Here is a 41,925-nt window from a genome sequence, read left to right as displayed (position 1 = left end):
GCACTATCACTACATAGACACACTGTTGAGTTCTCAAACACCACCCAGAAACACAATCAACCAACAAAAACGCTGGCCAACCCGCATCCCCGGCCGCCGCAACCTCCCGGAAGCAACTCCCCCAGCCTAGCTCATCCGATCGGAGCAACGCAAACCGTTTCTCCGTCGGCGAGTCGGACTAGATAGTCAGCTCCCGTTTGTGTGGTGAGAAGGAACCGATTCCTTCTGGAATCTCGCCCCGCTCCCTTGCGGCCCCAACTAAGTTACACACTTCCAAACAACAAGCCAAATCGCCTGGTCAACGCCCAATTCGCGTTTTCGGAGGAGGGCGTGAATTCACCCAGTCTCGGCGGCGTGCAAGTCGCGTTCGCAGAGGGGGCGCGGGGCCTCCGACGTCATAAATGACGAAAGTGGCAGGGCGAAAGCCCTGCCACCTGCAAAAACGGTGAATACGGCGACCAATCGGCATTGGTCCGCTGCGAAAACGGAAGCGAGCCGGCGCTGGACGGAGCTTGTTCACCCTCCGGACACCTTCGCCGCGATCCGAGATGACTATTCGGTGTCTTCGCGACGAATTATTCCGCCGAGACTCTGCACGTGCTCGACGAACGACGGATAGCCGCGGTCGATATGGTGCACCTCGCAGACCTCGGACTCGCCGTCCGCGCACATCGCGGCGAGAACGAGACCGGCGCCGGCGCGAATATCGGATGCCCACACGGTCGCCGAGTCGAGGCGTTCGCGACCGACGATTCGCGCGTGGTGGCCGTCGGTCTCAGCGTCCACGCCCATCCGCACCATCTCCTCGACGAAACGGAAGCGGGACTCGAAGATGTTCTCGGTGACCACGCTCATCCCCTCGGACACCGCGGCGAGTGCGATCGCCATCGGCTGGAGGTCCGTGGGGAAACCCGGGTACGGCATTGTCTGGGTGTGGATGGACTGCGGCCGCCCCTCCTGGACGACACGGATGCGGTTCTCCCCCACCTCGATTTCCGCGCCGACACCCCGCAGGCGCTCGAGCGGAACGTGGACGTGCATCGGGTCGACGCCGGTAATCGTGACGTCGCCGCGCGTCATGAGCGATGCGAACACCCACGTCGCCGCGACAATTCGATCGCCTATCACCCGGTGCGAGACTGGCGAGAGCGAATCGACCCCCTCGATCTCGATCATGTTTGTGCCGGCACCCGAGATCTTCGCGCCCATCTCGGACAGCAGGTCGCAGATGTCGATGATCTCCGGCTCGCGTGCTGCGTTATAGAGGACTGACTTGCCCTCGGCGAGTACCGCGGCGGTGACGAAGGTTTCCGTAGCCCCTACCGACGGGAAGCTGAGCTTGTATTCGGAGCCGACGAGCTTCTGGGCGCGAGCCACGACTCGGCCGTGGTCCATGTGCGTCTCGGCGCCGAGATGATTGAGGCCGCGCTGGTGCATATCGAGCGGGCGGTTGCCGATCGCGTCGCCGCCAGGCATCGCGACGACGGCGCCGCCGGTGCGACCGACGAGCGGACCGAGCACGCACACCGAGGCGCGCAGCTTCTGGACCGATTTGTCGGTGGCCTCGTTCGAGATCTCCTCGGGCGTATCGATCGTCACGACATCGCCGGAAACCTCGACCTCACATCCGAGGAGGCGCAGAACCTTCGCCATCGCCGGTACGTCGGCGATATCGGGGCAGTTCGTCAGCGTCGTGCGGCCCGGCGCCATCAACGCCACCGCCATCAATTTGAGAACACTGTTCTTCGCGCCGGTGACCGGGATCTCGCCGACCAACCGCACCCCGCCCTGTACGAAAAAGCTTTGAGACATTTGCCCTGCAGCGCTACTCACGATGTACACACTATTAGAAATCGGCGCCCCGTACCGATCTCGGGCACGGGTATCGTCCTAGGCATGGCTGTTCACCTGACCCGCATCTACACCCGTACCGGCGACGACGGCACAACGGGACTGTCGAATTTCGAGCGCGTTGCCAAGGACGACGCCCGGCTTACCGCCTACGCGGATTGCGACGAGACCGGTGCGGCCATCGGCATCGCTGTGGCGACCGGTGACCCCGAACCCGGGATTCGCGATCGCCTGGTCGCCGTGCAGAACGATCTCTTCGACGCCGGCGCGGACCTCTCCACACCGGTCGAGGCCGAACCGAAGTATCCGCCGCTGCGCATCACGCCGGAGTACATCACGAGGCTGGAGGGATGGATCGACGAGTACAACGACTCCCTCAAACCACTGAATTCCTTCATCCTCGCCGGCGGCACCCCGCTCGCCGCGCACCTGCACCTCGCCCGCACGGTGTGCCGCCGCGCCGAGCGCAGCGCGTGGACCGCGGCGCGGGAGAACCCCGAGACGACCTCGGCGCTGCCCGCGAAATACCTCAACAGGCTCTCCGATCTCCTGTTCGTCCTGTGCCGCGTCGCCAACGACGGCGATGACGTGCTGTGGTCCCCCGGCGGCAATCGCACCAAGGAATAACACCCGTATATGACGGCGGAGGGGCGAAGATCCAGGTGGTCGGATCTTCGCCCCTCGTCGATCTCGTCTCCGCGGCGCGGTAGGCGCGCCGGACGCCCCGGGTGCCCGGCCTACGGAAGTGCGCCGATGCGCCGAGCCGCGTTGACCGCCTCGTACCGCGTGTGCGCGTCGAGCTTGCGCATCGCCGAGCGCAGGTAGCTTTTCACGGTCTCGGCCCCGATGCCCATGATCTGGCCGGTCTCGATATTGGTTTTGCCCTGCGCGACGCAGGCGAGCACGTCGAGCTCGCGGCGAGCGAGCTTCGCCGCCGTCACCGACGAGGTCGGGGCGACGAGGTCCGCGGCGATCGACTCCAACTCCATCCGCGTCAACGGGTCCTCGGTGCGCGAGGACAAGACGCGGAGCTTGGCGTGGGTTTCGCGCATCCGCTCGTGAATGAGCGCCGCGTCGAAATCGGACGAGGACGAGCCCGTATCGGGTGATCCCGTGCCCAGCGTGCTGGGGACGGCGCGTACCGCGCCGGATCGGCCGGCGCCGCCGCCGTCCAGCGCGTCGGCAACCGCGAGGTGCTGCTCGAGGCGGCGGCCGACCGACGTCATCTCCGCGAGGGCCTTCTCGCCGAAGCGGACGTTGGTCCGCATGGCGACGTACAGCACCGCGCGGACCGAGTCGCCGACGATCGCCGGGATTGCGGCGAGGGAGCGAATGCCCTCCTGCCGCGCCAGGTCGTCGTACTCGTGACTGATGACGCCCGAGCGCAGATATTCGGTGACGCCGAACGGCTTGCCCGTGGACACGACGCGGCCGCCGACGCCACTGCCGGGCTGCACTTCGACGTTGAGTTCCTTGATGGCGCTGAATCCGATGGACTCGCAGAGGTGAAGCACCTTGTTATCGGCGACGTAACCACCGAAGACGATCAGCACTCCGGTGTTCTTCCGGAGGTCTTCAAGAGCGGCCCGCACGGCGGCGCGGTCCCTGTCCTTCCGGGCTCGCGCGCCTGCTGACAGGCCGGTTCGCGTATCACTCATTGCGACTCCCTCGAAACACTTCCGACCCAAGATGGCGAGATTTTCAACCATCGTCGGAAGACCCTTCGCTACCCACTATAGGGGGAGGAGTACCCCCACACAAAACATCGGGTTGACGTGTGGCATTTTTTCTTATGTTTGCCACATGCTATGCCGAGAATGCCCCCACATATAGATAGAGTCGGAAACAAAAGCGCAGCTTATTGATTAGCGTTGCCTAAGTCAGGGGGTATTGGCAGGATCCTGAGAGTCCGGGTCCTCAGGATCGGAAAGCATCGTCGCTGCTCCGGTGACGGGGGTGGCACGATCGTCGTCGTAAATCCATCCCTCGGTGTCCGTCGCGAACTCCGGCGCGACAAGGTAGGGCTCCAGCACTAGCGCGTCCTCGGGTCGGACAATTTCGGACTCGCCCAACTGCGCGGCATCGAGGCCGGCTTCGGTGCTGGCGGGCAGATCGATTCCTATGACGACGACCTGCGTGGAATCGCCCGGCTCACTTCGTCCCCGAGAGCGCACGTCGAGCATGTCGCCGACCTTGCTCATCTCGTAGGTCCATGGGCCGTCCTCTGAGGCGAGAACAACCGATCCCTTTGCGCGGAAGACGCCCGCCGGCAGCGCGGAGACCGCAGACAGGAAGCGGCGCGGGTGAAGCGGGCGCTCCGGAGCGAGCACGCACGAGGAGTACGCGTCGTGGATGTGCTCGTGAGCGTGTTCGTGCCCGTCGATTGAACGGTCCGCACTCCCCCGGTCGGCGTCCGCCTGCGCGGCTGCGCCAAAGAGAAGGCGCATGTCGACGTGACCGCGAACCGCTCTGGTGAGCGGGGTGCGCGGCGCCTGCTCACGCAGGAACTCGCTCACCTCCGCGTACGCGTCCGCATCGAGGAGATCGGTCTTGGTCAACACCAGCAGGTCCGAGATCGACAGATGCCTGGCGAGCTGCGGATGGCGCTCGATCGTGGAGCGCACGTGCACGCCGTCGACGACGTTGACGAGTCCGCCGTAGGAGATCAAATCTCGCGGCTGGCGGCGCACAAGAGTCGCGAGAACCTCGGGCTCTGCAAGCCCCGACGCCTCGATGACCACGAGGTCGAGGCCGTGCTCTGGACCGGCGAGGTCCGCGAGCGCGGTGTCGATCTCGGTGATGTCGATCTCGCAGCACATGCAGCCGCCGGCGAGCGAGATCGTCGAGTCCACCCGCCCCGCGACCGACAGCGCGTCGACCTCCACCGCGCCGAAATCGTTGACCACCGCCGCGACTCGCAACCCGGACAGGCCGGAGAGCAGGTAGTTCAGCAGCGTCGTCTTGCCGGCGCCGAGAAAGCCCGTGAGCACGAGGACCTCGAGCGGGTCCCCGGGCTCCCTGGCCGGTGGCGCCCACGCGTCCTGGGGCACTAGCGATCCCACTTCGGCTCGCGCTTTTCGTTGAACGCCGTCATACCTTCCTTGTGGTCTGGCGTGCCGAACATGGCGTAGAAGTTCGCCTGTTCGTATTCGAGCCCCTCGGCGAGCGTGGTCTGCAGTGCACGCGCGGTGACCCGCTTCGCGACCATCGCGGAGTACTTGGACTTCGATGCGATGGTCTCGGCGACCTCCGTGGCCTCGGAAAGCAGATCGTCGGTGGGCACGATGCGCGAAACGAGCCCCGCGCGCTCGGCCTCCTCGGCGCCGATGGTGCGCCCGGTAAGGATCATGTCCATCGCCTTGTACTGTCCCACCGCGCGGGTCAGGCGCTGGGAACCGCCCATACCGGGGATGACGCCGAGGTTGATCTCCGGCTGGCCGAACTTGGCATTTTCTGCGGCGATGATGATGTCGCACATCATCGCGACCTCGCAGCCGCCGCCGAGCGCGTAGCCGGACACCGCGGCGATAAGCGGGGTGCGGGCGCGCGTGAGCCGCGACCAGTTGCCCATGAAATCCTCGGTGAACGTCCCGGGGTATTCGAGCTCGGCCATCTCGGCGATGTCTGCCCCCGCGGCGAACGCCTTCTTCGAGCCGGTGACGATGATCGCGCCGATGTCCGGGTCGACGTCGAGCGCCTCGACGGCCTCGGCCATCTCGCGCTGCACCGTGGTGTTGAGAGCGTTGAGCTTGTCGGGGCGGTTGATCGTGACCGTCGCGACCCTTCCGTTCACCTCGACGAGGATGGTCTCGAAAGTCCGCTCCTGAACGCTGTTCGACATCGCATTTCCTTTCGTTGCGGCGCGCCGGCGCTCACGTTGGCGCCGGCCGCCGCCCGTTGGCCGGGAAGTGGTAGAGCCGATACTAGGCGCTTACTTCGCCAGTGGTCCGCCGTCCCACAGCCCCGACCGCGTGACCTCGCCGAAGTCGACCTCCGCAGGCTCGGCCTCGGGCACCAGCGGGGTGTAGCGCACAAGCGAGCCCCAGTCGCGGTCCCAGTCGTTGTCGAGGTACGTCGGGACGGTCTCGCCTTCCTGGGTGAGCTCGATGAATCCGAGCGGACCGCCGCCGTCCCAGCCCTGCCAGTTGTCCGTGACCGCAGCGAGGCCGCGATCGGGAAGGATGCGGTACTCGGGCAGCTCGTGGACGCCCGCGAACTCCTTGAAGGGACGCACACACGGGACGTGGAACGCGACTGCCCAGTCGGGCAGGACCGGTGCGGTGTCGCCCACGAGCTCCTGCATGGTCTCGGTGACCGGGATTCGCGGAGGGGTGAGGGCGATCCACCAGTCGGGCTCGGCGTTGTTGTCCTCGGCCACCACGCGGACCGCGGTCGCCTCCGCCGGAATTTTGTCGAACGGTACGCGGAGGTTTCGCCACGACGGGGCGGGTCCGACGTCGATCGGCGAGACCTCCCCGGTTGCTTCTGCCTCCGGTCCGGCCTCCGGTTCCGTCGTGTACTCGACGTGCACGGCCTTCTTGGAGAACTGGCCGGCCGCAGCGATGGACAGCAACGGACCACGCTCGGCGGGATCGGGCAGTGCGTACCAGTCGGTCTCCAGCGCGCCGGAGATCTGGACGGCGCCGGACTGGTAGGAGCCGAGGACCGGCGTCGTCTCCGGGTCGAGACCGAACGGCAGCTTGGTGCGCGAGCCGTTGATGCCCTCGACCGCGGAAGTACCGCCGCCGGTGCCGGCGGTCGTCGTCGTGTCGTCGCGGGATTCCTCGGTCCGAGGACCGCCGGTGCTTTCGTCGGCGTCCTCGCTCGAGGACAGGTCGCTGGGGATCCCGTTGGGATCGAATGCCTCGGATTCGTTGGTCTTTCCGAGTCCGTCCCCGCGATCGCTGTTCGCCGGCGTCAGCATTCCCTGGTTGGGATCCGGTTCGGCGAGGACCGCATCCGCGATGCCGCATTCCTCGCCCTGCATTCCGCGCCAGTTTTGCTGCGCGACGGAGTAGCCCGGTGACTGGACGCGCACGGCATAGAACATCGAGGCGACGATGATGAGCACGACGAACCCGGCAGCCAGGCCGAGCGGCGCGTTGGCAACCTCACGCACGAGGTTCTTGAACTTGCCGCCGGAGTGGTCTGGCGGGTCGGACGGCGTGATGAACACCTCGCGGTAGTGCAGGTACAGCGCCGCGGCGAGCGTAAGGAACATCAGGCCGAAGAACACCTTGTACAGCTCGATGCCGGCGATCGTTGGCACTATGCCACCCCACGGGATGCCGTAGATCGAGATGTACCACCAGCCGTTCGGCGAGGTGAAGCTCAGCGCGAGCACGAACAGCACGCCGGCGAGGAAGAGCACTCTGTTGCGCAGCGAACGCGTCGCCGCAGGCAAGACTGCCAACGTGACGAGGGCTCCCAGGAGCGCACCGATCGACGCGAATGCACCGAAGTGGTGGGTCCATTTCGTCGGGTTGAACGCCATGAAGGCGATCGAGAGCACTGCGAGGCCGAGGATGCGGCGGCTCGGACCGAGCGCGACCCCTGGAATCCGCGCCTTGCGGAACAGGATGATGCCGCACACGACGATCGCGAGGATCATCGCGAGGATTGCGAATCGGCGCGCGAGCGAGCCGTCCGGCGTCGGCTGGAGCAGCCACTGGTAGCGCCAGTACTCCTCGTACCACTCGCCCTTCGGCCCGACCTGGCCGAGTAGCGAGGACGATTGCAGCGTCCCCTTGAGAGGCTGGTCGAGGAAGATGAGGTGCAGCACCGCCAGCCCGGCCGCGCCGAGCGGCGCGATAGTCGCGAGCCATCCGTCCCGTTTCGCGCGGCGCACGATCAGTACGAGCAGCGGCCTGGAGGCGGCGATGATCGCGGCGATACAGAACGTGCCCGTCGGCGCGGCGGACAACGTGAACGCGCCCGCGATGAACGCGAAGGCGGCCGGCAGTAGCCTGCCCGTGGCCAGCGCGCGCTCGAGCGACACCCACGTGGCGATGACGCCGAAGGCCACGATCGGCTCGGGGCGGATTCCGTTGTTGTACGTCAGCCAGAAGGCGAGGAACACGGCCGCTGCCGTCCACCTCACCGCCGCGTGGTTGCGCGCGGCGACACCGAGCCGCGGGATCACCTCTCGCGAGATTAGGAACCATGTGGCAAAGGCGAGCAGCAGTGTCGGCAGACGTAACCACACGCTGGCCAGGGTGAACTGGCTGATAAAGGTGTAGATGTAATACGGCATGCCGAACGGCGCATAAGGTGCGCCGAAGTAGCGGAACACCTCCGGCATATAGCCCGAGGACAAGGCAGAGCGCGCCTCGGTGAGGATATAACCGTCGTCGGACGTGTTCGCGCCGATGAAGTGCCACAGCAGCAGCGCGGCCATGACGAGCAGATCGAGCGGCCTGGGCTTCCACCACCCCTTCGGGGCGAAGCGTCTCGCCCTGCGCCCATCGCGCATGTCCAGCCTGTGCAACGCAACCAGCGAGACCATCACCATCGCGATGCCCAGCACGATGGCGATTTTCTTGAGCAGCGTCGGATCGGTAGTGTACCGCGAGTCGACCTCGATGTCCACCGCCAACCCGTCGGGTGCGCTGCCCTTCAGATCTGAATAGACGCCGACAACCTGCGGGCGCACGTCGTCCTGTGTCGACCCGGCGTACGGCTCGCCATCCTCGTCCTGCATGCCGACGAACTCGGCGACCGTCAGATTCGCGTCCGAATGCACGCGTATCTGCGAACATGCACCACTTGTGACGTCGGAGAGCGGGGCCGTCGCGATGAGCGCGTTTCGCGAACGCACCTCTACCTGGGAGCCGGCTACGGCCACGGACAGCCCGCGGGCGCTCGCGTCCGGCGCCTCCGCCGGGGCGGTCGACACGAGGACGTTGCCCTCGCCGTCCTCGAGATCCCCGACCGCCGAACACGGCACGGTGATATCGATGTTCTGCGGGTAGTACGCGACAAGCGGAAGCGTCACGGGATTGACGTCCTCGTCCTGCGGCCAGGACACGTTCGACGTGGTCTGCAGGACCGGCAGCATCGGAACGACGATGGCCAGAAGGATCCCGATGAGCCCAAAGGCGGCTGCTACGTAACCTGTTACTTTCGAATGCCCCTTTTGGGCCGGGTCGGCAGCGATGAGGCCGCCCCGTCTCGGGTTTTTTGGCATGCCCTACAGGTTACGTGCCAGAGTCCGGCGGTTCGAAAGCGCCTCGCGCGTGTTCGGCGCTTGAAATCGTCAACATTTCCTCGCCCCGAAATGCAAAAACCCGGCAGATGCAACTGCCGGGTTTAAACATGAACTTGTGGCCAGGGCCGGGATCGAACCGGCGACCTTCCGCTTTTCAGGCGGACGCTCGTACCAACTGAGCTACCTGGCCGGAAGATCCCAGGTGAACCCGGAACCTTTTGCGACCCTGACGGGACTTGAACCCGCGACCTCCGCCGTGACAGGGCGGCGCGCTAACCAACTGCGCCACAGGGCCGTGCTGCTTGCGTCGGACCGTTACCGGACCGGGCGTTTCGCACGGATTAGAACTTTAGGCCACGGCTTCATAAAAACACAAATCGCCAGCAAAAGACAGGGAAAACGGCCGAACCCGACTACCCCGATGCCGTCACGACGCCGACGAATACCGGGGCCATCACCGCCGTCACCAGCATGTCGATTGCGCGCTTGATCGCCGGCCCGATATCGCCGCGAGTCTCCAGCGATTCGATGGCGACCTTTACTTCCTTGCGCGACATCCCCCGCACCTCGTCCCGCAGAATCCGGTGCATGGTCGATGTCCCCTTGAGGATGGATAACTCCACCGCATCGGCCGGTCCTGGCTCGCCGCCGCGCAGCACGTGCGCAAGCCGCGCCCGCAGGTGCTGCTCGGGCAGCGGGTTCTCCATCGGAAACTTCGGCCCGACGAGTCCACCGAGCTTCGCATCCACGAGGCCGAGGATCCCGGCGTCGTGCAACGCGCGTCCGGTGCGCTCCTCGAGCTTCAGCGAGCGCACACCCAGCAGCTGCGACAGCTTGACCTGCTTACCCTTACCGACAATCCGCTCGTGGAGGTACTCGAGCATCGCGTCGTGGGCCGGATGACCGACCGGACGCGAGTCGAGCAGCGCCAGGCGCGGATCCTTGCGCCCGTCGAGTTCCACCCGCTGGGCGAGGATCAAGTCGGCGACGACGGCGCCGGTCACCGCAAACTGGCGGTACTGCGCGAACACGCCGCCCTTATCGGCGGTGTACAACAGAAAGATTTCGTCGGCGATCATCATGCCTGCGACGTTACGAAACCGATCGCAGTCCCGGATCCCCCTTGAGTCTGGTCTTTCGCCGCACCTTTCTCACCACCCCTCCGTCTGACGACGGAGAAAGGTGAAAATGCACGAAACCCCGGGTAACAGAGTGCCTGCTCCCGGGGCTTTCCAGATGTACCCCCTACGGGATTCGAACCCGCGCTACCGGCGTGAAAGGCCGGCGTCCTAGGCCGCTAGACGAAGGGGGCGCGCCACGTCCGACGAAAAGCCGGTCAGCAGCGGGAGTAAGTCTAAACGACGAACACGCGACTTTCCCAACCGCCCGCCGAACTCGCCGGGTTTTCCGAAAGTTCCCGACCTCCGTTTCGCTCCTCCGCCAGGCTCGGATCCCGTGTTTGGCTGCTCGAATCCGGAATGTATTGTGTTTTGTGCCCCTATAGCTCAGTTGGTAGAGCTACGGACTTTTAATCCGCAGGTCGCCGGTTCGAGCCCGGCTGGGGGCACCACTTCCACACTTCCGGCGCATCGGTATCCCTTCTGCCCTCCTTTTCGGAGAAGCGGAACATCTCGCCCGATTCCCGGTTCGGCCGCGCCGCTCTCGATACCGTCATCCACATGAATGCCGCGCCCCTCGCCCGCAACCGGCCCGACGTCTTCTCGCCCGCGACGATCGGCCCGGCTCGATTGCGTAATCGCATCATCAAATCCGCGACGTTCGAGGGACGCACCCCGCGTGGGCGCATCACCGACGAGCTCATCGAGTTCCACACCGAATATGCCCGCGGCGGCGTCGGCATGACCACCGTCGCGTATCTCGCCACCTCCCCCGAGGGCCGCACCGATCGGCACTGTTACCACTGGGGAATGCCCGATGACGGCGGACTGCGCGCTCTCACCGACGCCGTACACCGCGAGGGCGCGGCGGCCAGCGCCCAGATCGGACATGCAGGCGCTGTCGCGAACTCGCGCTCCACGGGACATACCGCCCTCTCGCCGTCCCGGTTCGTCGCCCCACAGGCAGTCGCCCCCACACGAGCATGCACGCCGGACGACATCGCCCGAATCACCGCCGACCACGCACGGGCGGCGCGAGGCGCGCTGGAGGTCGGCTTCGACGCCATCGAGGTTCATTTCGGCCACAACTATCTCGTGTCCGAGTTCCTCTCTCCGCGCCTCAATCGGCGGCGCGACGAGTACGGCGGTTCGCTCGCCAACCGCGCCCGGTTCGCGCGGGAGATCGGCCGCGCCATCCGCGACGAGGTCGGAGACAAGCTCGGAATCATCATCAAGCTCAATATGGACGACGGGGTTCGCGGCGGCTTCTGGCTCGACGAGGCCGTGCAGGTCGCGCGCTGGATCGAGGAAGACGGCAGCGCCGACGCGCTGGAAATGACGGTCGGTAGCTCGCTACTCAACCCCATCTACCTGTTCAAGGGCGAGGCGCCACTGGAGGAGTTCGCCAAGACCCAGCCGGCCGCGATCCGCGCCGGAATGAAGCTGGTCGGACGCCGGATGTTCAAGGAATACCCGTACAAAGACGCATACATGTATGACGCCGCGCGTCAGATTCGCGAGGCCGTCTCGCTTCCGATGATCCTTCTCGGTGGCATCGTCGACCGCGCCTCCATGGACCTGGCGATGGCCGGCGGTTTCGAGTTCGTCGCCATGGGGCGCGGCCTTCTGCGCGAACCCGATCTGCCGCGCCGATTGCTCGCCGACCCGGCCGGGCGCTCGCTGTGCGTTCATTGCAATCGCTGCATGGCGACGATCTACTCGGGTTCGCGCTGCGTACTTCGAGAGGGAGGCCCGCCCACGACGGCTCGCTGATACCCGCGGCCGCACGGGCCACCACTACCTCGCGTGCAGCTAGTACCCCGCGGGCGAGCGATCGTGGCGTGCGTAGTCGACGCGAAGTGCGCGGGCGGCTTCGGCGTCGAGGCGGATGCAACGTCCGGCGTCATAGGTGAAGACGGGATCGTCGACGAGCCAGGACTCCTGGCGCAACACCGGTTTGGCGATCTTGCGCGTCGCCGTGGTCGGCATGGCCTCGAGCAGGCGGATGAAGCGTGGGCACCACAGGCGGCCGAGATCGGGCTGGGCGGCGAGGAAAGCGGCGAACGCGTCGGGGTCGAATTCATGGCCGGGAAGCAGCTGGAGGGCGGCCATCACGGCGTCGCCGGTGCGCGGATCCGGCACCGGGTACACGGCGACGACCACGGCTCCGGGGAAGCGGGAGAGGATGCGCTCGACAGGCGCGGCCGAGAAGTTCTCCGAATTCACACGCAACCGGTCCCCCGAGCGCCCCGCAAAGTAGAGGAAGCCGGCTGCGTCGGTGTAGCCGAGATCGCCCGTTCGGTATGCCTCGCCCGAAATGCGCTCGGCGCTTGCCTCGGGGTTCTTGTAATAGCCCTCGAACAGCCGCGCCCCGGTGCGGTTGACGATCTCGCCGATGGCCTCCCCCGGGTTGGTGAGCGCCCCGTCGGCGTCGAAGTTCGCAGGCGGGCATTCCTCGCCGCCGGGGCCGAGGATCGCGATGTCCATATGCTCCCCGGACCGTCCGAGCGCGTCCGGCGGGGTGTCCGGGGTGCGCTGGATGACGGCTCCGCCCTCCGACGAGCCGTAAGCCTCCGACGGGGCGACGCCGAAGCGCCGTTCGAATTCGGCGCGGTCGTGCGCGGACGCCTCGGTGCCGAAGACGATGCGCAAGCGAGTGTCTCGCTCGAGCCCCGATTCCGGGACGGCGAGGATGTATGCGAGCGATCGGCCGACGTAGTTCACGAAGGTCGCCCCGAATGCCCGCACATCGCCGAGGAAGTGGCGTGCCGAGAACCGCTCGCGCATGGAGAACGCGCACCCCACCGCCACGCACGGCGCGAACACGCCCATGATCGCGTTGCCGTGGAACAGCGGCATCGCCGAGTATGCGACGTCCTCCGGAACGAGCCCGCGGAAGTTGACGTGTCCGAGCATCGCCAGTCGCCCGGTACTGCAGATGACCGCCTTCGGCGCGCCCGTCGATCCCGAGGTGAACATCAGCGATAGGTACGTGCCCTCGTCGCGCCCTGCGTCGGTGAACTCGCCCTCCGGGTCCGCGGCCGCACCGGCGTGGGCGTCCAGTTCTCGCCGGTATTCGGCCGAGTCGATCTCGATCGGTGCCCTCTCAAGGCCCAGGTCCCGCTCCGGATCGAGCCCGGAGAGGTGCTCGCGTCCTGGGGTGGACGTGAGGAGCACATCGCAATCCACGCCGCGGATATCCGCCGCCAGTTCCGGTCCCCTGCGGGTCGGGTTCACTCCGATAATCGTGACGCCGGACAGCGCCGCCCCGCCGAGGAGGAAGAGGTATTCGGGGAAGTTATCCAGGAGCACGCCGACGTGCAACGTCCGGTGCCGCGGTTGCTCCCGCGCCTCGATCCGTGCGCTCGCCTCGCGTGCGAGATTCCCGAGCAGCGCGGCGCGAACGGCGCATTCGCGGACGAACTCGTCCCACGTCCAGCGCTCCTGCTCGAACAGCAGCCCGGGTCGGTGGTCGCCGAGCCGCGCGAGAATCATGTGGCCGAACGTCGGATGACTCATCTGGTGCCCGGGATTAAAGTCCGCCATGCCGGCCCACGATAGCCCTCCCAGTGCTCCATTTGGCGCCCGTGCACGCTGCGCGGAACAATGGACTACATGACCGCGACAGACGTGAAGGATCCCGCCCCCGCCGTCACCACTTTCGATGGTGCAGCGCCGGGGCAGTCCTCTGCGCTGCGCATCGGCCCCTTCGATCTCGCGTCACCGGTGGTGCTGGCCCCCATGGCCGGAGTCACCAACGTCGCGTTCCGCACGCTGTGCCGCGAGCTCGAGCGCACCTCGCAGGGCTCGGTGGCCGGACTGTACGTGTGCGAGATGATCACCGCACGCGCGCTGGTGGAGCGCCACGAAACGGCGATGCACCTGGCGACGTTCGCTCCCGACGAGTCTCCGCGCTCGATGCAGCTGTACACAGTCGACCCCGAGTACACCTACCGCGCGGCGAAAATGATCGTCGACGAGGACATGGCCGACCACATCGACATCAACTTCGGCTGCCCGGTGCCGAAGGTGACCCGTAAGGGCGGTGGTTCGGCGATTCCGTTCAAGCGGAAGCTATTCCGCTCTATCGTCGCGGCCGCGGTGCGTGCCACCGAGGGCACAGACATCCCGGTGACGGTGAAAATGCGCGTCGGCATTGACGACGAGCACCACACCCACCTCGACGCCGGTCGGATCGCTGTGGAGGAGGGCGCGGCCGCCGTTGCGCTGCACGGCCGCACGGCGTCACAGCGCTATTCCGGGGAGGCCGACTGGACGCAGATCGCGCGTCTGGTCGAGCACATCAGGGCGCTCGGATCGGACGTGCCCGTGCTCGGCAACGGCGATATCTTCTCCGCTGACGACGCGGTGCGGATGGTCGACGAGACCGGTTGCGACGGCGTGGTCATCGGACGTGGTTGCCTCGGCCGGCCGTGGCTCTTCGCCGAGCTGTCGGCGAAACTGGCGGGCCGCCCGGTCCCGACGCCGCCGAATCTCGGCGAGGTCGCCGACATCATGTACCGCCACGGAGAACTGCTGGCGGCGTTCCACGGCGAGGACAAGGGAATGCGCGAGATCCGCAAGCACATCGCGTGGTACCTGCGCGGCTTCCCTGCGGGCTCGGAAATGCGTGTCGACCTCGCGAAAGTATCGGCGCTGTCGGATCTGCGCGAGTTGCTCGACCGGCTGCCTGCCGACGAGCCATTTCCCGCGGACGGTTACGGGCCGCGCGGGCGCCAGGGCTCGCCCGGCAAGGTGCTGCTCCCCGAGGGCTGGCTGGACGATCCCGAGGACGATTCCGTGGCACTCCCGGGCGCCGAGGTCGAGAACTCCGGCGGATAGACCGGAAAAGCCAAGCCGCCTCGGCACGTTCATGCAGCATTTACCCGTATTTAAGGCGCTTTGTCGTTGGGGAACGTAGAATTTTCTAACATGCGCGAAGGATTTACTACCCAGCTGACCGAACTGGCGGCCTCGATGGCCAACATGTGCTCGGTCGCCACAGACCTCATGGAAGAGGCCACCTACAGCCTCCTGCAAGCTGATCTCGCCGCCGCGGAGAAGGTGATGTCCAGCGAGCAGGTCTTGTCTGCACAGTCCCGGGCGACGGAGGAGAGCGCGTACTCGCTGCTCGCCCTCCAGGCCCCGGTGGCTTCGGATCTACGTCAGGTTGTGTCGTCGATCCAGGCGATCCAGGACATCAACCGCATGGGCGCCCTCGCTCTGCACGTCGCGAAGATCTCGCGTCGCCGCCACCCTGATAAGGCCATCCCGGAACCGCTTTCCGGCTACTTCGCCGAGATGGGCCGTGTAGCCGTCAATCTCGGCCGCGCTGCGACCGAGGTGATGATGACCCGCGACCTCACCCAGGCCGCGAGCCTCTCGGAGCAGGACGACGCGATCGACGATCTGCGCCGCCACCTGTTCACGCTCCTCACCGTGCGCGAGTGGGACCACGGCGTCGCCGCGGCCGTCGACGTCACGCTTCTCGGCCGCTACTTCGAGCGCTTCTCCGACCACGCGGTCGAGGTTGCCGAGCGCGTCATTTTCCTTACGACCGGCCAGCTTCCCAATTCGTCGGTCAACCAGGAGGTCTCCCCCAACGACGACGCTCCCAAGGAAGAAATCGTCGCCGAGTTCGAGCGTCGCCAGAAGGAACTCGAGGATCGCCTTCGCGACAGCGGCACCATTTAGACCAATCCCCTGCGGCTTGACCGCATCAGACCCCAAAGGCCGGGACCCAACGGAGGGTCCCGGCCTTTGTTGTGCGCGGCCCCCTTCGGGCCACGCGCTCGGCCCCGGCTGTCGAAATGGGTGAGGGGCCCTGCCCGCGCATCTCGCGCGTGCAGGGCCCCTCGGCCGGCTTGTCGCCGACGGCCTAGCCGAAGCGGCCGGCGATGTAGTCCTCGGTCTCCTTGAGATCCGGGTTCGAGAAGATCTTCTCGGTCGGGTTGTTCTCGACGAGGTGGCCGGGCTTGCCCGTGGCCTCGAGGTTGAAGAACGCGGTCTGATCCGACACACGTGCGGCCTGCTGCATGTTGTGCGTGACGATGACGATCGTGTAGTCGGTCTTCAGCTCGCTGATGAGGTCCTCGACGGCGAGCGTCGAGATCGGGTCGAGCGCCGAGCACGGCTCATCCATGAGAAGCACGGAGGGCTCGACGGCGATCGCGCGAGAAATGCAAAGACGCTGCTGCTGACCACCGGACAGGCCGCCGCCCGGCTTGTCGAGGCGATCCTTGACCTCGTCCCACAAGTTCGCGCCGCGCAGGGACTTCTCGCAGACCTCGTCGAGCTTCGACTTGCTGCGCACGCCCTGCAAGCGGAGACCGGCGACGACGTTTTCGCGAATAGACATCGTCGGGAACGGGTTCGGGCGCTGGAACACCATGCCGATGGTGCGGCGCACGGCGACAGGGTCCACGTCCTTGCCGTTGATGTCGACGCCGTCGAGGAGGATCTTGCCCTTGGTGTAAGCCCCCGGGATTTCCTCGTGCATGCGATTGATGGTGCGCAGGACGGTGGACTTGCCGCAGCCCGACGGACCGATGAAGGCCGTAACCGAGCGAGGAGCCACCGAGAGATTGACGTCCTGCACGGCGTGAAAGTCGCCGTAGAAGATATTGAGATTCTCGAGATCGAGTCGCATTGCCATGTCTGGGAATTCCTTACTTCGAAGAGGTCTTGGGCTGCAGGGCCTTCGCGGCCGCCGTGGCCAAGATGTTGGCGATGGCGATGAGGATGATGAGCGTAAGAGCCGCACCCCACTGGCGCGCAACACCGGTGTCGGTGGCGTTCGAGCGCTCGTTGTAGATGAGCAGCGGGAGCGAAGCCATGTTGCCTTCGAAGGCGTCGTAGTTGGCACGCGAGGAGTAGCCCACAAGCACGAGAACGGGAGCCGTCTCGCCCATGACGCGGGCGACGGCGAGGAAGATGCCGGAGATCATGCCCGACAGTGCGGTCGGGATGACGATGAACACGATCGTCTTCCACCGCGGGACTCCGAGAGCCAGTGAGGCCTCGCGAAGCTCATCCGGGACGAGCTTGAGCATTTCTTCGGTCGAACGGATCACGAGCGGAAGCATGAGGAGAACGAGGGCCAACGCGACGGCGAAGCCACTCTTGCGCATGCCGAAGGTCGTCATCCACACGCCGAAAATGAAGATCGCGGCGACGATCGAGGGAACACCGGCGAGGACGTCGACCATGAAGGTCGTCGGCTTCGCGAGCTTCGACTCGGAGAACTCGACGAGAAGAATACCGGCGAGAACACCGAGCGGAATCGCGATGATCGAGGCCATCAGCACCTGCACGACGGAGCCGTAGATGGCGTGGAGCACGCCGCCGGCGAGCTCGTTGTTGCCGATACCTCGCATATCTTCGGTCCACCATGCGAGGTCGAGGATGACCGGGAAACCGTCGACGATCACCTTGTAGAGGAGAGCGACGAGCGGAACGAGGGCGACGAAGAAGCTCAGCGTGAACAGAACCGTCGCCACATTGTTCTTCACCTTCCGACTGCCGGCAGTCGGGATGAAGACGTTCTCCGGCTTGGCCGGCTGAGAAAGTTTTTCGGTAGCTGTAGTCGACATTATCCGTTGACCTTTCCGCCGGCGAACGCACGGGCGATGCCATTGACGACGAACGTGAGGATGAACAAGACCAGACCGGCGGCGATGTACGCGCCCGTCGATATCGGGTCGTTGAACTCCGCAGCGCCGGCGGCGATCTTCGAAGCGAAGGTCGAGCCACCATCGAACAGCGAGTAGTTGGTCAGGCGCTGAATTTCTTGGGTCGCGGCGGGAGTCGCACCGAGGATCATGAGGACGGCGATGGTCTCACCGAGCGCACGACCGAGCGCGAGCATCGAGCCGGCGATGATTCCGGACTTCGCGTACGGGAAGCACGTCATCCGGATCTTCTCCCAGCGCGTCGCGCCGAGCGCCATAGCCGCTTCCTGCTGCAGACCAGGCGTCTGGCGGATCGTCTCTCGCGACATAGAGGTGATGATCGGCAGGATCATCACGGCGAGAACGATCGACGCGGTGAACACCGTATTACCGATGAGCATGATGTTGCCGTCGCCGAAGAGGAAGAACCAACCGAGGTTACGGTTGAGCATTTCGGCGAGCGGGGTGAGGAACGGCGCAAGGACGAGTACGCCCCACAGGCCGTAGATGATCGAAGGAACAGCGGCGAGCAGATCGATCACGGCCGAAAGGGAGCGCGACAGCTTCGGCGGAGCGTATTGCACGAGGAACACCGCGATACCGACGGCGACGGGGACCGCGAGTAGCAGTGCGACGACCGAGCTCATCACCGTGACGATGAACATGTCGAAGATGCCGAATCGGAAGGACTCAGGATCGGTGCGGTGACCGTTGGTGTTCCACTCGCCGCTGAGCAGGAAGTTGGCGTTGTTCATGTTCAGCGCCTGCCAGCCCTGAACGGCGAGGACCACGGCGATCATCGCCACGAGGACGACCACGATCGCAGCGGCGATCTGGGTGCCTATGCGGAACGTCGCGTCCTGTTTACGGGAATCGTTCTTCCCGGAGCTCAGTGGCGACTTCGGGGCGTTTTTGGCGCCACCTTTGCCGGCGGAGTCCGAGTCCTTGGTCAGGGACTTGGAGCCACTGTCTACATCGTCGTGAACAGTCATCTGTCCTTCAATCCAAATCGGTGTGTATGCGCGTGAGGTGCCGGGCAGCTTTTCTTGCGGCTGCCCGGCACCGGGTCACACGCAGCGTGGGTCCGCGGACCTACGCCTCGATGGCATCGATGGCCGTGGTGAGCTTCTCGCGGAACTCCTGCGGGACCGGGATGTAGCCCTCGTCCTCGAGCTGGGCCTGGACGTCTTCCGAAGCGGCAACCTTGAGGAACTGCTTCACGGCCTGGCCGGTCTCGACGTCCTCGTACTTGGAGCACACGATCTCGTAGGTCGGCATGACGAGCGGGTACGCCCCGGCCTCGGTGGGCTCGTAGAACGACGCCGTGTCGATCGCGAGGTCGTTGCCTTCCTCGTTGACCAGCTGCGCGGTGTCGATGGTCTTGCCGACGGTCTCGGCATTGAGCTCGACGCCCTCGTCCTCGCTGGCGCTCGTGGTGACGTTCGCGATGTCCAGGTTCTGGCCGGTGGCGAAGGACCACTCGGTGTACGTGATCGCGCCGTCGGCGTTGGCGATCGCGGAGGCGACGCCGTCGTTACCGTTCGCGCCCTGACCGGTGCCGCCCTGGAAGGTCTTGCCGGCGCCGTTGCCCCAGGCATCGCCCGCGGCGGCGTCGAGGTACTTCTGGAAGTTGTCGGTGGTGCCCGACTCGTCCGAACGGAAGATCACGACGATGTCGGTGTCCGGGATGTCGACGCCCTCGTTGAGCTCGGCGATCGCCGGATCGTTCCACTTCTTGATCTCGCCCTTGAAGATCTGGGCCATGACCTGCGGGCTCAGCGTGAGCGGCTGATCGACGCCCTCGAGCTTGTAGGCGACAGCGATCGGGCCGAAGACCATCGGGAGGTTCCACGCCGGGGCGCCACAGGCCTGCTCGGCCTGGGTGGCCTCTTCTTCCTTGAGCGGCGAGTCCGAGCCGGCGAAAACCGACTGTCCACCGATGAACTCGGAGATGCCCGAACCGGAGCCGTTCGCGTTGTAGTCGAGCTGGCCGCCACACTGAGCGTCGAACTCGTTCGAGAAGACGTTCATCGCGTTGCGCTGCGAGGTGGCACCCGAAGCGGCAATCGTCGAGGTGACATCGCACTCTTCGCCGTCGGCAGTGGTCGTCGATCCTCCGTCGTCACTGCATGCTGCGAGGCCGATGGAAGCAACAGCAGCGATGCCGAGCAGTGCACCTACGCGCTTGGTATTCACGAACATTTCCTCCGTTGTGTATTCGGTCTCTCGCGAGATGCTTGAATCGCAGACCGTGGGCGTTTTCGCTTGACGATGGGCTCGCGCCGACGAACGTTTCCCTGCGCACCCCCCGAACGATCGAAAACGTTTCAAGGCGCAGCGTTCGACGACAGATCACCATCACCGAACCAGTACGCTAAGCAAGCTTTAATAACGCGGCACAGACTGAAGTTGAACGGAAGGTAAATTCCCTGCTGGCAGCCGGAGAATGCTTATGTTCTCGCTGGTAGCAGGGGGAATACGACGCTGAGGGTTCACCCCCACGAGCGATGTGGATCACGCCCTGAGGCGCCTCACGCGCCCTCGGTTCCGTACATGACATCGCGTTTGGTGGTATGGAAACCGAGTTTTTCATATGCGTGCAGGGCGGAAGCGTTGTCGCCCTCGACGTACAGTTCGACCTCGTCGATACCGCGTCCCTCCAGGTAGGCGATGCCGACGGCCGTGAGAAGCTGCCCGAGCCCGCGCCCCTGCGCGGAGGGATCGACTCCGACGACGTAGACCTCGCCGAGCGGGGACTCCCCTGCCTCGACCGGGACGTTCTTCGTCCAGTGGAAGCCGAGCAGGCGCAACGGCTCACCGGGCTCGAGCGCCACGAAGAACCCGGCCGGATCGAACCAATCCACGTCCATCCGCTCGCGCAGAGTCTCCAGCGACCAGCCACCCTGCTCCGGATGCCACGAGAACGCGGCGTTGTTGACGCGCAACACCGCCGAGTCGACTGCGTCCGCGCCGAAGCGCGAGTAGGCCTCGTTGAGATCGAGGACCTCGATGTCGTCGCGCCCCGAGACGCCGGCGCCGCCCGTCCGGGCTCCGAACTCGGACACGTCCGGCGCGTCGCTGCGCTGCCGTGTCATTACCAGCAACTCGCGAACCTTGCCCATCGAGTGGGACGCGGCGATCGCGGCGGCCTCCGGCCGGTCGCCGTGCGCCCAGAACTTCATTTGTGGATGACGTCGGAGCATCCAATCCACCAGGGCCGTCGCGATCCCGCGTCCCCGAAAATCGGGTGCCACGACGAACTCGACGACCTGCCCGTCGTCGGAATCGGAGGCCTGGGCATAGCCGGCAAGCCCGCCGTCAACAAGCGCGAGAACATGGGCGACACCGGGTGCCGGACGCTCCAGAGCGAGCATGGGCTGCTCGCCCAGCGGTGCTACCCCGTCGCTCGCCTCGGCCTCGGCGGCGATACGCCGCACCTCGCCGACCCACTTCGGGTCGAGGGAATTGACCTCGGAGATCTCGAGGTCCTGCGGGAGCCGGTCGGAGTCGGTGGAAGAAGCCATATCCCAACAGTGCCCTCCGCGCGGCCGGCGCGCCAGGGGCACCGTATCGGGGCCGCCTCCCCGGCTACGGCGAAACGGCCTTGTAGCCGACGTTTCGGACGGTGCCGATGAGCGATTCGTTTTCGGAGCCGAGCTTCGCGCGCAGACGGCGCACGTGCACGTCGACGGTGCGAGTGCCTCCGAAGAAGTCGTACCCCCACACCTCGTGTAGGAGTTGTTCGCGGGTGAACACCCGCCCGGTGTGTTGGACGAGGTATTTGAGGAGCTCAAACTCCTTGTAGGTGAGGTCCAGGGGGCGACCCTTGAGCCGGGCCACGTAGGTTTCCTCATCGATCACCAGGTCGCCGAGCTGCAGCACGGTCCGCTCCGTCTCCGCGCTCGCGAGGTGCGCGGAGAGCAGACGCAGCCGCGCATCGAGCTCGGCCGGGCCGATCGCCGGCATGAGCAGCTCAAGGATCCCCCATTCCGAGTTCACCGCGACGAGACCGCCCTCGGACACGATCGCGACGACCGGAGCCTCCACCGCGCCCGACAGCAGGCGGCACAGCGTGCGCGCGGCGGCGAGTTCGGTGCGCGCGTCGACGAGCACGACGTCGACCTCGGCCGCCGCCATCACGGCCGTCGCGGTCGGTTCGGCGCGCTGGACCCTGTGCGCGAGCAAGCCCAGGGACGGGATCGCCTCGTCGACCTCCTCGTGCGACAGCAGGAGCAGTTCCACCGGCACCTCCCTCATCGCTTCCGGAATTCTTATTCCCGGCAGCGCGCCACTCGATCTGACTCCCCTGGCCCGGAATGTCCTCGACGGCGTGCCCCCTACGGGTCCGCGCCACCTCGATGCGGAAAGTATACGCTGGGCCGATGGCACGGCCCGCGACGATCCCCGAAGGAGGCGAGGCCCCCTTGCCCCGCACGAAGCGCTCCGCCGGCCGCATCCTCCTCGTCACCCTCTCCGTGGTTATGACGTCGGTCGTGGCATTCGGCCTGGCCGGCATGTACCTCGCCGCGCAGGGACAGTCGACGCTCGCGCACGCCATCCGCCCGGCGGCGTCGCCGCTCCCACCGGTCCAGGTCAACACCTCGCCGTGGTGGACGCTGCAACCTGGCACACGGGACTGGACCGACCTTTCGATCCGCGCCCAGGAGGTGCCGATGCAGGCCGACACCGCGGGCGGCCGCTCCGTGCCGTCGGGAGTCGCCACCGTCTATCTCGACGCCGGCGAAGCCCGCCTCGACGGCGACGAGCTCGTCGTGTCCGACGGCACCGTGCGTGTGGAACTCGGCGCGCAGGCGATCGGCACGCCGCTGGGATTGTGCAGCGCATTCCTCTCCGCGTTCGACGACGGCAGCCTCGCCGGTGCCCCCGAACAGCGCGCGAGACTCGCGGGAAGGCTCCTCGCACCGGAGGCAGCCGGGGACGGCGGCGCCGCCGCGAACGCCGGATCCTGCGTCGATGCCAGTGCCGCGTTCGCGATGGATCTGCGCGCCGGGGGCGGTGCGGCGTCCGCCGTCATAACCGAACAGGACACTTCCGCAGCCGGACGCAGACTCTCCGAAAACGTGCCCGGGGACGAAACGGACGCGACCACACACTGGCCGGGCGCCACCCCGGCGACCGGCGACGAGCTGCGCTTCGACGCCGCATCGATGCCGCTCGGCCTACCACCGGAGCGGATCGAGGCGCGCGCGCACTCGCTGTGGCTGGAAACCGAATTCGACGAGCTCCGATTTTCCCCGCGCGAACTCGCGGGCGGGCTTACTTACAGCCCGCACCCGCAGCGGGGCTAAACTGGCCGCATGCCACGATCAGATGTCCTTGTGACTACCGCGTGGATGTCCGAGCACCTGGGCGCCGCGGGCATCCACGTCGTCGAGGTGGACGAGGACGCCGGCGCCTATTCCGCCCTCGGGCATATCCCCGGCGCGATCGCACTCGATTGGCGCACCGACCTGCAGTCGTCCACCTCCAGAGACATCGTCGGCGCGGAGGAATTCGCCGCGCTCCTCGGCGCGCGCGGCATCGCGCCCGGAGACACGGTGGTTCTCTACGGCGGCAACCACAACTGGTTCGCGGCGTTCGGCTACTGGCTGTTCAAGCTGTACAGCCACGCCGATGTGCGGATGCTCGACGGCGGCCGGATGAAGTGGACGATGGAGGGCCGCCCGCTCACCGACGAGGTACCCGAGCCGGTCGCCACCGACTATCCGGTGCCGGACATCGATGCCGAGATCCGCGCGCTTCGCTCCGATGTGCTCGACGGTCTCGAGGACGACGTGCTCATCGACGTGCGCAGCGTCGACGAGTTCACCGGGCGCCTCCTCGCGCCGCCGCACCTGCCGCAGGAGGGCGGGCAGCAGCGCGGGCACATCCCCGGCGCGCTGTCGATCCCGTGGAACCGCGCCGTGGCGCGCGACGGCACCTTCCGCAGCGACGAGGACCTGCGCCGCCTTTATGCGAAACCTCTGCTCGCCGCGGAGGACGGGGCCCGCGTCGTCACCTACTGCCGCATCGGCGAACGCTCCTCGCACACCTGGTTCGTGCTGCGCGAGCTCCTCGGCGTATCGGGGGTCGCGAACTACGACGGCAGCTGGGTGGAATACGGATCACTCATCGGCGTTCCTGTGGAACGCTGATCGTAAGTTAGGATTGGACTCATGGTCCTGTTTTTCGAGATTCTGCTGGTCGTCGCGGTCGTGGTGATCACGCTCATGTCCGCATACATCCTCTACCGCTTCCTGCACGACGAGTCCTAGAGGATTTCGCGGGTGACTACTAGCGACAACACTCCCCCCGAAGAGCCTCACCGCCCCAAGAAGGTCGGCGCCTCCGGCAATGCCGCCGTCGAGGCTGCGGTCGAGCGTGCGCAGACGACGGGCGAGCGCAACATCGTGCCCTTCGGCGAGCTTCCGATCCCCGAGGACACCGCGAACCTGCGGCACGGCCCCGATCTGCACCCGGGGCTGCTCGCGCTGCTCCCACTCGTCGGCGTCTGGGAAGGCGAGGGCGAGGCGGACACCGCGCAGCACGGCGAGCACCGCTTCGGCCAGCAGATCATCGTCTCCCACGACGGCGAGAACTACCTCACGTGGTCCTCGCGCAGCTGGAAGCTCGACGACGAGGGCAACGCGGACATCCCCGCCTACCGCGAGACGGGTTTCTGGCGGATCTCCGATACCGACGAGATCGAGTTCCTCATCGTGCACGCCTCTGGCGTGATCGAGGCGTACTACGGCCAGCCGCTGAGCCAGTCCTCGTGGAAGGTCACCACCGACGCGACGATGTCGACGCCCACCGGCCCGCAGCTCGGCGGCGCGGTGCGCCTGTACGGCATCGTCGAAAACGGCGACCTCGGCTGGGTCGAGGAGCGCGTGCACCCCGAGAAGGGGCAGATCCCCTCGCTCTCGGCTCGCCTGCAGCGCGTCGCCGGCTGAGCCGGCTTCAGGCTCGGGAGCAGCACTGAATTCTCGCGGCGCGCCCATCTGTTGGTGGGCGCGCCTCCTTTTCGTGCCCACCAGGTCCCGCGATCTGGCCGCGCGCCTTTTTCCGGCGTTGTTCGGCGACGCCGAGGCATCTTTCTGGCTCGACAGCTCGCTCCCACATCCGCGCCTCGGACGGCTGAGCATCCTGGGCACCGCCGACGGCCCGCACGGCAGCGTCTATCTGCACCGAGTCTCCGGGCCCGCGGCGCCGCCCGGCGGGTTCTACCCCGAACTTCGCGGCCGCCTCGCCGCAACCGCGCGCCCCATTTATTCCTATGACGACGGAGGCGCTCATCCGGCCCTGCCCGGCGGGTTCTCCCCGGGCCTCGTGTGCGCGCTCGGCTACGGGCTCGGCATGGACGGCCGCGGCCAGGGCGCCGAGGCCCAGCGGCCGCAGGCGCCACCACTGCCGCCGGTCTCGCAGCCCGACTCGCTTCCGGACGCGGCGCTCATGGCGCCGTCGCGGCTCGTCGTCATCGACCACTTCACCGGCGAGGTGGCGCTCCTCGCGGCCGGCGAACTAGGCGATGACCGCCTACCCGATCCCGACTCGCGCGCCTGGCTCGACGACGCCGCCCGTCTCGCAGGCGAACTCGCGCACAGAGACTCCGGGAGCGCCGGCGAACCGGAACGAGCCGACGCACCAGAAGCTACCAGCACCGCGCAGGCGCCCGGCGAGTTCGCCCTCGACGCGTCGCGGGACGAGTACCTCGAGGCGATCGCTCGTTGCCAGGACGCGATCGGGCGCGGAGAGGCCTACGAGATCTGCCTGACGAACACGGCACGGGGCCCCGCGATCGAAGATCCGCTAGGCGCGTACCAGCGACTCCGACGTCATACGCCCGCTCCCTTCGGCGCGTACCTGCGCTTCGGCCAGACCGCCCTGCTCGGCGCCTCGCCGGAGAGATTCCTGCGCGTCGACCCCGGCGGCGCGATGGAGACGAGGCCGATCAAGGGCACGCGGCCGCGCGGCACGGACGCCACCGCAGACCGCGCGCTGCGCGAGGACCTCGCGAGCAACGACAAGGACCGCGCAGAGAACCTCATGATCGTCGACCTGCTGCGCAACGACCTCGGCCGGGTGAGCGAGCTCGGCAGCGTCCACGTGCCGCGCCTGTGCGAGGTCGAATCGTTCTCGCACGTGCATCAGCTCGTCAGCACGATCACCGGGCGGCTCGCGCCGGGCCGCGACCTCGTCGACGCGATCGCCGCGACGTTCCCCGGAGGCTCGATGACCGGCGCGCCCAAGCGTCGCGCGATGGACCTGTGCGCGCGCATCGAACCGCGCCCGCGCGGGCTGTACTCCGGGGCGCTCGGTTGGCTAGCGCCGGACGGCTCGGCGGATCTCGCGATCACGATCCGCACCGCCGTGACCGGCCCGCGCGGCACCTCGATCGGGGTGGGCGGCGCGATCCTCGCCCCATCCGATCCCGAGGCCGAATGGGTCGAGACTCTCGTCAAACTACGTCCGGTGCTGGACGCGCTCGGCGCGCACCTGACCGAATAACGTCCCTACCCGGGCCAGTTCTCCACGCCGACGGCCTCGGCGACCAGCGCGCCCACATCGATCCCCGCGTCGCGACCACCGATCTCGTGGGAATCGATGCGCATGACGCGCGCGGCAAGCGTGATCGACGAAATGAACCACACCGAATCCGCGACGAGCAGGTCCGAGACCAACAGGTGCTCGCGGCGCAGCGGGATCCCGCGACGCTGCGCGGCCTCGCCGAGCGCGCCGAGCGTGGTTCCCTCGAGAATGCCGATCTCCTGCGGCGGGCTGAGCAGGGCCCCGTCGCGCACTGCAACGATCGTCGAGCGCGGGCCCTCGAGCACCTCACCCTCCGAGGACAGGAACAGCACGTCGCCGAAGCCGTCGGCGGCCGCATGCCGCAGCGCGGCCATGTTCGTCGCATAAGACAACGTCTTCGCGCCGAGCAACTGCCACGGCGCGTTCGCGGCGAGATCCACCGAGAAGCCGCGCTGCTGCACCTGCACCGCGATCCCCTTCCTGCGCACCTTCGCCACGTGCCCGCCGATCGCCGCGACCGTGATGTACGCCGTCGCGTCCTCGGCGCGACCGGCGGCGTGCTCGGCGCCGCGCGTGAGAACGAGGCGCAAAAGGGCGTCGGGTGCGGACGCGGCATCACCGCCGTGGATGCGCACCCACTCGGCCTCCGCCGCCTCGATACCCGCGGTCCACGCCTGCTCCCCGGGCGGATCAATCTCCAGCATCCGCGCCGACCGCGCGATCCGGGCGAGGTGCCGCAGCGGCTTGAGTGCGCGCCCACGGTGCAGCAGAAGCGAGTCGAAGCAGCCGTCCCCGCGCACCGCGCCGAGATCGTCGGCGAGCAGCAGCGGCGCATCGGGATCGACGACCTTCGGCGTAGCCAGGCCGGGCCCGGCCACGTGCACCACGACCCGGGTCGTGTTCGCCTCCACCGGCGAAGACACCTCTCCTGCGTCTCGGGCCTCACCCGGCCCGCCTGGAAAATTCGTCATGCCCTCTACGGTACGTAGTATCGGAAGAGTGAGTACTACCGGCGACGAATCGACAACACCAGCTCCAACCGAAACCGCCCCGTCTCTCGGACACCCCGGGGCGGTCGCCGACCCCGATGGGACCACGGCCCTACATTTCGGCGATCCGTTCGCCGAGCAGCGCGCCGCGGAGAGCGGTTCGGCGCTGGTCGACCGTAGCGACAGGGAGTTCGTGGTCCTCACAGGACCGGAGCGGCTCACGTGGCTCGAAGGGTTCATCAGCCAGCACGTCTCCGAGCTCGCTGCGGGCGAGTCGACGCGTTCTCTCATCCTCGACGCCAACGGTCGCGTCGAGCACAGCTTCGGCGTCTACGTCACCGACGATTCGGTCATCCTCGACACGGCAGCGGGCCGTGCACAGGCGCTGTTCGAGTTCCTCGACAAAATGGTGTTCTGGTCCGACGTGACCCCGCGCCTCGCGCCCGAGCTCGCGCTGCTCACCGTGGTGGGTCCTGCCGCGGCGAGCGCCCTCGATTCGCGGGATGACGCCGCCGCTCCCGCCTCCACCGACTGGCTCATCGCGCGGCGGGCGCGCCGCGGCTCCGCCGGACATACCGGCGAGGACGTCATCGTCGACCGGGCACAGCTCGCGCAGGCCTGGACCGCCCTCGCGGAGGCGTCCTCCGCCGTCATGGGCCGGTGGGGGTTCGACGCGCTGCGCGTGATGGAGCTCGTCCCGGACGAGGCGGACCTCGACGAGAAGACGATCCCGCACGAGGTTCCCGCGTGGATCGGAGACGTCGCCGCGGGTGGCGCGGTGCATCTCGACAAAGGTTGCTACCGCGGGCAGGAAACCGTGTCGAGGGTGCACAATCTCGGCCGCGCACCGCGCGCGCTCGTGCGGCTGCTCCTCGACGGAAGCGAGGATGAACTGCCCGGCGCCGGCGCGGAGGTCAAGGCGGGCACGCGCACCGTCGGGCGGCTCGGCACGACAGTCCACCACCACGAGCTCGGCCCCGTGGCACTCGCTCTCGTCAAGCGAAACGTGGGCGCCGATGTGGCTCTCACCGTCTCGGACGGGGCCGCCTCGATCGACCCCGATTCGCTCCCGGACGACACCGGAACGCAGGCCGGCAGAGAGGCAATCAAGCGCCTCCGAGAAGGCTGATCGCGGGCATACGACTTTCTTATAACCGGCGGTTGCCCCTGTAAAAGCCCTGTGTGCTGCAGTTTGCACCGGGTAGGGGAGGTCGTCGGGACTTTCCGCGCCTTATTGGCTATCCTTGGAGCCAGGCAAATACATACACACATGCGATGGGCACCCCCGAGGTGGCCCAGCACCAGGTTCCGAGGGGGTCAGGCTAATGGGCCGAGGCCGCGCTAAGGCGAAGCAGACAAAGGTCGCACGCGAGCTCAAGTACAACACGCCGAGCACCGATTTCGAGCAACTCCAACGTGAACTAGCAGGCCAAAAGCCGAGTCATGGTGGCCACCATGACGAGGGCGACGACTGGGCGGATTACTACGACGACGGTTACGACCGTCGCTGATCACGCCCAACCTCCAGATTCACCGCGCAAGCATTCACCCCGGTAGTCATGTGACCACCGGGGTGAAAGTTTGTCTTTTTTGCGGGATGTCCTAGGCCGCCCGCGAGCCGATCAGAACGTCGAGTGCGAACCGAACACGTCGACGAGCTGGTCCGGCGCGTCGGCCGCGGCCTTCTCGACCGTGCCCATCACGAAGTTCTTCATGTGGCGGGCGGTGAGAATCGCCTGCGCGCGGTCGACGTCCTCGGGCGCGACTACGGCAACCATGCCCACGCCCATATTGAAGGTGCGCTCCATTTCGGACTCGGCGACCTTGCCGTGATGCTGCACGACGCGGAACACCGACGGCACCTGCCAGCTCGCGCGGTCGATCTTCGCGGTGAGCCCCCGCGGGACCACCCGGCCGAGGTTCTCGGCGAGCCCGCCGCCTGTGACGTGGCAGAACACGCGCACATCGGTTTCCGCGATGAGCGAAAGGCAGTCGAGCGCATAGATGCGGGTCGGCTCGAGCAGCTCCTCGCCGAGCGAGCGGCCGAACTCCTCGACGTGACCCTCCAGCGGAAGCCGGGCGAGGTCGAGCAGCACGTGGCGGGCGAGCGAGTAGCCGTTCGAGTGCATACCCGAGGCCTCCATGCCGATGAGCACGTCGCCGGGTCGCACCGACTCGGCGGACAGCACCTCGTCGGCCTCGACGACGCCGACGCCCGTGCCGGAGATGTCGTACTCCCCCGGCGCCATCAGGCCCGGGTGTTCCGCGGTCTCGCCACCGAGCAGGGCGCAGCCGGCACGCACGCATCCCTCGGCGATGCCCTCGACGATCTGCGCGACGTGCTCGGGCACGACTTTGCCGATCGCGATGTAGTCCTGCAGGAACAGCGGCTCCGCGCCACACACGACTAGATCGTCGACGACCATCGCGACGAGATCGATGCCGACGGTGTTGTGGACGTCCATCGCCTGCGCGACCGCGATTTTCGTGCCCACGCCGTCGGTCGACGATGCAAGCAGCGGCTGCCGGTAATTGCTCTTGAGCTGGAAGAGCCCGGCGAAGCCGCCGAGCCCGCCGGTCACCTCCGGACGCGTCGCGCGCTTGGCATGCGGGGCGAACAGCTCGACCGCCCGCTCGCCTGCGTCGATATCCACTCCGGCCGCGGCGTACGAGGCGCCAGTGCTGGGCTGGTCGGTCATGATTGCGATCAGTTCCTTGCGTAGTCGGTCCCGGCGGCCGTCGCCGGCGCGGTCTCACGGTTGACGTGCTTGTCTGTGTCCGGCCGGTTCTTTCTCGGCCCGTTAAATCTATCGCCACCCCGGTGGCCGAGTCACACTCGCCCTCGCCGTCTCCGGCGTCGAAGAACGCCCCTGGATGACGTCGGGGCCGCTAGGCTCGCGCCGGGGCCACGTTCTCCTGTGTCGATACCGGGTCCGCCGGCGTCCCGCACGCCTTACCCCGGTGGAAACGCGCATCGTTGAGCTCGATCGGGTAGACCCCGTCGAAGCACGCCGCACACAGGCTTTCGCTCGGCTGCTCGGTCGCCTCGATCATGCCCTCGGGCGAGATATAGCCAAGGGAATCGGCGCCGATCGCGCGGCGCACGGCCTCGAGGATCTCGGTGTCCCCCTCCGCACCGTTGGCGATGAGCTCCGCCGGCGAGGCGAAATCGATCCCGTAGAAGCAGGGCCAGCGCACCGGCGGCGAGGCGATGCGCACGTGTACCTCTTTCGCACCGGCCTCATGGAGCATCCGGATGAGCGCGCGCTGGGTGTTGCCGCGGACGATGGAATCGTCGACGACCACGAGTCGCTTGCCCCGGATCACCTCGCGCAGCGGGTTGAGCTTGAGCCGAATGCCGAGCTGCCGAATCGTCTGCGAGGGCTGGATGAAGGTGCGGCCGACGTAGGCGTTCTTCATCAGCCCCTGCGCGAACGGGATGCCCGATTCCTGCGCGTAGCCGACCGCCGCGGGCGTGCCGGACTCGGGAACCGGGATCACGAGGTCGCCGTCGGCGGGGAACTCGCGGGCGAGTTTGCGCCCGATCTCCTGGCGCGCCGAGTGCACGAGCCGGTCGGACAGGACCGAGTCCGGGCGGGCGAGATAGACGTATTCGAAGACGCAGCGCTTCGGCGTCGGCTGCGCGAAGCGGCGCGAGCGGACACCGTTCTCGTCGATGGCGATGAGCTCGCCGGGCTCGATCTCGCGCACATACGCGGCGCCGACGATGTCGAGCGCGGAGGTTTCCGAGGCGACGACCCAGCCGCGCTCGAGGCGACCGAGTACCAGCGGCCGCACACCGTGCGGGTCGCGCGCGGCGTACAGGGTGCGCTCGTCGGAGAAGGTCAGCGAGAACGCGCCCTTGACATCCGGGAGCAGCTGCGCCGCGGCCTCCTCCACCGAAAGGTCGGCGGCGAGGTGCGCGAGCAGGGTGGAGATGATGTCCGAGTCCGAATGCGTTCCGCCGCGCTGGTAGCCACTGATTCCCAGCTCCATGGCGCGATCGGTGAGCGCGTCGGTGTTGGTGAGGTTGCCGTTGTGCCCAAGCGCGAGCACCGAGCCGGCGGACGTCGTCCGGAACATCGGCTGCGCGTTCTCCCACGCGGTCGAGCCGGTGGTCGAGTAGCGGCAGTGCGCGACGGAGACGTGGCCATCCATCGCCTCGAGGGTCTGTTCGTCGAAGACCTGGCTCACCAGCCCGAGGTCCTTGTACACGAGCACCTGCTCGCCGTCGCCGACCGCGATGCCGGCGGCTTCCTGGCCGCGGTGCTGCAGTGCATAAAGTCCGTAGTAGGACATCTTCGCGACGTCCTCGCCCGGCGCCCACACACCGAATACGCCGCATTCCTCCACGGGCCCGATGCGTTCGGTGTCGATCGGCAATCCTGCCGGTCCCACCGACGTCGGATCCGGCATCCCGAGCTGTACGGAACCGCCACCACGGTGCGCGGATGCCCGGGCGGGTGTCGAATGGATGGGCGACCGGCTTGGCTTAGCCACGTGGGGCTCTCCAATCAGAGCTGTTGAGGTCGTGTCGAACTCAGGTACTCAGTTGTTGCAGGTGGGCGCACGCGCGTCGCGTCGCACCGCAGTAATACTCTACGTTCACCCGCCCGCAATTGGCTATTTGGCCGGACGCACCACAGGAAGGGCGGAGGCGATATCGCCCGCCCTGATTCCCGAGAGCTGCAACCACCCCGCGTCTTCGGCCTCGGACCAGCTCACCTCGCCGGTGGCGAGGAGAAGCCACGTGCCCGCATCGGTTTCGACGACGTTCGGAGGGGTCCCGCGGGTGTGTCGCGGCCCCTCCACGCACTGCACGGCCCCGAACGGGGGCACACGCACCTCGACCGAATGCCCGGGAAGATCGCCTTCCAGAAGCGACAGCGTCCCCCGCACGGCCGCGGCGACCACCGCCCGGTGCGGTCCGACCTTCTCGTCCCCGCGCGCGGGGTCCTGACGTCGGGCACGAGCGATATCGCCCAGCCAGTCCGCGGCGGCTGCGACCGAGGCCGTGACCTCGGCCGCCGTGGGCGCCTTGCGCGGCATCTACTCCCCTTCCCCGGGCAGAGCGGGCTACGCCTCGTCCGGGTTCGCGCCGGCCTCGGCGACGACCGCGGCCACCTGCGAACCGAAGTAGCGCGGGAGGGTGCCCTCCCACGCCTCGGAAAGTTCGTCGAGGCTCGCGGTGAACAGGCCTTGCACCTCGAACTCGCCGGAGTCGGCGTCGGTCACGCCGATACGTGCGTGCGGGAGACGCTGCGCCGAGAGCATCTGCTGGAAGCGAGGCTCCTCCCCACGCGGAACGGACACGACGATCCGGCCGGCGGACTCGGAGAACAGCCACACGAACGGGTCCGCATCCTCGGGCAGCACGACACGCACGCCGCACTCACCCGCGATCGCGGCCTCTACGAGCGACTGCGCCAGGCCACCCTCGGACACGTCGTGCGCGGAGGTGACGAGGCCGTCGCGCGAGCACGCCGACATCACGCGCGCGAGCGTGGCCTCCCACTCGAGGTCGACCTCGGGAGGCGTGCCACCGAGGTGATCGTGGGCCACCTGCGCCCAGATCGAGCCGTCGAACTCGTCGCGGACGTCGCCGATCACGTAGATCAACTCACCCGGAGTATCGCCGAACGCCGTGGGATTGCGGCGTGCGACGTCATCCAGCACTCCCAGTACACCGACCACAGGGGTCGGCAGGATCGCCTGGTCGCCGGTCTGGTTGTAGAACGAGACGTTGCCGCCGGTGACCGGGATGCCGAGCTGCGCGCAGCCGTCGGCGAGCCCGTGCACGGCCTCGCTGAACTGCCACATCACCGCCGGATCCTCCGGGGACCCGAAGTTCAGGCAATTGGTGACGGCGATGGGCGTCGCCCCCGTGACCGCGACGTTGCGGTAGGCCTCGGCGAGCGCCAGCTGGGCGCCGCGATACGGGTCCAGCTTCGTGTAGCGCCCCGAAGTGTCGGTGGAGATCGCGACGCCGCGACCGGTCTGCTCGTCGATGCGGATGACGCCGCCGTCGGCGTATTCCGCGGCGATCGTGTTGCCGCGCACGTAGCGGTCGTACTGCTCGGTGATGAATCGGCGGGAGCACAGCGCGGGCGAGGCGAGCATCGCCAGCAGCGTCGCGCGCAGCTCCCCGCCTGTCGACGGGCGCGACAGGTTCGCTGCGGTGTTCGCCTGCAGCTCGTCCTGCCAGTCGGGGCGCGCCAGCGGCCGGTCGTAGACGGGGCCCTCGAGCGCCACGGTCTTCGGGGGCACGTCGACGACGGTCTCGCCCTTGTGCTCGATCACGAGGTGATCGGATTCGGTGACCTCGCCGATGTCCGTCGCGAGGACGTCCCATTTGCGGCAGACCTCGTAGAACGCCTCGACGTTCTCGGGGCTGACCACGGCACACATACGCTCCTGCGACTCCGAGGACAGGATCTCCGCCGCCGTCATCCCCTCGGCGCGCAGCGCGACGTTGTCGAGCACGATGTGCATGCCGCCGTCGCCCGCGGCGGCGAGCTCGCTCGTCGCACACGACAGCCCGGCACCGCCGAGGTCCTGGATTCCCACGACGAGATCGTCGCGGTACAGGTCGAGGCAGCACTCGATGAGCACCTTCTCCGCAAACGGGTCGCCGACCTGCACGCTCGGGAGCTTACGGGGGCCGCCATCGGTCTCGTCGAAGGTTTCCGAGGCGAGCACGGACACGCCGCCGATGCCGTCGAGGCCGGTGCGCGCGCCGAACAGGATGATCCGGTTGCCGGTGCCCGAGGCGAAAGCGAGGTGCAGATCCTCCTCGCGCAGCGCGCCCACACACAGCGCGTTGACGAGCGGGTTGCCCTGGTACGAGGCGTCGAACACGGTCTCGCCGCCGATGTTAGGCAGACCGAGCGAGTTGCCGTAGCCGCCGACACCGGAGACGACCCCGCCGACCACGCGCTGGGTGTCCGGGTGGTCGATCGCGCCGAAGCGCAGCTGGTCCATGACCGCCACGGGCCGCGCGCCCATCGCCATGATGTCCCGCACGATCCCGCCGACGCCGGTCGCTGCGCCCTGGTAGGGCTCGATGTAGCTCGGATGGTTGTGGGATTCGACCTTGAAGGTCACGGCCCAGCCGTCGCCGATCGACACCACGCCGGCGTTCTCGCCGATGCCCGCGAGAAGCTTCGTGCGCATCGCGTCGGTGGTCGTCTGCCCGAAGTAGCGCAGGTGCGCCTTCGAGGACTTATAAGAACAATGCTCCGACCACATGACCGAGTACATCGCGAGCTCGGCCTCGGTCGGACGGCGTCCGAGGATCTCGCGGATTCGCTGGTACTCGTCGTCCTTCAGGCCGAGTTCGGCCCACGGCTGATCGAGCTCCGGGGTGGCTGCGGCATGGGAGGTGGTATCGATCGTGTCGCTCACGGTTAACCAGCCTAGCCGCCTTCCGGATTTACTCCTGCAGGACCTCGAACCTCAGGCCCCCTGCCTGGACTCTTTCGAGCAGACGCTCCCCCATCGCGTAGGCGGGAGTGAGCTGGCCGGAGCGTTGCGGGTTGTCGTCGAACGCGAGACACATCGCGGCCTCCGCGAGCATCATCGAGGTTTCCGAATAGCCCGGGTCCCCGCCGGATACACGTGTGACGACGGTGCGTCCGCCGCCCTTGGCGAGCACCGTCACGTCGAACGAGGAACGTGCTCGGCGCAGCACGTCCGGCCCCTCCGAGCCGAATAGCGCCCGCTTGCGTGCCTGATCGCTCGGTCCCGAATGGTGGTGCACCCCGGGCCGGACGGGACGATGCTCCCGGAACCACTCGCGCGAGGAGTCGAGCAGCCCCACGAGCATCGGGATCTGCGAGGCGGCGAAGATACTCGCCACCACGGCCATCCCGGTTGCGACCGTCGCGAAATGGTCAACCGCCGCGTAGTGCGAATACGAGAAATCGGGGCCGTACTGGTCCATGGACGATGCCGACCGCACGACCACGCGTGGATCCATCGCCGGCAGCGGCACGAGCCAGCGGCGCAGCGAATCGTCGTAGTGCGGGAGCCCGCGCACGTAGCGCACCCGCCTGCCCAGCGGGGCCCCTTCCAGGTGACGTCGACGTTCCGCAGATTCGCGCGCCTCCTTGGCGCGGCGGAACTGGCCGAAGGCGCTGTCGATGGTGCCGCGCGAGAATCGGGCGTCCACGCTGAGCGCCGAAGTGAGCTTGAGAGCCACCCCTTCGGGGACGTACCTCATCGTGTAGTACACGCCGAGATCGGCGGGAATGGATTCGAACCCGCACGCGTGCACGATGCGCGCCCCAGTCGATTCGGCGAGTGCGTTCTGCTCGAGGTAGACGCGGTCGACGAATTCGGTCTCGGTACACAGGTCGACATAGTCGGTGCCGTGCGCCGCGCACAGCGAAACGAGCACGCCGCCGCGTTCGAGGTACGGGCCGATGGTCGACGCGATCACCCGCGCACGCGGCGCGATCTCCGCGACCTGCTTCGGATCGACGACATCCGCCACGAGAAGCTCCGGCGCGGCAGCCTTCGGCGCGGACCGTGCGAGCCGCTGCGCCGCGATCTCAAGCTCCGCGCGCTCACGCCCGACGATCGCCCAGCGCGCCTCGCGCGGCAGGTGCCCGGACAGGTAGTCGGCGACGAGCCCTCCGGTGAATCCGGCGGCGCCGAACAGCACGATGTCGAAGTCCCTGTCGGCATTGCGTTGGCGCTGCATGTCCTCGACTACTCCCGAATCCCCGTGGCGGCGGCTCGACTACGCGCTGACGACGGCGTCCAGGGCCGAAAGGAAGAGCCCGAGCCCGTCGTTGCTCGGACCCGTGAGCGGGTCGATGGCATGCTCCGGGTGCGGCATGAGCCCCACGACCCTGCCGTTTTCGGAGGCGATGCCCGCGATACTTCCGGTCGACCCGTTCGGCGAGCTCGCTGCGTAGCGGAACACCACGCGACCGTTATCCTCCAGCTCGGAGATCGTGTCGGCGGTGGCGATGTAGCGACCCTCCCCCGACTTCAGCGGCACGAGGATCTCGGCGCCGGAATCGAAGCGGTTCGTCCACGCGGTCGAGTTGTTCTCCACCCGCAGCCACTCATCGCGGCACACGAAATGCATTTTCTCGTTACGGGCCAGCGCGCCTGGAAGCAGCCCCGCTTCGCAGAGGATCTGGAAGCCGTTGCAGATGCCGAGCACCGGCATCCCGCCGCTGGCCGCCTCGACGACGGAACCCATTACCGGGGCCATCGAGGCAATCGCACCGCATCTCAGGTAGTCGCCGTACGAGAAGCCGCCGGGGACGATGACCGCGTCGACGCCCTTGAGGTCGGCGTCCGCGTGCCACAGCGATACGGGCTCGGCGCCCGAGTACCGCACCGCGCGCGCGGCATCGTCGTCGTCGAGCGTGCCGGGGAAGGTGATGACGCCGATCTGCGGACTCACTGTGCGGCCTCCACCGATGTGCGCACAACCTTCCAGTCTTCGATCACTGTGTTCGCGAGGAGACTGTCGGCGATCTTCTCCAACTCGGCATCGGAGACATCGTCCGAGACCTCGAGCTCGAAGCGCTTGCCCTGCCGGACGTCGGAGACGCCCTCGTGGCCGAGGCGTCCGAGCGCCCGGTGGATCGCCTGCCCCTGTGGGTCCAGGATCTCCTGTTTCGGCATGACTTCGACTACTACGCGGGCCATCGACACTCCTAGGGCGCTGCGGCGACTTGAGGGCGAGAACTTATCTAGCGCCAATCCTAACCGTTTCCCGGCCCGTCCCCCTTTCCGGGCAGCTAGGCGACGGTACGCGGACCGCCGGCTCCGACTCCAGCCGCGGCCTTTCCCGTGCTACCGCGGTCGCCCGCGCCGCCGACCTCACCCGCGTGACGCCGCGCCTCGTCCATCGGCGGCTGCCATTCGTAGCGGGTCGCGCGCCCACCGTGCGCATTGGTGACGACGTCGACGGCGTCGAAAAGAGCCGAGCGGGGATTATTCCGCTGTAGGTGCTTGGCCGCGATGTTCACGCGCACGAGCCCTCCCACTCCGGCGATTCGGCCTGCGGCCGCGACCATCGCGCGGCACCACAGCGAATCGGCGACGAACCCCTCACCAAGCGAGAGCATCCTGCCGCGCTCGAAGGTACCGCGCTCGAGATCATGAATCCCCGAAAGGTCGGCGCACATCCGGAAGCCCACCTTCGGCAGAGCCTCCATGGCGCCGGGAGAGGCGACCCACCGCGGCGGCGCGAAGAGTGGAGTCGACAACCCGAGACCGTCCATAAGTCGGGCGGCGGCGGTCAGCCGGACGTGCGCCTCGGAACGGCCGATCGTCGCGAATTCGGCGCGGCGCCGCTTGGTCGCCGCCTCGTCGTATCCGCCGAGGACGATGGCGTCGCCCGCAGCCCTACGCGCGCGAATCCACTCCTGGGTGACCTTGTCATCGGCGAGCCGGTACTTTTCACCGCGGCGGGGCGAAACGAGAAGCGACACGGGAATCTCGCGGCGATCGAGCTCCTCGACGAGTTCGGAGCACTTGTCCAGGTGTTTATCGCGGATGCCGGACAACGAGACGATCAGACGTGCGCTCATGGCCATCAGTTTCTCAGGTGCAGTTTAAGGACAAGTGACGTCGAGGTAGCCCCACGGCAAAAGACTGCAGCCACAACTTCTTGCATCGACACAAATGTCGAGTGCACTTGACATAAAAAGTCGGGTTTGTTTGACTTCCAATGTCAAACAAACTCGACACGGACGCGGGGTCGACCACGTTCGCAGCATCCCTCGGAGGTGACATGGCCACCAGACCAGACGCCCCGCCCGGCGCCGCCGCGAGCCCGATACGGGATCGCCGTAAGGCCTTCAAACTCACGCAGGCCGAGCTCGGCGACGCGGTCGGCGCGTCCCGGCAGACGATCGTCGCCATCGAAAAAGGCGACTACTCCCCGAGCGTCTACCTCGCGCTGCGCATCGCCCGCGAGCTCGGCGCCACGGTCGAAGAACTGTTTCCCCTGGACGACGACTCCCCGAATTCGTAAGGAGCCACCATGAGCACTCCCACCTTCGTTTCCACCGCAGACACCATCTCGGGCGTGAACGACCCGTCGGTGAGCGACGAGCGCGAAAGCGACGTCTACCTGCGAGGCATGGCGTTCGCCTATACCCTCTCCCAGCTTGCCGGCATCGTCGTCCCCATCGGCCTGGCGCTCACCGGTTCCGGAATGTGGTCGTTTCTCGCCTTCATCGTGCTCTTGTCGCCGAGCTTCGGGCTCTTGTTGTACTGCCGCTCGGAGGGCCTGAGTACGGACTTGATCTCCGCGAAGGCATCACGCCGGCGCAAGATCGCGGTCGGGATCACGAGCGGCGTCCTCATCCTTGTCTTCCTCGCGGCGTTGGCGTTCCATTCGGCCACCGGCCACCCGCTCATCGACATCGGTAGTGGCTTCGAGAAGGATTCGACCGGCACCAATCCCAATTTCGCCATCGGCCTAGCTACCGGTGGACTCATTGGAGGCCCCTGCGCGATCTACGCGACGCGCCGCGGCCGGCGCCTCGCCCGGCAGCGGGAACAGGAACAGCGCCTCATCGAGGAATAGCCCCCGCATAGCCCCGGGCGCCTCGCGATAGCCCAGGCAACACCACCCGCCCGAAATAGCCGAGGCCGGCCGCATGACGCGGCCGGCCTCGAGGGATCGGCATCTCCGCCGTCATACCCGGGTGTCCTTCCCGGTTTTATTCGGTGATTCCCACCGTCCACAGCGTCCACGCCAACTCGAGCGCCGCCTGCTTCCATGCCTCGTAGCGCCCCGAAACCCCGCCATGGCCGGCGTCCATCTCGCACTGGAACAGCACGCCGCGGCCCGGCTCGTTCGCCGTCGGCGACAACTCGCGAAGCTTCGCCACCCATTTTGCCGGCTCGACGTACAGCACCCGAGTGTCGTTGAGCGAGGTGATCACCAGCATCGGCGGGTATTCCTTCGCCTCGACATTGTCGTATGGCGCGTACGACGCCATGTAGTCGTACACCTCGGGATCGGCGAGCGGGTTGCCCCACTCGTCCCACTCGATCACCGTGAGCGGCAGCTCCGGCATGAGGATCGACGTCAGCGGATCAACGAACGGCACCGACGCGAGGATCCCGCCGAAGCGGTCCGGCGCCATGTTCGCCACCGCGCCCATGAGCAGGCCGCCCGCGCTGCCGCCCTCGGCGACCATCTGCCGCGGCGTCGTCCACCCGTTCTCGATGAGATGATCGGCGCACGCGATGAAATCGGTGAACGTGTTGCGCTTGTTGAGCAGCTTCCCGTCCTCGTACCAGGTACGCCCCATCTCGCCGCCGCCGCGCACATGCGCGACCGCGTACACCATCCCGCGGTCCATCAGCGAGAGCCGTCCGACCGAGAAATACGGATCCATGCTCATCTCGTAGCTGCCATAGCCGTACAGCAGGGTCGGCGCGGGCGAACCGGAGTCGACGCGCGCCGCCGTATCTTTACTCATGACGACGGAGATCGGGATTTCGACCCCGTCGGGGGCCTTGGCCCACAGCCTCCGCTGGACATAGCCGGAGCGGTCGTAACCGCCCTGGACCTCCTGCTCGCGCAGCAGCGTGAGCTCGCCCGTGGCGACCGACATGTCGAACACGCGCCCCGGCGTCACGTACGAGCCGTAGCCCACGCGCAGCACCGGCGCGACGAACTCCCCATTGCCGCCGAGCCCCGAGGTGAACACGTCCTCGTCGAACTCGACAGGCGAGAACTCCTCCAGCTCCCCGTCGCGCGCCTGCGCGGCGGTCGTCGCGGGCTCGCCTTCCGAGACGATCCGCGCGACGGCAATCCTGCCGAGCGCGTTTTCGCGGTAGCTCAGCACGACCGACGTCATAAATGCATCCACGCCTTCAACGCGAACGTTGCCGCGGTGCGGCACCAGCTCGGCCAGCGCGGACCAGTCCGACACGGGCGCGACAGGTCCGACGCCGACGCAGAAGTTCGGCGCCCCGTCGTTGTGGGTGATGAGAAGCTTGTCCTCGCCACCCCACACAGCGTGTTCGACGTCGTATTCGACGCCGACCTCGCGGGGGCGGACGCACCAGAACTCACCCGTCGGGTCCGACGCGTCGAGCAGCCACGCCTCGGACGTGATCTTCGAGCCCAAGACGATCTCGAGGTACTTCTCCGAGCGGGTCATCCCGAAGCCCACCCAGTACGACTCGTCGGGCTCGTGGAACACCTTGACGTCCGCGGAGCTGTCGGTGCCGAGCTCGTGGCGCCACACCGTGTCCGGCCGCCAGGACTCGTCGACCGTCACGTAGAAGACGTAACGATCGTCGGGCGAGAAGGTCACTCCGGGTGCGATCCCGGCAATCTCATCGGCGGGGGCGCTCGCGCCGTCGGTGAGCGCGCGAAAGCGCAGCGTGTACCGCTCGTCGCCGACTGTGTCAGTGGAATAGGCGAGCACGTCCTGGGCGAAGTTCGTCGCGAACGCGCCCAGCGAGAAGAACTCGTGCCCCTCGGCCTCGACGTTGCCGTCGAACAGCATCTGCTCGCCGGGAAGCTCGACTCCGGGCGTCACCTCCGGCGGCACCCAACCGGCGGGGTCCAGCGGGGCGTCGACGAACTCCTTCGAGACCGGCACGCGGCAATACTGCCCGTAGGACTTGCCTTCGAAGGTGCGCGAGAAATACCAGTAGCCGCCGGCGCGCGAGGGGACGGACATGTCCGTCTCCTTGATGCGCGAGCGGATCTCCTCGTACACCGTGTCTCGCAGCGGCTCCATCGGCGCCAGTTCCTGATCGGTGTAGGCGTTCTCCGCCTCCAGGTGGGCGCGGGTGTCTGAAGACTCCGGGTCGCGCATCCACTCGTAGTCGTCGACGAAGTTCCGGCCGTGGTGAGAGCGGGTAACGGGAACCTTCTTCGCCACCGGCGGGCGGACCCGAGACGCCGATTCGGACTGAACACTTGCCTGGTTTTTTCCGGATTCGCTCAACATCGCCTCCTAGTTCTCGTCGCCGGCGTCGGCAACATCCGCTGCGTCCGCGCCCGGCCAATCCGCGAACCGCAGACCCGAAATTTTCTCGTACGCTTCGATATACCGGGCGCGAGTGCGCTCGGCGACCTCGGCGGGCAGCTCCGGCGGTGCCTGGTCGGACGCGCGGTCCCATCCCGAGTCCGGGCCCGTGAGCCAGTTGCGCACGATCTGCTTGTCGAAGCTCGGCTGCACCTCGCCCTCGCTCCACGTCTCCGCGGGCCAGTAGCGCGAGGAATCGGGCGTGAGTACCTCGTCCGCGAGCACGAGCGAGCCGTCGGGTTCGACGCCGAACTCGAATTTGGTGTCGGCGAGAATGATTCCCTTCTCCCGCGCGAAGCTCGCCGCCCGCGAATAGATGTCGAGGGTCGCCGTGCGTAGCCGGTCGGCAAGCTCCTCGCCGACGATCGAAGCGAGCTCGTCGAAGCTGATGTTCTCGTCATGCTCGCCTTGTTCGGCCTTGGTCGCCGGCGTGAAGATCGGCTCGGGCAACCGGCTCGCCTCCGTCAGCCCATCCGGCAATTCGATGCCACACACCGTTCCGCGGTCGCGGTACTCGACCAGCCCGGATCC

The 41,925-nt window shown here is 67.0% G+C and carries 35 protein-coding genes, 4 tRNA genes and 1 pseudogene; 13 read left to right on the top strand and 27 right to left on the bottom strand.

The genetic code is table 11. The annotated features are described in order from the left end of the window. Window positions 1-552: 552 nt before the first annotated feature. Window positions 553-1,812 carry a UDP-N-acetylglucosamine 1-carboxyvinyltransferase gene (gene murA / locus K8V11_RS02975; protein WP_303910724.1) on the bottom strand — a complete coding sequence of 420 codons (1,260 nt, stop codon included), beginning with the start codon at window positions 1,810-1,812 and terminating at the stop codon, window positions 553-555. An 84-nt stretch (window positions 1,813-1,896) separates the two neighbouring features. On the opposite strand from murA, the gene K8V11_RS02970 reads away from it, so the two are divergent. Further along, entirely contained in the window at window positions 1,897-2,478 is a 582-nt protein-coding gene (locus tag K8V11_RS02970) for a cob(I)yrinic acid a,c-diamide adenosyltransferase (protein ID WP_303910721.1), read from the top strand. 110 nt (window positions 2,479-2,588) lie between these two features. Here the strand turns inward: K8V11_RS02970 and K8V11_RS02965 are convergent, their stop codons facing one another. The 8 genes from K8V11_RS02965 to K8V11_RS02930 form a co-directional block, all read right to left on the bottom strand. Beyond that, the gene (locus K8V11_RS02965) at window positions 2,589-3,509 is read right to left on the bottom strand and encodes a LuxR C-terminal-related transcriptional regulator (protein WP_303910720.1); all 921 of its coding nucleotides are present in this window, start codon (window positions 3,507-3,509) and stop codon (window positions 2,589-2,591) included. 222 nt (window positions 3,510-3,731) lie between these two features. Then, window positions 3,732-4,901, bottom strand: coding sequence for a GTP-binding protein (locus tag K8V11_RS02960; RefSeq protein ID WP_303910719.1), 1,170 nt, complete (start codon window positions 4,899-4,901; stop codon window positions 3,732-3,734). Beyond that, window positions 4,901-5,692, bottom strand: coding sequence for an enoyl-CoA hydratase-related protein (locus tag K8V11_RS02955; protein ID WP_303910718.1), 792 nt, complete (start codon window positions 5,690-5,692; stop codon window positions 4,901-4,903). Before K8V11_RS02955 ends, K8V11_RS02960 begins: the two co-directional genes overlap by 1 nt. Before the next feature lie 90 nt (window positions 5,693-5,782). Beyond that, window positions 5,783-9,037, bottom strand: a complete 3,255-nt coding sequence (locus K8V11_RS02950; RefSeq protein ID WP_303910717.1) for an arabinosyltransferase domain-containing protein — start codon at window positions 9,035-9,037, stop codon at window positions 5,783-5,785. A 137-nt stretch (window positions 9,038-9,174) separates the two neighbouring features. Beyond that, window positions 9,175-9,248: transfer RNA gene (locus K8V11_RS02945), tRNA-Phe, on the bottom strand. A gap of 31 nt (window positions 9,249-9,279) precedes the next feature. Further along, a tRNA-Asp gene (locus K8V11_RS02940) sits at window positions 9,280-9,353 on the bottom strand. Between the two features lie 118 nt (window positions 9,354-9,471). After that, window positions 9,472-10,140: a GPP34 family phosphoprotein gene (locus tag K8V11_RS02935; protein ID WP_303910716.1), complete on the bottom strand. Its 669-nt coding sequence runs from the start codon at window positions 10,138-10,140 to the stop codon at window positions 9,472-9,474. Window positions 10,141-10,297: 157 nt separating this feature from the next. Beyond that, a tRNA-Glu gene (locus K8V11_RS02930) sits at window positions 10,298-10,370 on the bottom strand. Window positions 10,371-10,552: 182 nt separating this feature from the next. Between K8V11_RS02930 and K8V11_RS02925 the strand changes: the two genes are divergently transcribed. Together K8V11_RS02925 and K8V11_RS02920 are read left to right on the top strand one after the other, a co-directional pair. After that, window positions 10,553-10,628: transfer RNA gene (locus tag K8V11_RS02925), tRNA-Lys, on the top strand. Window positions 10,629-10,737: 109 nt separating this feature from the next. Continuing rightward, window positions 10,738-11,949 carry an NADH:flavin oxidoreductase gene (locus K8V11_RS02920; protein WP_303910715.1) on the top strand — a complete coding sequence of 404 codons (1,212 nt, stop codon included), beginning with the start codon at window positions 10,738-10,740 and terminating at the stop codon, window positions 11,947-11,949. A 39-nt stretch (window positions 11,950-11,988) separates the two neighbouring features. On the opposite strand, the gene K8V11_RS02915 is transcribed toward K8V11_RS02920, so the two are convergent. Further along, the gene (locus tag K8V11_RS02915; RefSeq protein ID WP_303910714.1) at window positions 11,989-13,722 is read right to left on the bottom strand and encodes an AMP-binding protein; all 1,734 of its coding nucleotides are present in this window, start codon (window positions 13,720-13,722) and stop codon (window positions 11,989-11,991) included. Between the two features lie 69 nt (window positions 13,723-13,791). On the opposite strand from K8V11_RS02915, the gene dusB reads away from it, so the two are divergent. After that, window positions 13,792-15,018 carry a tRNA dihydrouridine synthase DusB gene (gene dusB / locus K8V11_RS02910; protein ID WP_303910713.1) on the top strand — a complete coding sequence of 409 codons (1,227 nt, stop codon included), beginning with the start codon at window positions 13,792-13,794 and terminating at the stop codon, window positions 15,016-15,018. 90 nt (window positions 15,019-15,108) lie between these two features. Further along, complete coding sequence (gene phoU / locus K8V11_RS02905) at window positions 15,109-15,870, top strand: phosphate signaling complex protein PhoU (protein ID WP_303910712.1); 762 nt, start codon at window positions 15,109-15,111, stop codon at window positions 15,868-15,870. Window positions 15,871-16,054: 184 nt separating this feature from the next. Here phoU and pstB read toward each other — a convergent pair whose 3' ends face one another. From pstB to K8V11_RS02875, 6 genes and pseudogenes are all read right to left on the bottom strand, one after another. Then, window positions 16,055-16,831, bottom strand: coding sequence for a phosphate ABC transporter ATP-binding protein PstB (gene pstB / locus K8V11_RS02900; RefSeq protein WP_303910711.1), 777 nt, complete (start codon window positions 16,829-16,831; stop codon window positions 16,055-16,057). A gap of 13 nt (window positions 16,832-16,844) precedes the next feature. Then, window positions 16,845-17,768, bottom strand: coding sequence for a phosphate ABC transporter permease PstA (gene pstA, locus K8V11_RS02895; RefSeq protein WP_303910710.1), 924 nt, complete (start codon window positions 17,766-17,768; stop codon window positions 16,845-16,847). Beyond that, complete coding sequence (pstC, locus tag K8V11_RS02890; RefSeq protein ID WP_303910709.1) at window positions 17,768-18,838, bottom strand: phosphate ABC transporter permease subunit PstC; 1,071 nt, start codon at window positions 18,836-18,838, stop codon at window positions 17,768-17,770. Before pstC ends, pstA begins: the two co-directional genes overlap by 1 nt. Before the next feature lie 100 nt (window positions 18,839-18,938). After that, the gene (gene pstS, locus K8V11_RS02885; protein ID WP_303910708.1) at window positions 18,939-20,042 is read right to left on the bottom strand and encodes a phosphate ABC transporter substrate-binding protein PstS; all 1,104 of its coding nucleotides are present in this window, start codon (window positions 20,040-20,042) and stop codon (window positions 18,939-18,941) included. A 335-nt stretch (window positions 20,043-20,377) separates the two neighbouring features. Beyond that, on the bottom strand, window positions 20,378-21,370 hold the full coding sequence (mshD, locus tag K8V11_RS02880) for a mycothiol synthase (RefSeq protein ID WP_303910707.1): 993 nt from the start codon (window positions 21,368-21,370) through the stop codon (window positions 20,378-20,380). A 73-nt stretch (window positions 21,371-21,443) separates the two neighbouring features. Further along, window positions 21,444-22,088 (bottom strand): annotated as a pseudogene (locus tag K8V11_RS02875) (winged-helix domain-containing protein); the annotation flags it as partial. A gap of 140 nt (window positions 22,089-22,228) precedes the next feature. Between K8V11_RS02875 and K8V11_RS02870 the strand changes: the two are divergent. The 4 genes from K8V11_RS02870 (at window position 22,229) to pabB (ending at window position 26,354) form a co-directional block, all read left to right on the top strand. Continuing rightward, on the top strand, window positions 22,229-23,155 hold the full coding sequence (locus K8V11_RS02870; protein ID WP_303910706.1) for a hypothetical protein: 927 nt from the start codon (window positions 22,229-22,231) through the stop codon (window positions 23,153-23,155). 9 nt (window positions 23,156-23,164) lie between these two features. Continuing rightward, complete coding sequence (locus tag K8V11_RS02865) at window positions 23,165-24,001, top strand: sulfurtransferase (RefSeq protein WP_303910705.1); 837 nt, start codon at window positions 23,165-23,167, stop codon at window positions 23,999-24,001. 132 nt (window positions 24,002-24,133) lie between these two features. Continuing rightward, complete coding sequence (locus K8V11_RS02860; RefSeq protein ID WP_303910704.1) at window positions 24,134-24,799, top strand: FABP family protein; 666 nt, start codon at window positions 24,134-24,136, stop codon at window positions 24,797-24,799. 73 nt (window positions 24,800-24,872) lie between these two features. Beyond that, entirely contained in the window at window positions 24,873-26,354 is a 1,482-nt protein-coding gene (gene pabB, locus K8V11_RS02855; RefSeq protein ID WP_303910703.1) for an aminodeoxychorismate synthase component I, read from the top strand. A gap of 5 nt (window positions 26,355-26,359) precedes the next feature. Here pabB and K8V11_RS02850 read toward each other — a convergent pair whose 3' ends face one another. After that, entirely contained in the window at window positions 26,360-27,346 is a 987-nt protein-coding gene (locus K8V11_RS02850; RefSeq protein ID WP_303910702.1) for an aminodeoxychorismate lyase, read from the bottom strand. Between the two features lie 28 nt (window positions 27,347-27,374). Here K8V11_RS02850 and K8V11_RS02845 point away from each other — a divergent pair, with 28 nt between their 5' ends. Together K8V11_RS02845 and K8V11_RS02840 are read left to right on the top strand one after the other, a co-directional pair. Beyond that, window positions 27,375-28,493: a folate-binding protein YgfZ gene (locus K8V11_RS02845; protein WP_303910701.1), complete on the top strand. Its 1,119-nt coding sequence runs from the start codon at window positions 27,375-27,377 to the stop codon at window positions 28,491-28,493. Between the two features lie 196 nt (window positions 28,494-28,689). Next, the gene (locus K8V11_RS02840; RefSeq protein ID WP_303910700.1) at window positions 28,690-28,875 is read left to right on the top strand and encodes a DUF3073 domain-containing protein; all 186 of its coding nucleotides are present in this window, start codon (window positions 28,690-28,692) and stop codon (window positions 28,873-28,875) included. 111 nt (window positions 28,876-28,986) lie between these two features. Here K8V11_RS02840 and purM read toward each other — a convergent pair whose 3' ends face one another. From purM to K8V11_RS02800, 8 genes are all read right to left on the bottom strand, one after another. After that, entirely contained in the window at window positions 28,987-30,063 is a 1,077-nt protein-coding gene (purM, locus tag K8V11_RS02835) for a phosphoribosylformylglycinamidine cyclo-ligase (RefSeq protein ID WP_303910699.1), read from the bottom strand. Window positions 30,064-30,253: 190 nt separating this feature from the next. Next, window positions 30,254-31,780 (bottom strand): amidophosphoribosyltransferase, encoded by a 1,527-nt coding sequence (purF, locus tag K8V11_RS02830; RefSeq protein WP_303910722.1) that lies wholly within the window; start codon window positions 31,778-31,780, stop codon window positions 30,254-30,256. A 207-nt stretch (window positions 31,781-31,987) separates the two neighbouring features. Further along, on the bottom strand, window positions 31,988-32,413 hold the full coding sequence (locus K8V11_RS02825) for a sterol carrier family protein (RefSeq protein ID WP_303910698.1): 426 nt from the start codon (window positions 32,411-32,413) through the stop codon (window positions 31,988-31,990). Between the two features lie 27 nt (window positions 32,414-32,440). Further along, complete coding sequence (gene purL, locus K8V11_RS02820) at window positions 32,441-34,768, bottom strand: phosphoribosylformylglycinamidine synthase subunit PurL (RefSeq protein WP_303910697.1); 2,328 nt, start codon at window positions 34,766-34,768, stop codon at window positions 32,441-32,443. A gap of 28 nt (window positions 34,769-34,796) precedes the next feature. Further along, the gene (locus K8V11_RS02815; protein ID WP_303910696.1) at window positions 34,797-36,068 is read right to left on the bottom strand and encodes a trans-acting enoyl reductase family protein; all 1,272 of its coding nucleotides are present in this window, start codon (window positions 36,066-36,068) and stop codon (window positions 34,797-34,799) included. Between the two features lie 39 nt (window positions 36,069-36,107). Beyond that, a complete protein-coding gene (purQ, locus tag K8V11_RS02810) occupies window positions 36,108-36,785 on the bottom strand; it encodes a phosphoribosylformylglycinamidine synthase subunit PurQ (RefSeq protein WP_303910695.1) in 678 nt (225 codons plus the stop codon). Next, a complete protein-coding gene (purS, locus tag K8V11_RS02805; RefSeq protein WP_303910694.1) occupies window positions 36,782-37,033 on the bottom strand; it encodes a phosphoribosylformylglycinamidine synthase subunit PurS in 252 nt (83 codons plus the stop codon). The genes purQ and purS overlap by 4 nt, the downstream gene beginning before the upstream one ends. Window positions 37,034-37,125: 92 nt before the next feature. After that, complete coding sequence (locus K8V11_RS02800) at window positions 37,126-37,920, bottom strand: DUF2334 domain-containing protein (RefSeq protein ID WP_303910693.1); 795 nt, start codon at window positions 37,918-37,920, stop codon at window positions 37,126-37,128. 203 nt (window positions 37,921-38,123) lie between these two features. On the opposite strand from K8V11_RS02800, the gene K8V11_RS02795 reads away from it, so the two are divergent. Both K8V11_RS02795 and K8V11_RS02790 read left to right on the top strand, forming a co-directional pair. Next, a complete protein-coding gene (locus tag K8V11_RS02795; RefSeq protein WP_303910692.1) occupies window positions 38,124-38,366 on the top strand; it encodes a helix-turn-helix transcriptional regulator in 243 nt (80 codons plus the stop codon). Between the two features lie 9 nt (window positions 38,367-38,375). Then, entirely contained in the window at window positions 38,376-38,924 is a 549-nt protein-coding gene (locus tag K8V11_RS02790) for a hypothetical protein (RefSeq protein ID WP_303910691.1), read from the top strand. A 136-nt stretch (window positions 38,925-39,060) separates the two neighbouring features. Here the strand turns inward: K8V11_RS02790 and K8V11_RS02785 are convergent, their stop codons facing one another. After that, complete coding sequence (locus tag K8V11_RS02785; RefSeq protein ID WP_303910690.1) at window positions 39,061-41,316, bottom strand: S9 family peptidase; 2,256 nt, start codon at window positions 41,314-41,316, stop codon at window positions 39,061-39,063. Window positions 41,317-41,322: 6 nt separating this feature from the next. Beyond that, window positions 41,323-41,925, bottom strand: a 603-nt coding sequence (locus tag K8V11_RS02780) for a phosphoribosylaminoimidazolesuccinocarboxamide synthase (RefSeq protein WP_303910689.1), incomplete at its 5' end; no start/stop codon positions are given.

Source organism: Dietzia timorensis (genome assembly GCF_020742175.1).
GTDB lineage: Bacteria > Actinomycetota > Actinomycetes > Mycobacteriales > Mycobacteriaceae > Dietzia > Dietzia timorensis_A.
This window is presented reverse-complemented; position numbering and strand designations above follow the sequence as displayed.

What these genes read in the sequence shown, in the direction of transcription:
- purS (WP_303910694.1), bottom strand. Translation starts at nt 37,033, where the DNA reads ATGGCCCGCGTAGTAGTCGAAGTCATGCCGAAACAGGAGATCCTGGAC.
- K8V11_RS02965 (WP_303910720.1), bottom strand. Translation starts at nt 3,509, where the DNA reads ATGAGTGATACGCGAACCGGCCTGTCAGCAGGCGCGCGAGCCCGGAAG.
- K8V11_RS02840 (WP_303910700.1), top strand. Translation starts at nt 28,690, where the DNA reads ATGGGCCGAGGCCGCGCTAAGGCGAAGCAGACAAAGGTCGCACGCGAG.
- K8V11_RS02950 (WP_303910717.1), bottom strand. Translation starts at nt 9,037, where the DNA reads ATGCCAAAAAACCCGAGACGGGGCGGCCTCATCGCTGCCGACCCGGCC.
- K8V11_RS02790 (WP_303910691.1), top strand. Translation starts at nt 38,376, where the DNA reads ATGAGCACTCCCACCTTCGTTTCCACCGCAGACACCATCTCGGGCGTG.
- pstC (WP_303910709.1), bottom strand. Translation starts at nt 18,838, where the DNA reads ATGACTGTTCACGACGATGTAGACAGTGGCTCCAAGTCCCTGACCAAG.
- mshD (WP_303910707.1), bottom strand. Translation starts at nt 21,370, where the DNA reads ATGGCTTCTTCCACCGACTCCGACCGGCTCCCGCAGGACCTCGAGATC.
- dusB (WP_303910713.1), top strand. Translation starts at nt 13,792, where the DNA reads ATGACCGCGACAGACGTGAAGGATCCCGCCCCCGCCGTCACCACTTTC.
- purF (WP_303910722.1), bottom strand. Translation starts at nt 31,780, where the DNA reads ATGCCGGATCCGACGTCGGTGGGACCGGCAGGATTGCCGATCGACACC.
- pstB (WP_303910711.1), bottom strand. Translation starts at nt 16,831, where the DNA reads ATGGCAATGCGACTCGATCTCGAGAATCTCAATATCTTCTACGGCGAC.
- K8V11_RS02825 (WP_303910698.1), bottom strand. Translation starts at nt 32,413, where the DNA reads ATGCCGCGCAAGGCGCCCACGGCGGCCGAGGTCACGGCCTCGGTCGCA.
- K8V11_RS02970 (WP_303910721.1), top strand. Translation starts at nt 1,897, where the DNA reads ATGGCTGTTCACCTGACCCGCATCTACACCCGTACCGGCGACGACGGC.
- K8V11_RS02870 (WP_303910706.1), top strand. Translation starts at nt 22,229, where the DNA reads ATGGCACGGCCCGCGACGATCCCCGAAGGAGGCGAGGCCCCCTTGCCC.
- murA (WP_303910724.1), bottom strand. Translation starts at nt 1,812, where the DNA reads ATGTCTCAAAGCTTTTTCGTACAGGGCGGGGTGCGGTTGGTCGGCGAG.
- K8V11_RS02955 (WP_303910718.1), bottom strand. Translation starts at nt 5,692, where the DNA reads ATGTCGAACAGCGTTCAGGAGCGGACTTTCGAGACCATCCTCGTCGAG.
- phoU (WP_303910712.1), top strand. Translation starts at nt 15,109, where the DNA reads ATGCGCGAAGGATTTACTACCCAGCTGACCGAACTGGCGGCCTCGATG.
- purM (WP_303910699.1), bottom strand. Translation starts at nt 30,063, where the DNA reads ATGACCGACCAGCCCAGCACTGGCGCCTCGTACGCCGCGGCCGGAGTG.
- K8V11_RS02865 (WP_303910705.1), top strand. Translation starts at nt 23,165, where the DNA reads ATGCCACGATCAGATGTCCTTGTGACTACCGCGTGGATGTCCGAGCAC.
- K8V11_RS02850 (WP_303910702.1), bottom strand. Translation starts at nt 27,346, where the DNA reads ATGACGAATTTTCCAGGCGGGCCGGGTGAGGCCCGAGACGCAGGAGAG.
- K8V11_RS02795 (WP_303910692.1), top strand. Translation starts at nt 38,124, where the DNA reads ATGGCCACCAGACCAGACGCCCCGCCCGGCGCCGCCGCGAGCCCGATA.
- K8V11_RS02915 (WP_303910714.1), bottom strand. Translation starts at nt 13,722, where the DNA reads ATGGCGGACTTTAATCCCGGGCACCAGATGAGTCATCCGACGTTCGGC.
- K8V11_RS02920 (WP_303910715.1), top strand. Translation starts at nt 10,738, where the DNA reads ATGAATGCCGCGCCCCTCGCCCGCAACCGGCCCGACGTCTTCTCGCCC.
- K8V11_RS02815 (WP_303910696.1), bottom strand. Translation starts at nt 36,068, where the DNA reads ATGCAGCGCCAACGCAATGCCGACAGGGACTTCGACATCGTGCTGTTC.
- pstA (WP_303910710.1), bottom strand. Translation starts at nt 17,768, where the DNA reads ATGTCGACTACAGCTACCGAAAAACTTTCTCAGCCGGCCAAGCCGGAG.
- K8V11_RS02785 (WP_303910690.1), bottom strand. Translation starts at nt 41,316, where the DNA reads ATGTTGAGCGAATCCGGAAAAAACCAGGCAAGTGTTCAGTCCGAATCG.
- K8V11_RS02800 (WP_303910693.1), bottom strand. Translation starts at nt 37,920, where the DNA reads ATGAGCGCACGTCTGATCGTCTCGTTGTCCGGCATCCGCGATAAACAC.
- K8V11_RS02935 (WP_303910716.1), bottom strand. Translation starts at nt 10,140, where the DNA reads ATGATGATCGCCGACGAAATCTTTCTGTTGTACACCGCCGATAAGGGC.